At 55.1% G+C, this 57,671-nt stretch carries 52 protein-coding genes, 7 tRNA genes and 1 pseudogene (2 of these 60 cut by a window edge); 16 read left to right on the top strand and 44 right to left on the bottom strand.

The features are described 5' to 3' along the window. The 7 genes from mrdA to leuS all read right to left on the bottom strand — a co-directional run. A protein-coding gene (mrdA, locus tag AM329_RS10750; RefSeq protein WP_015571138.1) for a peptidoglycan DD-transpeptidase MrdA crosses the window boundary here: on the bottom strand, nucleotides 1-506 show its 5' portion. The gene continues 1,396 nt to the left of window position 1, outside the view; only the first 506 of its 1,902 coding nucleotides appear in the window; the start codon lies at nucleotides 504-506; its stop codon lies beyond the left edge, outside the window. A 28-nt stretch (nucleotides 507-534) separates the two neighbouring features. Beyond that, nucleotides 535-1,002, bottom strand: a complete 468-nt coding sequence (gene rlmH, locus AM329_RS10745) for a 23S rRNA (pseudouridine(1915)-N(3))-methyltransferase RlmH (RefSeq protein ID WP_003858701.1) — start codon at nucleotides 1,000-1,002, stop codon at nucleotides 535-537. Between the two features lie 3 nt (nucleotides 1,003-1,005). Then, nucleotides 1,006-1,323: a ribosome silencing factor gene (rsfS, locus tag AM329_RS10740; RefSeq protein ID WP_003858696.1), complete on the bottom strand. Its 318-nt coding sequence runs from the start codon at nucleotides 1,321-1,323 to the stop codon at nucleotides 1,006-1,008. A 268-nt stretch (nucleotides 1,324-1,591) separates the two neighbouring features. After that, nucleotides 1,592-2,257 (bottom strand): nicotinate-nucleotide adenylyltransferase, encoded by a 666-nt coding sequence (gene nadD, locus AM329_RS10735; protein ID WP_032608857.1) that lies wholly within the window; start codon nucleotides 2,255-2,257, stop codon nucleotides 1,592-1,594. Next, nucleotides 2,250-3,281 (bottom strand): DNA polymerase III subunit delta, encoded by a 1,032-nt coding sequence (gene holA, locus AM329_RS10730; protein ID WP_032608858.1) that lies wholly within the window; start codon nucleotides 3,279-3,281, stop codon nucleotides 2,250-2,252. Before holA ends, nadD begins: the two co-directional genes overlap by 8 nt. Further along, nucleotides 3,281-3,850, bottom strand: coding sequence for an LPS assembly lipoprotein LptE (gene lptE / locus AM329_RS10725; RefSeq protein ID WP_022650604.1), 570 nt, complete (start codon nucleotides 3,848-3,850; stop codon nucleotides 3,281-3,283). Before lptE ends, holA begins: the two co-directional genes overlap by 1 nt. 14 nt (nucleotides 3,851-3,864) lie before the next feature. Continuing rightward, a complete protein-coding gene (gene leuS / locus AM329_RS10720) occupies nucleotides 3,865-6,447 on the bottom strand; it encodes a leucine--tRNA ligase (RefSeq protein WP_022650605.1) in 2,583 nt (860 codons plus the stop codon). Nucleotides 6,448-6,661: 214 nt separating this feature from the next. On the opposite strand from leuS, the gene AM329_RS10715 reads away from it, so the two are divergent. Beyond that, nucleotides 6,662-7,144, top strand: a complete 483-nt coding sequence (locus tag AM329_RS10715) for a zinc ribbon-containing protein (protein ID WP_003858689.1) — start codon at nucleotides 6,662-6,664, stop codon at nucleotides 7,142-7,144. 56 nt (nucleotides 7,145-7,200) lie between these two features. Here the strand turns inward: AM329_RS10715 and rihA are convergent, their stop codons facing one another. From rihA to miaB, 10 genes are all read right to left on the bottom strand, one after another. Further along, complete coding sequence (rihA, locus tag AM329_RS10710) at nucleotides 7,201-8,142, bottom strand: pyrimidine-specific ribonucleoside hydrolase RihA (protein ID WP_032608859.1); 942 nt, start codon at nucleotides 8,140-8,142, stop codon at nucleotides 7,201-7,203. A 119-nt stretch (nucleotides 8,143-8,261) separates the two neighbouring features. Then, nucleotides 8,262-8,987, bottom strand: a complete 726-nt coding sequence (locus AM329_RS10705; RefSeq protein WP_006809622.1) for an amino acid ABC transporter ATP-binding protein — start codon at nucleotides 8,985-8,987, stop codon at nucleotides 8,262-8,264. After that, complete coding sequence (gene gltK, locus AM329_RS10700) at nucleotides 8,987-9,661, bottom strand: glutamate/aspartate ABC transporter permease GltK (RefSeq protein WP_003858686.1); 675 nt, start codon at nucleotides 9,659-9,661, stop codon at nucleotides 8,987-8,989. The genes AM329_RS10705 and gltK overlap by 1 nt, the downstream gene beginning before the upstream one ends. After that, nucleotides 9,662-10,402, bottom strand: a complete 741-nt coding sequence (gene gltJ / locus AM329_RS10695; RefSeq protein ID WP_015571133.1) for a glutamate/aspartate ABC transporter permease GltJ — start codon at nucleotides 10,400-10,402, stop codon at nucleotides 9,662-9,664. A 155-nt stretch (nucleotides 10,403-10,557) separates the two neighbouring features. Then, the gene (locus AM329_RS10690) at nucleotides 10,558-11,463 is read right to left on the bottom strand and encodes an amino acid ABC transporter substrate-binding protein (RefSeq protein ID WP_003858681.1); all 906 of its coding nucleotides are present in this window, start codon (nucleotides 11,461-11,463) and stop codon (nucleotides 10,558-10,560) included. 383 nt (nucleotides 11,464-11,846) lie between these two features. Then, nucleotides 11,847-13,385 (bottom strand): apolipoprotein N-acyltransferase, encoded by a 1,539-nt coding sequence (gene lnt, locus AM329_RS10685; RefSeq protein ID WP_032608861.1) that lies wholly within the window; start codon nucleotides 13,383-13,385, stop codon nucleotides 11,847-11,849. Between the two features lie 5 nt (nucleotides 13,386-13,390). Continuing rightward, nucleotides 13,391-14,269: a CNNM family magnesium/cobalt transport protein CorC gene (corC, locus tag AM329_RS10680; protein WP_003858679.1), complete on the bottom strand. Its 879-nt coding sequence runs from the start codon at nucleotides 14,267-14,269 to the stop codon at nucleotides 13,391-13,393. A gap of 84 nt (nucleotides 14,270-14,353) precedes the next feature. Next, a complete protein-coding gene (gene ybeY, locus AM329_RS10675) occupies nucleotides 14,354-14,821 on the bottom strand; it encodes an rRNA maturation RNase YbeY (RefSeq protein ID WP_003858677.1) in 468 nt (155 codons plus the stop codon). Continuing rightward, nucleotides 14,818-15,864: a PhoH family protein gene (locus tag AM329_RS10670; RefSeq protein ID WP_003858674.1), complete on the bottom strand. Its 1,047-nt coding sequence runs from the start codon at nucleotides 15,862-15,864 to the stop codon at nucleotides 14,818-14,820. The genes ybeY and AM329_RS10670 overlap by 4 nt, the downstream gene beginning before the upstream one ends. A 163-nt stretch (nucleotides 15,865-16,027) precedes the next feature. Beyond that, entirely contained in the window at nucleotides 16,028-17,452 is a 1,425-nt protein-coding gene (gene miaB / locus AM329_RS10665; protein ID WP_003858672.1) for a tRNA (N6-isopentenyl adenosine(37)-C2)-methylthiotransferase MiaB, read from the bottom strand. 135 nt (nucleotides 17,453-17,587) lie between these two features. Between miaB and ubiF the strand changes: the two genes are divergently transcribed. Next, the gene (gene ubiF, locus AM329_RS10660; protein ID WP_003858670.1) at nucleotides 17,588-18,763 is read left to right on the top strand and encodes a 3-demethoxyubiquinol 3-hydroxylase; all 1,176 of its coding nucleotides are present in this window, start codon (nucleotides 17,588-17,590) and stop codon (nucleotides 18,761-18,763) included. 108 nt (nucleotides 18,764-18,871) lie between these two features. Here the strand turns inward: ubiF and AM329_RS10655 are convergent. The 12 genes from AM329_RS10655 to nagB form a co-directional block, all read right to left on the bottom strand. Then, nucleotides 18,872-18,946: transfer RNA gene (locus AM329_RS10655), tRNA-Gln, on the bottom strand. Between the two features lie 34 nt (nucleotides 18,947-18,980). Next, nucleotides 18,981-19,055, bottom strand: a tRNA-Gln gene (locus tag AM329_RS10650). A gap of 41 nt (nucleotides 19,056-19,096) precedes the next feature. Continuing rightward, nucleotides 19,097-19,173, bottom strand: a tRNA-Met gene (locus AM329_RS10645). A gap of 17 nt (nucleotides 19,174-19,190) precedes the next feature. Continuing rightward, nucleotides 19,191-19,265 (bottom strand) — tRNA-Gln (locus tag AM329_RS10640). A gap of 32 nt (nucleotides 19,266-19,297) precedes the next feature. Then, nucleotides 19,298-19,372 (bottom strand) — tRNA-Gln (locus tag AM329_RS10635). Between the two features lie 23 nt (nucleotides 19,373-19,395). After that, nucleotides 19,396-19,480 (bottom strand) — tRNA-Leu (locus tag AM329_RS10630). A gap of 8 nt (nucleotides 19,481-19,488) precedes the next feature. After that, nucleotides 19,489-19,565, bottom strand: a tRNA-Met gene (locus AM329_RS10625). Between the two features lie 225 nt (nucleotides 19,566-19,790). Further along, a complete protein-coding gene (gene asnB / locus AM329_RS10615; protein ID WP_003858669.1) occupies nucleotides 19,791-21,455 on the bottom strand; it encodes an asparagine synthase B in 1,665 nt (554 codons plus the stop codon). Between the two features lie 250 nt (nucleotides 21,456-21,705). Then, nucleotides 21,706-22,458, bottom strand: a complete 753-nt coding sequence (gene nagD / locus AM329_RS10610; protein ID WP_003858667.1) for a ribonucleotide monophosphatase NagD — start codon at nucleotides 22,456-22,458, stop codon at nucleotides 21,706-21,708. Between the two features lie 45 nt (nucleotides 22,459-22,503). Next, a complete protein-coding gene (locus AM329_RS10605) occupies nucleotides 22,504-23,724 on the bottom strand; it encodes an N-acetylglucosamine repressor (protein WP_017694286.1) in 1,221 nt (406 codons plus the stop codon). An 8-nt stretch (nucleotides 23,725-23,732) separates the two neighbouring features. Continuing rightward, nucleotides 23,733-24,881, bottom strand: coding sequence for an N-acetylglucosamine-6-phosphate deacetylase (nagA, locus tag AM329_RS10600; RefSeq protein WP_003858664.1), 1,149 nt, complete (start codon nucleotides 24,879-24,881; stop codon nucleotides 23,733-23,735). A 55-nt stretch (nucleotides 24,882-24,936) separates the two neighbouring features. Continuing rightward, nucleotides 24,937-25,737 carry a glucosamine-6-phosphate deaminase gene (nagB, locus tag AM329_RS10595; protein ID WP_003858663.1) on the bottom strand — a complete coding sequence of 267 codons (801 nt, stop codon included), beginning with the start codon at nucleotides 25,735-25,737 and terminating at the stop codon, nucleotides 24,937-24,939. A gap of 325 nt (nucleotides 25,738-26,062) precedes the next feature. Between nagB and nagE the strand changes: the two genes are divergently transcribed. Both nagE and glnS read left to right on the top strand, forming a co-directional pair. Continuing rightward, nucleotides 26,063-28,012, top strand: coding sequence for a PTS N-acetyl glucosamine transporter subunit IIABC (nagE, locus tag AM329_RS10590; protein ID WP_003858662.1), 1,950 nt, complete (start codon nucleotides 26,063-26,065; stop codon nucleotides 28,010-28,012). 169 nt (nucleotides 28,013-28,181) lie between these two features. Next, nucleotides 28,182-29,849, top strand: a complete 1,668-nt coding sequence (gene glnS / locus AM329_RS10585; protein WP_032608865.1) for a glutamine--tRNA ligase — start codon at nucleotides 28,182-28,184, stop codon at nucleotides 29,847-29,849. Nucleotides 29,850-30,101: 252 nt separating this feature from the next. Here glnS and AM329_RS26340 read toward each other — a convergent pair. After that, nucleotides 30,102-30,170, bottom strand: a pseudogene (locus AM329_RS26340) (hypothetical protein); the annotation flags it as partial. Nucleotides 30,171-30,296: 126 nt separating this feature from the next. Here AM329_RS26340 and chiP point away from each other — a divergent pair. Beyond that, nucleotides 30,297-31,694 carry a chitoporin gene (gene chiP, locus AM329_RS10580; RefSeq protein ID WP_003858660.1) on the top strand — a complete coding sequence of 466 codons (1,398 nt, stop codon included), beginning with the start codon at nucleotides 30,297-30,299 and terminating at the stop codon, nucleotides 31,692-31,694. A gap of 47 nt (nucleotides 31,695-31,741) precedes the next feature. Beyond that, a complete protein-coding gene (chiQ, locus tag AM329_RS10575; protein ID WP_003858658.1) occupies nucleotides 31,742-32,068 on the top strand; it encodes a ChiQ/YbfN family lipoprotein in 327 nt (108 codons plus the stop codon). A gap of 91 nt (nucleotides 32,069-32,159) precedes the next feature. Here the strand turns inward: chiQ and fur are convergent, their stop codons facing one another. From fur to ybfF, 4 genes are all read right to left on the bottom strand, one after another. Further along, nucleotides 32,160-32,606, bottom strand: coding sequence for a ferric iron uptake transcriptional regulator (fur, locus tag AM329_RS10570; RefSeq protein ID WP_003858655.1), 447 nt, complete (start codon nucleotides 32,604-32,606; stop codon nucleotides 32,160-32,162). A gap of 291 nt (nucleotides 32,607-32,897) precedes the next feature. Beyond that, nucleotides 32,898-33,428 carry a flavodoxin FldA gene (gene fldA, locus AM329_RS10565; protein ID WP_003858653.1) on the bottom strand — a complete coding sequence of 177 codons (531 nt, stop codon included), beginning with the start codon at nucleotides 33,426-33,428 and terminating at the stop codon, nucleotides 32,898-32,900. 155 nt (nucleotides 33,429-33,583) lie between these two features. Beyond that, nucleotides 33,584-33,871 carry a LexA regulated protein gene (gene ybfE, locus AM329_RS10560; protein WP_003858652.1) on the bottom strand — a complete coding sequence of 96 codons (288 nt, stop codon included), beginning with the start codon at nucleotides 33,869-33,871 and terminating at the stop codon, nucleotides 33,584-33,586. 128 nt (nucleotides 33,872-33,999) lie between these two features. Beyond that, nucleotides 34,000-34,773, bottom strand: a complete 774-nt coding sequence (ybfF, locus tag AM329_RS10555) for an esterase (protein WP_003858651.1) — start codon at nucleotides 34,771-34,773, stop codon at nucleotides 34,000-34,002. A gap of 183 nt (nucleotides 34,774-34,956) precedes the next feature. Here ybfF and seqA point away from each other — a divergent pair, with 183 nt between their 5' ends. Next, complete coding sequence (seqA, locus tag AM329_RS25500) at nucleotides 34,957-35,502, top strand: replication initiation negative regulator SeqA (RefSeq protein WP_003858650.1); 546 nt, start codon at nucleotides 34,957-34,959, stop codon at nucleotides 35,500-35,502. A 24-nt stretch (nucleotides 35,503-35,526) separates the two neighbouring features. Beyond that, on the top strand, nucleotides 35,527-37,167 hold the full coding sequence (pgm, locus tag AM329_RS10550) for a phosphoglucomutase (alpha-D-glucose-1,6-bisphosphate-dependent) (protein ID WP_003858649.1): 1,641 nt from the start codon (nucleotides 35,527-35,529) through the stop codon (nucleotides 37,165-37,167). A 103-nt stretch (nucleotides 37,168-37,270) separates the two neighbouring features. Here the strand turns inward: pgm and potE are convergent, their stop codons facing one another. The 9 genes from potE to kdpF all read right to left on the bottom strand — a co-directional run bounded on the left by potE (nucleotide 37,271) and on the right by kdpF (nucleotide 49,203). Next, nucleotides 37,271-38,584 carry a putrescine-ornithine antiporter gene (gene potE, locus AM329_RS10545; protein WP_032608866.1) on the bottom strand — a complete coding sequence of 438 codons (1,314 nt, stop codon included), beginning with the start codon at nucleotides 38,582-38,584 and terminating at the stop codon, nucleotides 37,271-37,273. Continuing rightward, nucleotides 38,581-40,779 carry an ornithine decarboxylase SpeF gene (speF, locus tag AM329_RS10540; RefSeq protein WP_032608867.1) on the bottom strand — a complete coding sequence of 733 codons (2,199 nt, stop codon included), beginning with the start codon at nucleotides 40,777-40,779 and terminating at the stop codon, nucleotides 38,581-38,583. Before speF ends, potE begins: the two co-directional genes overlap by 4 nt. A 256-nt stretch (nucleotides 40,780-41,035) precedes the next feature. Continuing rightward, entirely contained in the window at nucleotides 41,036-41,140 is a 105-nt protein-coding gene (gene speFL, locus AM329_RS10535) for a leader peptide SpeFL (RefSeq protein WP_003858645.1), read from the bottom strand. A 277-nt stretch (nucleotides 41,141-41,417) separates the two neighbouring features. Beyond that, nucleotides 41,418-42,095 (bottom strand): two-component system response regulator KdpE, encoded by a 678-nt coding sequence (gene kdpE / locus AM329_RS10530; protein WP_003858643.1) that lies wholly within the window; start codon nucleotides 42,093-42,095, stop codon nucleotides 41,418-41,420. Further along, nucleotides 42,092-44,779 (bottom strand): two-component system sensor histidine kinase KdpD, encoded by a 2,688-nt coding sequence (gene kdpD, locus AM329_RS10525; protein WP_032657594.1) that lies wholly within the window; start codon nucleotides 44,777-44,779, stop codon nucleotides 42,092-42,094. The genes kdpE and kdpD overlap by 4 nt, the downstream gene beginning before the upstream one ends. Next, nucleotides 44,780-45,355 (bottom strand): potassium-transporting ATPase subunit KdpC, encoded by a 576-nt coding sequence (kdpC, locus tag AM329_RS10520; RefSeq protein WP_032608872.1) that lies wholly within the window; start codon nucleotides 45,353-45,355, stop codon nucleotides 44,780-44,782. Nucleotides 45,356-45,367: 12 nt separating this feature from the next. Continuing rightward, nucleotides 45,368-47,416 carry a potassium-transporting ATPase subunit KdpB gene (kdpB, locus tag AM329_RS10515; RefSeq protein ID WP_032608873.1) on the bottom strand — a complete coding sequence of 683 codons (2,049 nt, stop codon included), beginning with the start codon at nucleotides 47,414-47,416 and terminating at the stop codon, nucleotides 45,368-45,370. 18 nt (nucleotides 47,417-47,434) lie between these two features. Further along, on the bottom strand, nucleotides 47,435-49,114 hold the full coding sequence (gene kdpA / locus AM329_RS10510; RefSeq protein WP_032608874.1) for a potassium-transporting ATPase subunit KdpA: 1,680 nt from the start codon (nucleotides 49,112-49,114) through the stop codon (nucleotides 47,435-47,437). Continuing rightward, nucleotides 49,114-49,203, bottom strand: coding sequence for a K(+)-transporting ATPase subunit F (gene kdpF, locus AM329_RS25215; protein ID WP_003858638.1), 90 nt, complete (start codon nucleotides 49,201-49,203; stop codon nucleotides 49,114-49,116). Before kdpF ends, kdpA begins: the two co-directional genes overlap by 1 nt. A gap of 310 nt (nucleotides 49,204-49,513) precedes the next feature. Between kdpF and AM329_RS10500 the strand changes: the two genes are divergently transcribed. The 7 genes from AM329_RS10500 (at nucleotide 49,514) to nei (ending at nucleotide 55,619) form a co-directional block, all read left to right on the top strand. After that, on the top strand, nucleotides 49,514-49,720 hold the full coding sequence (locus AM329_RS10500; RefSeq protein WP_003858637.1) for a YbfA family protein: 207 nt from the start codon (nucleotides 49,514-49,516) through the stop codon (nucleotides 49,718-49,720). 598 nt (nucleotides 49,721-50,318) lie between these two features. Continuing rightward, a complete protein-coding gene (gene phrB, locus AM329_RS10495; RefSeq protein WP_022650613.1) occupies nucleotides 50,319-51,731 on the top strand; it encodes a deoxyribodipyrimidine photo-lyase in 1,413 nt (470 codons plus the stop codon). Between the two features lie 10 nt (nucleotides 51,732-51,741). Continuing rightward, nucleotides 51,742-52,485 carry a type 2 GTP cyclohydrolase I gene (locus tag AM329_RS10490; protein ID WP_032610191.1) on the top strand — a complete coding sequence of 248 codons (744 nt, stop codon included), beginning with the start codon at nucleotides 51,742-51,744 and terminating at the stop codon, nucleotides 52,483-52,485. Between the two features lie 14 nt (nucleotides 52,486-52,499). Continuing rightward, the gene (gene pxpB, locus AM329_RS10485; protein WP_003858633.1) at nucleotides 52,500-53,156 is read left to right on the top strand and encodes a 5-oxoprolinase subunit PxpB; all 657 of its coding nucleotides are present in this window, start codon (nucleotides 52,500-52,502) and stop codon (nucleotides 53,154-53,156) included. After that, nucleotides 53,150-54,082, top strand: coding sequence for a 5-oxoprolinase subunit PxpC (gene pxpC, locus AM329_RS10480; RefSeq protein WP_023315643.1), 933 nt, complete (start codon nucleotides 53,150-53,152; stop codon nucleotides 54,080-54,082). The genes pxpB and pxpC overlap by 7 nt, the downstream gene beginning before the upstream one ends. Then, a complete protein-coding gene (gene pxpA / locus AM329_RS10475) occupies nucleotides 54,069-54,809 on the top strand; it encodes a 5-oxoprolinase subunit PxpA (protein ID WP_023324328.1) in 741 nt (246 codons plus the stop codon). The genes pxpC and pxpA overlap by 14 nt, the downstream gene beginning before the upstream one ends. 18 nt (nucleotides 54,810-54,827) lie before the next feature. After that, nucleotides 54,828-55,619: an endonuclease VIII gene (gene nei, locus AM329_RS10470; RefSeq protein ID WP_032608878.1), complete on the top strand. Its 792-nt coding sequence runs from the start codon at nucleotides 54,828-54,830 to the stop codon at nucleotides 55,617-55,619. An 85-nt stretch (nucleotides 55,620-55,704) separates the two neighbouring features. On the opposite strand, the gene AM329_RS10465 is transcribed toward nei, so the two are convergent. Continuing rightward, nucleotides 55,705-56,988 carry a citrate synthase gene (locus tag AM329_RS10465; protein ID WP_003858624.1) on the bottom strand — a complete coding sequence of 428 codons (1,284 nt, stop codon included), beginning with the start codon at nucleotides 56,986-56,988 and terminating at the stop codon, nucleotides 55,705-55,707. Between the two features lie 639 nt (nucleotides 56,989-57,627). On the opposite strand from AM329_RS10465, the gene sdhC reads away from it, so the two are divergent. Beyond that, nucleotides 57,628-57,671 carry the 5' end (the start) of a succinate dehydrogenase cytochrome b556 subunit gene (sdhC, locus tag AM329_RS10460; RefSeq protein ID WP_026080740.1) on the top strand. 361 nt of this gene lie beyond the right edge of the window, so only the first 44 of its 405 coding nucleotides appear in the window; it begins with the start codon at nucleotides 57,628-57,630; its stop codon lies off the right edge, out of view.

Below are 57,671 nucleotides of genomic sequence, written 5' to 3'. Positions count from 1 at the left end.
CCGTAAGGATAGTAGCGGCGTTTATAGCCTTTGACTTCCACCCCGGGGAAACGGTACTGGTTAACGGCAAAACGGGCGACCTGCACTTCTGTCAGGTTGGTTTTTACCGGAATGGAGGTGAAGCGGTGAGAACGTGCGCGCTCTTTTTTGAACGCAGCGATATCGTCATCAGTCAGGTCGACAACGCTTCTCAGCGCGTTCAGGGTATCCTGCACGTTATCCACTTTCTCGGGCATCATCTCTATCTGGTAGATGGTGCGATTAAGCGCCAGCGGCGTGCCGTTACGATCGTAGATAATGCCGCGGCTGGGCGCGATGGGCACCAGCTTGATACGGTTTTCGTTTGAGCGGGTCTGGTAATCGGTATAGCGGACAATTTGCAGATTATAGAGGTTGGCGATCAGCACGCCGGTAAGCAGCAAAATCCCCGTAAAGGCGACCAGCGCCCGGCGCACAAACAGCGCGGACTCAGCCGTATAGTCGCGAAAAGAATTCTGTAGTTTCATCCGCTGCTTAAATTACCCTGGTCAGTCATTACTCGCGGTGATAAGGGTGGTTGGTAGTGATGCTCCATGCGCGATACAAACTTTCTGCCACGAGAACCCGTACAAGCGGGTGGGGCAGCGTCAGCGCCGAGAGTGACCAACTTTGTTCTGCTGCCGCTTTGCAGGCGGGAGATAACCCCTCTGGTCCGCCAATCAACAGACTGACGTCCCGACCATCCTGCTTCCAGCGCTCCAGTTCGTGCGCCAGCTGCGGCGTATCCCAGGGTTTGCCCGGGATATCGAGGGTCACGATGCGGTTTTTGCCTGCGGCAGCCAGCATCAGCTCTCCCTCTTTATCGAGAATACGTTTGATATCTGCGTTCTTGCCGCGCTTTCCTGCTGGGATCTCCACCAGTTCGAACGGCATATCTTTTGGGAAACGACGCAGATACTCAGTAAAACCGGTTTGTACCCAGTCCGGCATTTTGGTGCCGACGGCGACCAGTTGCAACTTCACGCATTAACCCCAGAGTTTTTCCAGCTCATACAGGCGACGACTCTCTTCCTGCATGACGTGGACAATCACATCGCCGAGATCGACAACCACCCAGTCAGCGGTCGCTTCACCTTCAACGCCCAGCGGAAGCAGCCCTGCCGCGCGCGATTCCTGAACAACATGGTCAGCAATCGAAACAACGTGACGAGTTGAGGTGCCGGTGCAGATGATCATGCAGTCGGTGATGCTGGATTTACCCTTAACGTCGATAGCGATGATGTCCTGACCTTTCAGGTCATCAATTTTGTCGATAACAAAATCCTGGAGTGCTTTACCCTGCAAGTTTTCCCCCTGGGTGAATGAGATTGTACAACTATGAATTCGTGGCCAGTCAGTATACCTGAACTGACGCCAGTCGCGGGACAAATGTCACCGCCCGGCTTTTGAAGGCGGGTATCATCCCACCCTCCGCCTGAGATTGCATCGCCATTTTTGTAAAACAATTTCTGTAAAGCAGCGATCGGCGGGAAAGTCTGGCAGCGGAGGATATCAGTATGGCTTAGCCTGTCAAGGCAGGATAATCATTAACGGACAATTTCGCCGGCGATGCTCAGACATCTGTACTTTTCTGATACAGACCGTGCGCAAGGATATAGGCCAGCACGGGCGAGGGGAGGAGATCGTCACAGTCTAAACCCTGCTGGAGACGCTCGCGGATGAGGGTCGCGGAAATATCAAACCACGGCGTTTCAGCGAGGTAAATTTTCCCGGCGGGGAGACTGTGCAGGTCTTCTATATTGTCCGTCAGATGTGCGTCAAGCCACTGCTGATGCTGCGCGTCGCGCATGGTCAGCGGATAGCCCGGACGGCGGCAGACCAGCAGATGACTGTTTTCCAGAATGGTTTCGTACTGGTACCAGCTGGGAAAGTTGAGCAAGGAATCCTGGCCGATGATAAACGCCAGCGGTTTCATGGGCCCCTGCTCAGCGCGCCACTCCCGCAGCGTTTGCGATGTCCAGGAAGGGGTATCCCTGCGCAGTTCACGCTCATCCAGCGTGAAGAGAGGCTTATCGGCGATAGCCAGCGCGAGCATCGCTTTACGCTGCTCGCTGGTTGCTTCTGGCTGAGGACGGTGCGGCGGAACATTGTTGGGCATGATGATTACCCGCTGCAACCCAATCAAATTCGCGAGGATTTCTACCGGCTTAAGATGCCCATAGTGTACCGGGTCGAAGGTCCCGCCATACATTGCCTGTAAAGAATGCATATCACCCATCGATAAATACGTCTGCCAGCGCCTTATGGCAGAGCAGCAAAGAGAGACTCTCCAGCTCCGCCCAGACAGACTGACCGTAATCCTGTTTTAACGTCAGTTCGGCGCGCATCAGAAGTTGCACTGCCTGACGCAACTGCTTCTGGCTCAGGCGGTTTATCGCCTCCGTGGTCATCGCCCGACGGTTTTGCCAGACGCGATGTTTGTCGAATAAGGCGCGCAGGGGCGTGTGTGCTGACTGGCGTTTAAGGTTGTTCAGCAGCAGTAATTCGCGCTGGAGCGTACGGAGAAGGATGACCGGCTCACTCCCTTCCAGGCGCAGCTGTTGCAGGATGTGCAGAGCACGTTTACTTTTCGCCGACAGCAGCGCATCAACCCAGTGGAAGGGGGTAAAGTGCGCGGCATCATTCACCGCCTGTTCCACGCGCGGCAGCGTCAGCTTGCCATCGGGCCACAGCAGGGCGAGCCTGTCCAGCGCCTGCGCCAGTGCCAGAAGGTTGCCTTCGTAGCAGTAGCACAGGAGCTGACTGGCGGCCTCATCCAGCTGCAAATTGTGCTGCTTTGCTCGCGCGGCAACCCATTTTGGCAGATGCGCCTGCTCTGGAGTCTGGCAGGAGACAAGCACCGCACTGGGGGTTAGCCGGGTAAACCAGGCAGCGTTTTCCTGCGCTTTTGTGAGTTTGTTGCCGCGTACGATAAGCAGCAGATCGCCGTGTAACAAACTCACCAGCATAGCCAGCTGTTCATTGATGGCAGCGTTAGGACCATTCTCAGGCAGCAGGATCTGGATTGTCTGACGAGAGGCAAACAGGCTCATGGCCTGACAAAGCGAGAAGATAGCGTTCCAGTCGGTACTGTTATCGATCTGGAACGTATGATGCTCATCGAAACCCTGCGCGGCTGCCGCATGGCGAACCGCATCAAGGCTTTCCTGTAGTAACAGGGGGTCGTTGCCGAGTAGCAGATAGGCCGCGCGCAGCCCTTCGTTGAGCTGCGCGCGGAGTTGTTCAGGATACAACCTGATCATCAGTTACCCAGAGACGTTGGCATATCCGGCGTGCTGGCATCCGGTGTTTCGATAACGTCAGCGCCTTTTTTCGTCGACGCGGCAATGGCAGGCAGCCTGCGGATCAGCTGTTCCGCGGCCTTATCATACATTTCCTTGATGATAATCTGCTGTTCGGCGTCTTTTGCCAGCGCCGTCTGCGGGTTATCGAAGAACGAGCGGTAGACTTTGGTATTGATAGGGTAAATATCTTTACCTGGCATCAAGACGGCCGCATCAACGGTTAGCACCATCTGATATTCCGCCGTCCGCCCATCCTGGAAGATCGAGGCCGTATCTTGTGACAGCGTTGATTTCAGGACACGGAGCGAAGGAACATCCTGACGTAGGGTTCCCTTCTCGATCAGCTTAACATCGTTCAAACGCAGCTGGTTACGAATGGCCCGGCTCAGCGGTCCGTTCGGATCGGATGAGTCGAAGATCATCGTTTTCATCTGCGCAGGCACTGCCGTGGTGTTGCGCAGGTGCCAGCCGCAGCCAGCGGTGACAAGCACCGCCAGAGATAAGAGTATTGTTGCCAGTTGTCGCACGTTTCCTCCCGCGCTTAGCCAACGACCAGATTCAGCAGTTTACCAGGTACGTAGATCACTTTACGTACGGTAACGCCCTCAAGGTATTTAGCGACCAGATGCTCCTGGCCTGCGCGCTCGCGAACCTGTTCTTCGGTTGCGTCGACCGCGACGGTAATTTTACCGCGCACTTTACCGTTAACCTGCACCACCACCAGCGTGGTGTTTTCCACCATAGCGGATTCATCCGCCACTGGCCACGGCGCATTGTCGATATCGCCTTCGCCTTTCAGCTCCTGCCACAGGGTAAAGCTAACGTGCGGCGTGAACGGGTTCAGCATGCGAACGACCGCCAGCAGCGCTTCACGCATTAACGCGCGATCCTGCTCGCCATCCTGCGGGGCTTTCGCCAGCTTGTTCATCAGTTCCATAATAGCCGCAATTGCGGTATTGAAGGTCTGACGACGACCAATATCATCGGTGACTTTCGCAATAGTTTTATGAACATCACGACGCAGCGCCTGTTGATCTTCAGTCAGTGCAGCTACGTTCAGCGCTGGCGCATCGCCCTGAGAGGTGTGCTCGTAAACCAGTTTCCAGACGCGCTTCAGGAAGCGGTTGGCCCCTTCAACGCCGGATTCCTGCCACTCAAGGGTCATATCTGCCGGGGAGGCGAACATCATGAACAGACGCACGGTATCCGCACCATAACGCTCAACCATCACCTGCGGGTCGATGCCGTTATTTTTAGACTTGGACATCTTGCTCATGCCGGTATAAACCAGTTCATGACCTTCAGCGTCTTTCGCCTTCACGATACGGCCTTTCTCGTCGCGCTCGACAATCGCATCAACCGGAGAAACCCAGTTACGCTCGCCGTTCGCGCCAACGTAGTAGAACGCATCTGCCAGCACCATACCCTGACACAGCAGCTGTTTTGCCGGCTCGTCGGAGTTGACCAGGCCTGCGTCACGCATCAGTTTGTGGAAGAAGCGGAAGTAGAGCAGGTGCATGATGGCGTGTTCAATGCCACCGATGTAAATGTCTACCGGCAGCCAGTAGTTTGCTGCATCAGAATCCAGCATGCCTTCTTTGTACTGCGGGCAGGTGTAGCGCGCATAGTACCAGGAGGATTCCATAAAGGTGTCAAAGGTGTCGGTTTCACGCAGCGCTGGCTGACCGTTGACGGTGGTTTTCGCCCACTCAGGATCGGCTTTGATCGGGCTGGTGATGCCGTCCATGACCACGTCTTCCGGCAGGATCACCGGCAGCTGATCTTCTGGCGTTGGCATCACGGTACCATCTTCCAGCGTCACCATTGGGATTGGCGCACCCCAGTAACGCTGACGGGAAACGCCCCAGTCGCGCAGACGGTAGTTCACTTTACGCTCGCCCACGCCCAGGGAGGCCAGCTTGTCGGCGATGGCGTTGAAGCCCTCTTCAAAGCTCAGGCCGCTGAACTCACCGGAGTTAAACAGGGTGCCTTTTTCAGTCAGCGCTTGCTCAGAGAGATCGGGTTCAGAGCCGTCAGCAGCAAGAATAACAGGCTTGATGGTCAGGCCGTATTTGGTGGCAAATTCGTAGTCGCGCTGGTCGTGACCCGGCACGGCCATCACGGCGCCTGTGCCGTATTCCATCAGTACGAAGTTGGCGGCCCAGACAGGGATCGCTTCGCCCGTCAGCGGGTGGATCGCTTTGAAGCCGGTATCAACGCCTTTTTTCTCCATCGTCGCCATGTCGGCTTCGGCCACTTTCGTGTTGCGGCATTCGTCGATAAAGGTCGCCAGTTCTGGATTGTTTTCTGCCGCTTTCTGCGCCAGCGGGTGACCTGCGGCCACGGCCAGGTAGGTCGCGCCCATGAAGGTGTCCGGGCGGGTGGTGTAGACGGTCAGGGTCTGATCGTAGTTCTCAACGTTGAAGGTAATTTCCACACCTTCGGAACGGCCGATCCAGTTGCGCTGCATGGTCTTAACGGTATCTGGCCAGTGGTCCAGATTGTCCAGATCGTTCAGCAGTTCGTCAGCGTAGGCGGTGATTTTGATAAACCACTGCGGGATCTCTTTACGCTCTACTTTGGTGTCGCAGCGCCAGCAGCAGCCATCGATAACCTGTTCGTTCGCGAGAACGGTCTGGTCATTTGGGCACCAGTTAACGGCAGAGGTCTTCTTGTACACCAGGCCTTTTTTATACAGCTCGGTGAAGAACTTCTGCTCCCAGCGGTAGTATTCCGGGGTACAGGTTGCCAGCTCGCGGCTCCAGTCATAGCCGAAGCCCAGCATTTTCAGCTGGTTTTTCATGTACGCGATGTTGTCGTACGTCCACGGAGCCGGTGCCGTGTTGTTTTTCACCGCCGCGCCTTCAGCAGGCAGGCCGAACGCATCCCAGCCGATAGGCTGAAGAACGTTTTTGCCCAGCATGCGCTGGTAGCGTGCAATCACGTCACCGATGGTGTAGTTACGCACGTGGCCCATGTGTAGTCGACCAGAAGGATAGGGAAGCATCGACAGGCAGTAATACTTCTCTTTGCTCTCGTCTTCGGTTACTTCAAAGGTGCGCTTCTCGTCCCAGTGTTGCTGGACTTTTGATTCTATCTCTTCCGGGCGGTATTGCTCTTGCATGGCAGCCAGTGGTCCTGTGTTCAATACAGCTACAAATGTAGCCAATGGATGTGGTAATTCAGATCCGCATAGCATAGCCCAAACGCCCGCGTCAAAACAGCCTTTCACGCAAATGCACTTTGCAGGAATTTACCGGGTCTGTGCTTCACCTGACAAAGCGGCGGCGAAATAAGGTCTATTATTAGAGACAGTTACTTACCCGGGAGGCAAAATGATGAACAAGGTTGCTCAATTTTACCGTGAACTGGTAGCGACTCTGACGGAACGGCTGCGTAACGGCGAGCGTGATATCGACGCGCTGGTCGAACAGGCACGCGCACGCGTGACGCAAACGGGTGAGTTAACGCGAACCGAAGTGGAAGAGGTGACGCGCGCCGTGCGCCGTGACCTGGAGGAGTTCGCGCGAAGCTATGAAGAGAGCCAGGACGAGATCGCCGACAGTGTTTTTATGCGGGTAATTAAAGAGAGCCTGTGGCAGGAGCTGGCGGATATTACCGATAAAACTCAGCTGGAGTGGCGCGAGGTGTTCCAGGATTTAAACCACCACGGTGTCTATCACAGCGGCGAAGTAGTGGGGCTGGGGAACCTGGTGTGTGAGAAGTGCCACCACCATATTGCCGTTTATACGCCGGAGGTGTTGTCGCTGTGTCCGAAGTGCGGGCACGACCAGTTCCAGCGTCGGCCGTTTGAGCCGTAGGTAAAAGCAAAACTGTTTGCACCCTCTCCCTGTGGGAGAGGGTCGGGGTGAGGGCATCAGGCCGCAGAATAATAAGCCAGCCGCTCCGCCAGCAAATCCACAAACGCTTCCCGATCGATATCCACCATCACCGTGGTATTCGGCTTGTTTCCCGTTAGCGAGTAATAGTCCACCACCGTCATTCCCTGGGTATATTTCCCCTGTGTTTCCACACCAACCCAACGCTCGACCGTGGTAAACATTTCCGGCTTCAGCAGCCAGGCGATGGTGCATGGGTCATGCAGCGGGGCGCCGTGGAAGCCCCACTTCTCGGCTTTGTGATACTCCATAAAGAAGTCGAGCAGCTCTGCCACGGTCGTTGCAACCGGGTTGTCCACAGAACGGAATCGTTCGATGTCCTGCGCCATAATTTGTGCGCGGTGGGTAACGTCCAGCCCCGCCATCACAATCGGCAGGCCCGACTGGAAGACGATTTCCGCGGCTTCCGGGTCAACGAAGATGTTGAACTCTGCTGCTGGCGTCCAGTTCCCCAGCCCCATTGCCCCGCCCATGATGACGATACGGGCGATGTTGCTGTGCAGTTCAGGATGGCTGTTCAGCAGCAGCGCAACGTTGGTCTGCGGGCCGGTCGCCACCAGCGTCACGGGCTCTGCGCTCTCACGCAGCACCTTCGCCATGAGCTCGACGGCAGTGCAGTTTTGCGGTGCGAAATCCGGCTCCGGCAGCGCCGGACCATCCAGCCCACTTTCACCGTGAACGTTATCCGCAATGATCAGCTCGCGCATCAGCGGCTTAACGGCGCCACCTGCGACAGGAATATCGGTGCGTTTCAGCAGCGTCAACATGCGCAACACGTTTCGCAAGGTTTTATCCGGCGTCTGGTTTCCGGCGGAGGAGGTGACAGCTTTTACGTCCAGTTCAGGGGAAGCAAGAGCAAGGACGAGTGCGATCGCGTCATCATGACCCGGATCGCAGTCGAGAATAATTGGCTGTGCCATAGCGTTCTCCATTTTCAGCATTATTTGTGACAAGGTTAACGCTGTGATGTGAAGCCGAATAGAAAAAGAGATCTAAAGCGTGAAGCAGTGCGCAATCCGCAGATTGCGCACTAAAAAGATTAATGCAGGATTTTGGCGAGGAAGTCTTTTGCACGTTCAGATTTAGGATTTGCGAAGAACTCTTCTTTTGGTGAGTCTTCAACAATTTTCCCTTCATCCATGAAGATCACGCGGTTGGCCACTTTACGGGCGAAGCCCATTTCGTGCGTCACCACCATCATGGTCATCCCTTCGTGCGCCAGCTCCACCATGACGTCCAGTACTTCGTTGATCATCTCAGGATCGAGCGCGGACGTCGGCTCATCAAACAGCATAGCCACCGGATCCATGCACAGCGCACGCGCGATTGCCACACGCTGCTGTTGGCCGCCCGAAAGCTGCGCCGGGAACTTATCCGCATGTGCAGACAGCCCGACGCGTTCCAGCAACTTCAGGCCCTTTTCGCGCGCCGCTTTTTTGTCGCGCTTCAGCACTTTCACCTGCGCCAGCGTCAGGTTCTCAATGATGGAGAGGTGAGGGAACAGCTCAAAATGCTGGAACACCATCCCTACGTGGGAGCGAAGCTGGGCAAGGTTGGTTTTGCGGTCATTCACTTTGGTGCCGTTAACGACAATCTCGCCCTGCTGGACAGGTTCCAGCCCATTAACGGTTTTGATAAGCGTGGACTTACCGGAACCGGACGGACCGCATACCACCACCACATCGCCTTTTTTCACTTCTGTTGAGCAGTCGGTCAGCACCTGAAAGTGCCCATACCATTTAGAAACATTTTTCAGGGAAATCATTATACCGTCCTTTTCTTCAGCCAGCTGACCAACAGCGATGCGCTTAAACTAATCACAAAATAGACCCCGCCCGCGAAGAGGATCATCTCAACCTGCGTTCCGTCACGTTCGCCAATGGTGGAGGCGGTACGGAAGAAGTCTGCCAGACTCAGCACGTAGACCAGGGAGGTATCCTGGAACAGGACGATGCCCTGCGTCAGCAGCAGCGGAACCATGGCGCGAAACGCCTGCGGCAGAATAATGAGCTTCATAGACTGCCAGTGCGTCATACCGAGCGCCAGCGCAGCGCTGGACTGCCCGCGCGAGATACTCTGAATACCGGCGCGGATGATCTCTGAGTAGTAGGCGGCTTCAAACATGGAAAACGCCACCATGGCAGAGATCAGGCGGATATCGGTCTTTGGCGACAGTCCCAGTACGTTCTGTAAAAAGCCGGGAACAATCAGATAAAACCACAGCAGCACCATGACCAGTGGAATGGAGCGGAACACGTTAACGTAAGCCGTGGCAAACCAGGCGAGCGGCTTAAAGCTCGACAGGCGCATCACTGCCAGCAGGGTGCCCCAGACAATACCGACGATAATGGCGATAACGGTGATCTTTAAGGTGATTGCCAGTCCATCCAGCAGATAGGGCATGGAGGGAACAATGGAACTCCAGTCAAAATCGTACATTTATTTGCCCCCCAGATTGCCCGGCAGGCGTACTTTGCGTTCAACCAGGTTCATCACCAGCATGATGAATGCGTTAATCAGAACATAGGCGAGCGTGATCGCCGTGAAGGATTCCCATGCGTGAGCGGAATAATCCAGCAGTTTGCCCGCCTGCGCCGCCATATCTACCAGACCAATGGTTGAGGCGATAGCCGAGTTTTTTACCAGGTTCATCATCTCGGAGGTCATCGGCGGAACGATGACGCGGTAAGCGTTCGGCAGCAGTACGTAACGGTAGGCCTGAGGCAGAGTCAGGCCCATCGCCAGTGCCGCATTCTTTTGCCCGCGCGGCAGTGACTGTATGGCGGCACGTACCTGCTCGCAGACGCGCGCAGCGGTGAACAGCCCCAGACACAGCATAGAGGAGACAAAAAATTGTACGTTAGGATCCAGCTCGGCCTTAAACCACATGCCGAGATCTTCCGGCAGCAGTTCCGGGATCACCAGATACCAGGTAAAGAACTGCACGATCAGCGGAACGTTACGGAACAGTTCCACATAGAGCGTGCCAATTGAAGAGAGAAAACGGTTAGGGACGGTACGCAGAATACCGAACAGCGAACCGACAAGAAACGCGATAATCCACGCCGTTATCGATAACGCAACGGTAACCTGAAAGCCGCTCCACAGCCAGCCGAGATAGGTGGTGTTGCCGAACGGGGCTTGTTGCAGAAAGATGCCCCAGTTCCAGTCAATTGACATAGTAAACTCCAGAAAAAAAAGGGTAGCAGCGCTACCCTCGAAGATTGGTGAGAAGCTCAATTTTTGCGCTGAGTGGGGAACGACCACTCAACGTATAGTCTGTCCATGCTTCCCGACAATCGAGAGGGCAGGAGATCCCGCCCCTGTCGTTCTAATTAGTTAAGAGCTTTGTCGTTTGGTGATTTGAACAGCGCTTTCATGTCGTCAGACAGTTCAAAGTTCATGTTCAGGTTTTTTGGTGGAATTGGGTTCTTGAACCATTTGTCGAACCATTTTGCCGCTTCGCCGGAGGTTTGCGCCTGAGCGATGGTGTCATCGATCAGTTTCTTGAAGTCCTCGTCACCTTTACGCAGCATACAGCCGTAGGCTTCTTTCGACTGGGCGGTACCGACGATTTCCCAGTTGTCTGGTTTCTTCGCCTTGGCGCGCTCGCCTGCCAGCAGAGCGTCATCCATCATAAACGCGACGGCACGGCCGCTTTCCAGGGTACGGAAGGAGTCGCCATGGTCTTTCGCGCTGATGATGCGCATGTCCATTTTCTTCTCGTCGTTCAGCTTGTGCAGCAGCACTTCGGACGTGGTACCGGAGGTCACGACAACCGCTTTGCCTTTCAGGTCAGCAAAATCTTTGATGTCGCCGCCTTTCTTCGTCAGCAGGCGGGTGCCCACAACGAAGATGGTGTCCGAGAAAGCGGCCTGTTTCTGACGCTCAAGGTTGTTGGTGGTTGAGCCACATTCAAAATCAAATGTGCCGTTTTGCAGCAGAGGAATACGGTTCTGTGAAGTGATGGGGATCAGCTTCACTTGCAGGTCAGGTTTGTTCAGCTTTTTCTTCACGGCTTCAACGATGGCGTTGGAGTAATCCTGTGAATAGCCCACGACTTTTTGCGTGTTGTCGTAGTAAGAGAACGGGACAGAAGATTCACGGTGGCCGACCACGATCACGCCGTTTTTGGCAATCTTGTCGAGAGTGCTTCCTGCTGCCGGAGCGTCTTCAGCGTGGACAACCCCCGCAGACATTCCCATAACCAGCATTGCTGTGGCCAGTTTACGTAATTGCATACCCAACTCCTTTCTTATCAGCGCCAGTGACGCATAGATACCCATTGTGATGTTGTTATATCTCGCGCAATGCGAGTGCAGTGTTATGCAAGCTTGTTAACATTTAGTCTGGCTTAATGTAAAGATTTTGCTGCGTTATTGTTTATTTTTGCGAAGCGCGCCGCACCATTCAGAGGCAATAATCCCTCGTTGCACCGTTTCGGTGCTACCGATGATCTACGCTGGTGCGACAAGGTTGCATGTTAAGCCAGACAGCGTTGATGTAAGTAAACAAAGCAACAGGCGTGCCAGAATTGAAGTTTGGGAGGAAATTGTCGGGCGGCGCCGGCGCCGGAGAGCAGGCCGGGTAAGGCGTAGCCGCCACCCGGCAACAGAAGGTAAGGTTATTTACGACGCTGACGCAGGCTCATCAGCACTGCGCCAAAGCCGAACAGCACGGTCAAAATCCACAGCGGCCAGTTCCCGGTGCGCGCGTAAGGGGTGAGCCCGGTAGTTGGCGTGACGTTAGTAGTCAGCACCTCACGGGTAAATTGCGGGATCATGGCCTGGATTTCACCCTGCGGACCAATCACGGCGGTAATGCCGTTATTGGTGCTGCGCAGCAACGGACGCGCCAGCTCCAGAGAACGCATTCGCGCCATCTGGAAGTGCTGCCACGGACCAATCGATTTACCGAACCACGCATCGTTTGAGATGGTCAGCAGATAGTCGGTGTCCGGGCGGAAATTATCGCGCACCTGCTCGCCGAGGATAATCTCGTAGCAAATGGCGGCCGTCAGGGCAAAACCGTGCGCATGCAGCTGCGGCTGGACGTAAGGGCCCCGGCTGAATGAGGACATCGGCAAATCAAAGAACGGTGCCAGTGGGCGCAGAATAGACTCCAGCGGAACAAATTCGCCAAACGGTACAAGGTGGTTTTTGTTGTAACGATTGGTCGAGGTATAGCTGTATTCGCTGTCCTTACCGAGCGTAATGATCGTGTTGTACGTGTCATAGCGGTTCTGCTGATTGAGACGCGCATCCACAATTCCGGTGATCAGCGTACTGCCGCGTGCGCGCAGCAGATCGTCCATCATCTTCAGGAAGGGCTGCTGATTGATCTCCAGGTCTGGGATCGCAGACTCAGGCCAGATGATGAGCTGCGATTTGCCCATCACCTTTTCAGTGGCGTTGGCGTAGATTTTCAGCGTGTTCAGCAGCTGATTCTCATCCCATTTCAGGGACTGCGGGATATCGCCCTGGACCAGAGAAACCTGCGTGGCGCGCGCGGGCTCCAGCGTAAACCACTGGATATAACGCAGCGGGAAGGGCAGGGCAAACAGGATTAACGCGGCAACCAGCGGCTTCCAGTTACGTGTCACCAGGGCCAGCACCAGCAGGCCGCTGACGATCATCAACAGGAAGTTGATGGCTTCCACGCCCATGACCGGGGCCAGGCCTTTCAGCGGGCCGTCTACCTGGCTATAGCCGAACTGCAACCACGGGAAGCCGGTCAGTACCCAGCCGCGCAGAAATTCGGTGATTTGCCAGACAACGGGTGCCGCTATCGCCACGCGCAGCCAGGTCGTTTTTGGCCACAGGCGAGACAGGATGCCCGCGAACAGGCCAGTGTAGAGCGAAAGATAGGCGGCGAGCAGCACAACCAGGAAGACGTTAACCGGCCCCGGCATTCCGCCAAATTGCGCGATACTGACGTAGACCCAGTTGATACCAGAGCCAAACAGTCCCAGCCCCCAGAAGTAGCCGATGGCCGCGGCCTGTACCGGACGACGGTTCAGGGTAAGCCCCTGTAGCCCCATCAGGGAGAGAATAGCGGCTGGCCAGATATCGTAAGGAGAAAAAGCCAGCGTACCGCTGGCTCCGAGTAACAGCGCCAGCAGCAAACGGACGCGCTGGCGTTCAAAGAGTGGGGCAAATGCCATTTACATTAATCTTCCAGTTTTGGCACCGGTGAGTCGTCCGGCATTCTGACGTGAACCTGAATAATACGTCGGCTGTCAGCCATTGCGACCTTGAACTGGTAACCATCGATGTCAACGGTTTCACCGCGGGCCGGAAGATGGCCGAAGGCCTGCATCACCAGACCACCAATGGTGTCCACTTCTTCATCGCTGAAGCTGGTGCCAAAGGTATCGTTGAAGTCTTCAATGGAGGCCAGCGCGCGCACGGTCCAGGTGTGGCGGCTCAGCTGACGGAAGTCAATATCCTCTTCTTCGTCATACTCGTCTTCGATTTCGCCCACGATCAGCTCAAGGATGTCTTCGATTGTGACCAGACCGGAAACGCCACCAAATTCATCAATAACAATCGCCATGTGATAGCGCTGGGAGCGAAACTCCTTCAGCATCCGATCCACACGCTTACTTTCCGGCACAACCACGGCCGGGCGTAACACCTTTTCCATACTGAAGGCTTCGGCATCGCTGCGCATAAATGGCAGCAGATCTTTCGCCATCAAAATCCCTTCAATGTGATCTTTATCTTCGCTGATGACCGGGAAACGTGAGTGAGCCGATTCGATAATCACATCGAGGCACTCGTCCAGCGTCTGGTTGCGTTTCAGGGTAATCATCTGCGAGCGGGGGATCATGATGTCGCGGACGCGCTGGTCGGCGATGTCCATCACCCCTTCGAGCATTTCGCGCGTATCTTCGTCGATAAGGTCGTTCTGCCCGGAATCACGAATCAGCTCCAGCAGTTCATCACGGTTTTTCGGTTCGCCGTGGAAAAGCTGGTTCAGAATGAGGGAGAAAAATCCCTTTTTAGTGGTTGTCGTGTCGCTACTGTGTGAATTGTCGTCGCTCATGGCGTTTGTTAAGGGTTCTCTTGTTAGTTCAACGTTAACCGCCGCGCTATGTCCCTGCGCGGCGGCATGGTAGTCAGTGACTGACTATTCTTTCTCGGCAATGTACGGATCCTCATAGCCCAGAGCAAGCATTATCTCTGTCTCGAGGGATTCCATCTCTTCCGCTTCGTCATCTTCAATATGGTCGTAACCCAGAAGATGCAGGCTACCGTGCACCACCATGTGTGCCCAGTGCGCTTCCAGCGGCTTTTGCTGCTCTTTGGCTTCCTGCTCAACCACCTGACGGCAGATGATCAGATCGCCCAGCAGCGGCATCTCAATGCCCGGAGGGGCTTCGAACGGGAAAGAGAGCACGTTGGTCGGCTTATCTTTCCCGCGGTAGGTCAGGTTGAGCTCATGGCTTTCTGCTTCATCCACCAGGCGAATCGTGACCTCTGATTCTTCCTGAAACTGGGGGATAACGGCATCCAGCCATTTCTGAAACTGTGCCTCTTCTGGCATGCCGGAATTATCTTCACAGGCCAGCTGTAAATCGAGGATCACCTGACTCATTTCTGTTCATGCTCCTGCGCTTCGCGCTTACGTTCTGCGGCCAGTTCGGCCCTGCGCTTCTGATCTGCCTCTTCCCAGGCCTCATAAGCGTTAACGATACGCGCGACCACCGGATGGCGTACCACGTCTTCACTGTGGAAGAAGTTGAAGCTGATTTCCTCTACCTCAGCCAGGACTTCGATGGCGTGACGCAGACCCGATTTGGTGTTACGCGGCAGGTCAATCTGGGTGACGTCACCGGTGATAACCGCTTTCGAGTTAAAGCCAATACGCGTCAGGAACATCTTCATCTGTTCGATAGTGGTGTTCTGGCTCTCATCCAGAATGATGAACGCGTCGTTAAGCGTACGGCCACGCATGTAGGCCAGCGGGGCCACTTCAATCACGTTACGCTCGATGAGCTTTTCAACTTTCTCGAAGCCGAGCATTTCGAACAGCGCGTCATACAGCGGGCGCAGATACGGGTCGACCTTCTGGCTCAGATCGCCCGGCAGGAAGCCCAGTTTTTCACCGGCTTCAACAGCAGGGCGGGTCAGCAGGATACGGCGGATCTCCTGACGCTCAAGCGCATCGACCGCAGCAGCAACGGCCAGATAGGTTTTACCCGTACCCGCCGGGCCCACGCCGAAGGTGATGTCATGGTCGAGAATATTGGCGATGTACTGCGCCTGGTTCGGGGTACGAGGCTTAATCACGCCGCGTTTAGTTTTGATGTTGATGGCTTTGCCATAGTCCGGCACGCTCTCCGCGCTCTGCTCAAGCACGCGCGCCTCTTTGATGGCCAGGTGGATCTGTTCAGGTTCAATATCCTGGATCTCACCGCGCATCGGGGCGGTATCAACATACAGGCTGCGGAGAATATCTGCCGCGGCGTTGACGCAGATTGGGCGTCCGGTGAGTTTGAAATGGTTATCGCGACGATTGATTTCGATACCCAGACGTCGCTCCAGTTGTTTGATGTTGTCATCAAACGGCCCGCACAGGCTCAGCAGGCGAGCGTTGTCTGCGGGCTCAAGGCTAATTTCACGCGTATCTATGTTCAAACGGTTCCTCTTTAATTGGTTAACTGACCTGTGGCCACACGGCGTAATAAAACGGTCATTACCGAAATTATTCACGCCACAGAATAAAGGCGCAAGCGTTGCGGTAGATATTGGGGGTGATGAGAGGAAATACAAGGCCTGCCGGACAGGCAGGCCAGGAGGATCACGGCTGGTAAATACCTACGCCAGAGTCGTTGACCTTGCGGGTGCGAGAGATAACGGATTCCGGAGTCTGTGCAATTCGCAGACCCATTTCATCCTCAGTGCGTACCACCTTCCCGCGCAGCGAGTTCGTGAGCACTTCGACAATCTCGACGTCCACAAACTTACCGATCATGTCCGGGGTGCCTTCAAAATTCACCACGCGGTTATTTTCGGTTCGACCAGACAGTTCCATGATGCTCTTACGTGAGGTGCCTTCCACCAGAATACGCTGGACAGTGCCGAGCATGCGACGACTCCAGGCGTTGGCCTGCTGGTTGATACGCTCCTGTAGAATATACAGACGCTGCTTTTTCTCTTCTTCCGGTACATCATCAACCATATCGGCCGCAGGGGTGCCCGGGCGCGCAGAGAAGATAAAGCTGTAGCTGACGTCGAAATTCACCTCGCCGATGAGCTTCATGGTGCGCTCGAAGTCATCAGCGGTTTCGCCAGGGAAGCCGACGATAAAGTCGGAGCTAATCTGGATATCCGGGCGCGCTTCACGCAGCTTGCGGATGGTGGACTTATACTCCAGCACCGTATGTGGACGACCCATCAGGTTCAGCACGCGGTCAGAGCCGCACTGGATAGGCAGGTGCAGGAAGCTCACCAGCTCTGGCGTATCGCGATAGACGTCAATAATGTCGTCGGTAAATTCCATCGGATGGCTGGTGGTAAAACGAATGCGGTCGATGCCGTCAATCGCCGCCACCAGACGCAGCAGTTCAGCAAAGCTGCCGGTGGTACCGTCGTAGTTTTCCCCGCGCCAGGCGTTCACGTTCTGCCCCAGCAGGTTCACTTCGCGAACGCCCTGCGCGGCAAGCTGCGCGATTTCAAACAGGATATCGTCTGCCGGGCGGCTCACTTCTTCACCGCGGGTGTAAGGCACCACGCAGTAAGTACAGTATTTGTTGCAGCCTTCCATGATGGAGACGAAGGCGGTCGGGCCATCAGCGCGCGGCTCTGGCAGACGGTCAAATTTCTCGATCTCCGGGAAGCTCACGTCAACCACCGGGCTACGGCTGCCGCGAACCTGGTTAATCATCTCTGGCAGGCGGTGCAGGGTTTGAGGGCCAAAAACGATATCCACATAGGGGGCTCTCTGGCGGATCAGCTTACCTTCCTGCGATGCGACGCAGCCACCCACGCCAATGATCAGGTCCGGATTTTTCCGTTTGAGAAGCTTCCAGCGGCCTAACACATGAAAGACTTTTTCCTGTGCTTTTTCACGAATTGAACAGGTGTTCAGCAGCAGCACATCGGCTTCTTTCGCATTTTCAGTCAGCTGGTATCCGTGGGTGGTATCCAGCAGATCGGCCATCTTCGATGAATCGTATTCGTTCATCTGACAGCCCCAGGTTTTTATATGGAGTTTTTTAGTCATCGACTTGCTCAGCTCAGGATTGCAAGCCGCGTATTGTAATGCTTTGGTGCGGTTGTGACCAGTATGAAGGTTGTCAACCTCAGGGCCGCAAAAATCCGGTAAACTTAAGGTATTCTTCAATAAGGAATAGTGACCATGACACTCCTGAACACCGAAGTTGCCGTTGTTGGCGGCGGTATGGTCGGCGGCGCACTGGCGCTGGGGCTGGCGCAGCAGGGATTTGACGTAACCGTTATTGAACAGGCGGCTCCGCCGGCATTCGATCCTGCCAGCCAACCGGACGTACGTATTTCCGCCATCAGCGCGGCCTCTGTTGATCTGCTTCGCGGGCTGGGCGTCTGGGAGGCGGTGCTGGCGATGCGCGCGCATCCTTACAGCCGTCTCGAAACCTGGGAGTGGGAAAATGCTCATGTGTCGTTTGATGCCGCCGAGCTGAAACTGCCGCGCCTGGGCTATATGGTGGAAAACAACGTGCTCCAGCAGGCACTCTGGCAGGCGCTGGAGGCGCACCCGAAGGTGACGCTGCGCGTGCCGGACTCGCTGAAAGGCCTGCATCGTCATGAGGGCGGGTATCTCCTGACGCTGGACAACGACGATGAGCTGGCCGTAAAGCTGGTGGTGGGAGCGGATGGCGCGAACTCGCAGGTCAGGCAGATGGCAGGCATTGGGATCCATGCCTGGCAGTACCAGCAGTCCTGCATGCTGATCACCGTTCAGTCAGAAAACGCGCCGGGCGAAAGCACCTGGCAGCATTTTACGCCGAACGGCCCGCATGCATTCTTACCGCTGTTTGATAACTGGGCTTCGCTGGTGTGGTACGACAAACCGGCGCGCATTCGACAGTTGCAGGGGCTGTCCATGGATCAGTTGCAGCGCGAAATCCGCCAGCACTTCCCGAGCCGTCTGGGCAACGTGACCCCGGTTGCCGCCGGCGCATTCCCGCTGATGCGACGCCATGCGTTGCAGTATGCCCGTGAAGGACTGGTGCTTGTGGGGGACGCGGCGCACACCATTCATCCGCTGGCGGGGCAGGGGGTGAATCTGGGATACCGTGACGTCGATGCGTTACTGGATGTGCTGGGTAACGCTCGCGCCCACGCGGAAGCCTGGGCCAGCCATCAGGTTCTGAAGCGCTACCAGACGCGCCGTATGGCGGATAACTTCATTATGCAGTCGGGGATGGATCTGTTCTATGCCGGGTTCAGCAATGATGTTGGTCCGGTGCGTATAGTGCGCAATATTGGATTGATGGCAGCGGAACGTGCCGGTGGTCTGAAGCGTCAGGCCCTGAAGTACGCCCTCGGACTCTGATCTTTATTCCCTCTCCCCGTGGGAGAGGGTTAGGGTGAAGGCATCAGGCCGCACTATTCTGAACAACAAAAACAAAAAAGCCCGCAGAGCGGGCTTGTTTGTTTAAAGTGGCTGGGGTGCAGGGATTCGAACCCCGGAATGCTGGTATCAGAAACCAGAGCCTTACCGCTTGGCGACACCCCAATTGCGTTAAACAAACTGCTTAACGACTTTAAAGTGGCTGGGGTACGAGGATTCGAACCTCGGAATGCCGGAATCAGAATCCGGTGCCTTACCGCTTGGCGATACCCCAACAATGTTCAGTTTACCGAATCGTATTCGATAACGTAAATATGGTGGCTACGACGGGATTCGAACCTGTGACCCCATCATTATGAGTGATGTGCTCTAACCAACTGAGCTACGTAGCCAGTACTGCAATCTTCGATGGCTGGGGTACCTGGATTCGAACCAGGGAATGCCGGTATCAAAAACCGGTGCCTTACCGCTTGGCGATACCCCAATACCGCGGAGAACCGCATGATCGAAGAAATATGGCTGGGGTACCTGGATTCGAACCAGGGAATGCCGGTATCAAAAACCGGTGCCTTACCGCTTGGCGATACCCCATCCGTGCAACGCTTACCTGGGAATGGTGCGGGAGGCGAGACTTGAACTCGCACACCTTGCGGCGCCAGAACCTAAATCTGGTGCGTCTACCAATTTCGCCACTCCCGCAAAAAAGATGGTGGCTACGACGGGATTCGAACCTGTGACCCCATCATTATGAGTGATGTGCTCTAACCAACTGAGCTACGTAGCCATCTTTTTTTCGCGTTACCTTATCGGCGTTGCGGGGCGCATTATGCGTATAGACCCTTGCAGCGTCAACACCTTTTTCAATGAAAATAGCCGGAATGTGACTGTTTGGTTAGGTTGCGAACAGCGAGGCCGAATATTCGACAATTATTGGTTATTAATCGATTTTATGCCGGGAAAAGAGAGGCAAAAAAATCAGGCCCCGGAGGGCCTGATTATAGTCTGGACATTATTTATAAGCAGACTGGTGAACGCCCACCGCGCGTCCTGACGGATCGTTCATCGCTTTGAAGGATTCATCCCATTCAATGGCTTTAGCAGAAGAGCAGGCGACCGAAGGACCACCCGGTACGCACTCGGCTGCGCTTGGAACCGGGAACAGCTCCTCAAAGATCTCACGGTACAAATACGCCTCTTTCGAGGCTGGCGTGTTGTACGGGAAACGGAAGCTCGCAGTTTCCAGTTGTTGATCAGAAACCTGTTTCGCCGCCACCTCTTTCAGGGTGTCGATCCAGCTGTAGCCTACGCCATCGGAGAACTGCTCTTTCTGACGCCACGCCACGCTCGCCGGCAGGTAGGATTCAAAACATTCACGCAGGATATGTTTCTCCATTTTGCCGTTGCCGCACATTTTGTCCTGCGGGTTGATGCGCATCGCCACATCGAGGAATTTCTTATCGAGGAACGGCACGCGGGCTTCCACACCCCAGGCGGACATCGCTTTGTTGGCGCGCGCGCAGTCAAACATGTGCAGCGCCTGTAGCTTACGCACCGTTTCTTCATGCAGCTCTTTGGCGTTTGGCGCTTTGTGGAAATAGAGGTAACCGCCAAACACTTCGTCAGAACCTTCGCCGGAGAGCACCATCTTGATGCCCATCGCTTTGATCTTCCGCGACATCAAATACATCGGCGTGGAGGCGCGAATGGTGGTCACATCATAGGTTTCAATGTGATAGATCACATCGCGGATCGCATCCAGACCTTCCTGTACGGTGAAGTGAATTTCATGGTGCACCGTGCCAAGATGGTTCGCCACTTCCTGGGCGGCTTTCAGGTCAGGTGCCCCTTCCAGACCCACGGCAAAGGAGTGCAGTTGTGGCCACCAGGCTTCAGAGCGCTCCTGATCTTCCACGCGACGTGCGGCGAATTTCTTGGTGATCGCGGAGATCACGGAGGAGTCCAGACCGCCGGAGAGCAGTACACCGTAGGGGACATCTGACATCAGGTGGCTTTTCACTGACTCTTCCAGCGCCTGACGCAGTTCGGCTTTGTCCGTCACGTTGTCTTTCACCGCTTCATAATCAAACCAGTCGCGCTGGTAGTACGGGCGGATCTCGCCGTCCTGGCTCCACAGGTAGCTACCTGCCGGGAACTCTTTGATGGTGCGGCATACCGGTACCAGGGCTTTCATCTCTGAGGCAACGTAGAAGTTACCGTGTTCATCGTGTCCCATGTACAGCGGGATAATACCAATATGGTCGCGGCCAATCAGGTAAGCGTCTTTTTCGCTGTCGTACAGGGCGAAGGCGAACATACCTTGCAGGTCGTCGAGGAACTCCGGGCCTTTCTCCTGATACAGCGCCAGGATCACTTCGCAGTCTGAGCCGGTCTGAAACGCGTAGCGATCGCCGTACTCAGCGCGCAGCGCCTGATGGTTGTAAATTTCACCGTTAACAGCCAGCGCGTGCGTTTTTTTCTCGTTATACAGCGGCTGTGCGCCAGCGTTGACATCAACAATGGAGAGACGTTCGTGAGCCAGAATCGCTTTATCGCTGGCGTAAACGCCTGACCAGTCCGGACCGCGATGGCGCATCAGGCGGGACAATTCGAGTGCTTTTTTACGCAGTTCGCCCGCGTCAGTTTTAATATCCAGTACGCCAAAAATAGAACACATAACCTTCTCCGTTAACCCTGTTGCGTTGTGATGTTGCTTGCTTATGAAAATGCCGCAAAAAGGGGAGGGGGCGCAAGCGTTTTACCGATGTAAACGTAAAAAGTGCAATGGCAATTGCCGAATCTTAAAAAAAGTGTATGCCTTAAGTAATTTAATTGATGATTTCTCAATGAAGAGCTGATTTCGTTAGATGAAGTGATGTTTTCAGACAGCAGAAATGAAAAACCACGCCTTGAGGCGTGGTTCTGAATCAAATAACGTCGATTTCGTCGACAGAGGGGTAAATCCAGCTTGGCCGGAACGGCATCGTATCAATGTCATCAAGCTGTGAAACGCCAGAAAGCACCAGGATGGTTTCAAGCCCCGCCTGGAAGCCAGCAAGGATATCGGTACGCAGGTTGTCGCCCACAATGACGGTTTCTTCTGAGTGTGCCTGCATCGTATTCAGTGCGGCGCGGATAATCCACGGGCTCGGTTTACCGACAACAAACGGCTTACGGCCCGAGATTTTTTCGATACCGGCACACAGCGCACCGCAGGCGGGATAAAAACCGCGACCGTGCGTGTCCGGGTTGGTGGCGATAAAACGCGCACCGTTGGCGACAAAGTAGGCTGCCTTATGCATCATCTCCCAGTTAAAGGAGCGCGTTTCGCCCACGATGACAAAGTCCGGGTTCACGTCGGTGATGGTGAAGCCCGCTTTATACAGCTCGTGGATCAGCGCACCTTCGCCAACGACATAGGCTTTTTTGCCTTCCTGACGCTTCAGGAAATCCGCGGTCGCCATCGCAGAGGTATAGAACACGCTGTCCGGGACGTTGACGCCCGCGGTAGCAAAGCGGTTTGCCAGATCCTGACCAGTCTGTGAAGGGTAGTTCGTGAGAAGAACCAGTGGCATTCCTTTGTCGATGATGCGGTGAAGAAACTCCGCAGCACCCGGCACGGCAACGTTGTCGTGCATCAGCACGCCGTCGATATCACAAATTACATTCTTAATGGTCATGGACAATCCGACATCAAAAAAAGAAGGCGTTACTATAAGATCCGATCAGGATTCCAGCAAATGTTGCAGCAGGATCCCGTTCAGCATGGCACGTTTTACCAGGGCGAATGCGCCAATTGCCGAGCGGTGATCGAGCGTAGATCGCACCACCGGCAAATTCTGGCGAAATGCCTTCAGCGCCTGGGTATTGATGCAGCCTTCAATGGCGGGCAGTAACACTTTTTCGGCTTCAACGATCTCGCCGGCAATCACCACCTTTTGCGGATTAAACAGGTTGATGGCAATGGCGATGGTCTTACCCAGGTGGCGTCCTACCTGTTCGATCACTTCGCAGGCCAGCGCATCGCCTTTGTTTGCCGCTTTGCAGATGGCGCCGATCTTACAATCGTCCAGCGTGACGCGGCTCTGGTAACCCTGCTCCAGCAGATGGCGAACGCGATGTTCAATGGCGGCGTTGGCGGCAACGGTTTCAAGACAGCCAAAATTACCGCAGTGGCAACGCTCGCCAAGCGGTTCCACCTGGATATGACCAATCTCGCCTACGTTACCGTTACGACCAATAAAAATGCGGCCATTCGAGATGATGCCCGCACCTGTACCACGGTGAACGCGCACCAGAATAGAGTCTTCGCAGTCCTGGCTCGCACCAAAGTAGTGCTCCGCCAGCGCCAGCGAGCGAATATCGTGACCAACAAAGCAGGTCAGCTTGAAGCGCTTTTCCAGCGCCTCAACCAGCCCCCAGTTCTCTACCTTAATATGCGGCATGTAGCGAATAACGCCGCTTTCCGGGTCAACCAGGCCGGGCAAAATCACCGAGATGGCGATGAGTTCACGGATCTTGCGCTGACAGCTTTCGATAAACTGCGCAATGGTATTCAGTAACGCATGTTCAAGCGTCTCCTGCGTGCGCTCAGGAAGGGGGTAATGCTCTTCGGCAATGGCCTTGCTGCTCAGGTCGTAGAGCGTAAGAGTGGTGTCATGACGTCCTAAGCGAACGCCAATGGCCTGAAAATTGCGGGTTTCCGTGACGATGGAAATCGCGCGGCGGCCCCCGGTGGAGGCCTGCTGATCGACTTCTTTGATCAGGCCGCGCTCAATAAGCTGACGTGTAATTTTTGTCACGCTGGCGGGAGCAAGCTGGCTTTGTTCGGCTATCTGAATGCGTGAGATTGGCCCGTGCTGGTCAATCAGGCGATAAACTGCCGCGCTGTTAAGTTGTTTAACGAGATCGACATTACCGATTTGAGCTTGTCCGCCTGGTGTCATACTTTTACTTACTCAGTGACGACCTCGTTACCATTAACGATGGTCTTAATAATTTTATAATCGTGTGTGAACGCCGTCAGGTTTGCAACCATACCTGGCGCAATACCACCGAGCTGTTTATCGACGCCAATGGCGCGCGCCGGATAAAGCGTGGCCATGCGCAGCACTTCCTCAAGCGCGATGCCGCAATGTTCAACGAGGTTACGTACCCCTTCGATCATCGTCAGAGAAGAACCGCTCAGCGTGCCGTTCTCATCCACACACAGTCCATTCCGGTAGTATATTGTTTTACCAGCAAAAATGAACTGGTCAATATTCGCTCCTGCCGGAGCGGTAGCATCCGTCACCAGGCAGAGCTTGTCGCCTTTCAGGCGTTTGGCGTTGCGGATGTTGGTGTAATCGACATGCAAGCCGTCGGCGATAATGCCGCAGTAGACGTCTGGTTCATCCAGAATTGCGCCAACCAGTCCCGGTTCGCGGCCAGTAATATAGGGCATCGCGTTATAAAGGTGTGTGGCAAATGTAATGCCTGCGCGGAAACCGGCCTTCGCCTCTTTCAGCGTCGCGTTCGAATGGCCCGCAGATACCACAATCCCGGCGGCGGCCAGTTTGCTGATAACGTCCGTGCCGGTCATTTCCGGGGCCAGCGTCACTTTGGTGATCACATCGGCATTGGCGCACATGTAATCCACCAGCTCGGCATCCGGTTTGCGCACGTAGTTTGGGTTATGGGTGCCTTTCTTGACCATATTCAGCCAGGGCCCTTCCAGGTGCAGCCCCAGCGCCTGATTCGGATGTTTTGCCAGGTATTCGCGCATGACGCGGATACCCTGTTTCATCAGGTCATCGCTGCTGGTGATCAGCGTTGGCAGATAGCTGGTGCAGCCCGATTTCTCGTTGGCTTTCTGCATGATTTCCAGCGTTTCAACCGTCACCGCCTCTGCGGTATCGTTAAACTGGACACCGCCGCAGCCGTTAAGCTGTACGTCGATGAAACCGGGGGAGATTACAGCTCCATTGAGTGAACGCTGTTCGATCTCCGGCGGCAGTTCCGCCAGCGGGCAAACACGTTCAATCAGGCCATTGGCGATTACAATCGCATGGTCATCCAGAATTTCATGGCCGGTATAAATCCGACCGTGAGTTAAAGCGTACATATCGACCCCCGGTTAAAAAAAGCGACCGCCCCGGATAAAAGAGGCGGTTATTCAATTACAGACCTTTGATGTTCTCAGCTTCCAGCTCGTTGAAGTATTTCAGCGTTTTCACTTTCAGCTCCATGGTGGACGGTTCGTCACACACGACAACCGCTTTTGGATGCAGCTGTAAGCAGCTGATCGTCCACATATGGTTCACGTTGCCTTCAACGGCAGCCTGAAGCGCTTGCGCTTTCACCGCGCCCAGCACCAGAATCATCACTTCTTCGGCATCCAGCAGCGTGCCCACGCCCACGGTCAGCGCGTATTTAGGTACCTGATTGACGTCTCCGTCAAAGAAGCGGGAGTTAGCCACGCGCGTATCATGGGTCAGCGTTTTAATACGGGTACGGGAAGCCAGTGAAGATGCCGGTTCGTTGAACGCGATATGACCATCGTTGCCTACGCCGCCCATAAACAGGTGGATTTTACCGTAGGAACGGATTTTTTCTTCATACTGACGGCATTCTGCGTCAATATCAGGCGCGTTTCCATTCAGCAGGTTAATGTTTTCAGCCGGAATATCAACGTGATCGAAGAAATTACGGTGCATAAAGCTGTGGTAACTTTCCGGATGTTCCTTTGGCAGGCCGACATATTCGTCCATGTTGAAGGTCACAACGTGTTTAAAGCTAACCTGGCCCGCTTTGTGCATTTCAACCAGAGCTTTATAAGCGGTCAGGGGCGTGCCGCCGGTTGGAAGACCGAGAACGAAAGGACGATCGGCTGTTGGTTTGAACGCGTTGATGCGGTTAACGATATGACGAGCAGCCCATTTTCCGACTTGTTCAGCTGTTGCCAGGGGAATCAGTCTCATTATTCACCTCTAAAGTTTAAGTAAAAGTGGGCGGATGATTAGTGCAACCTGAACTAAGCGTAACCTGGAACCTTTCAGGCCGGATCAATCCGTCTTGATTTTTTGAATGATAAAATAAGTTTTCGTCGTTAGCCAGTGACAGGGAGGGTTTAATACGATATTTGGTGACAATAATCACAAAAAATAGGTGTTTAATTTGCGATACGAATTAATTTTTCACACACTCACACTGCCAGTGAATCATCAACTGTATCTATCGTTCGTGACACAATAAAAACATAGTTTATGCGCGAGTCTTAACAAAGGGTCTCGTAGGGGGAATAGGATGAATATTTTAGGTTTTTTCCAGCGCCTCGGTAGGGCTTTGCAGCTCCCTATCGCCGTGCTACCGGTTGCAGCATTGCTGCTGCGATTCGGGCAACCCGATCTTCTTAACGTGCCGTTTATTGCCCAGGCAGGCGGCGCAATTTTTGACAACCTGGCGCTGATTTTCGCCATCGGTGTGGCGTCAAGCTGGTCAAAAGACAGCGCGGGTGCCGCGGCACTGGCAGGGGCTGTCGGTTACTTCATCCTCACGAAAGCGATGGTAACCATCAATCCTGAAATCAACATGGGTGTGCTGGCAGGTATCATTACTGGCCTGGTGGGTGGCGCCGTGTACAACCGTTGGGCAGGTATCAAACTTCCTGACTTCCTGAGCTTCTTCGGCGGTAAACGTTTTGTGCCGATTGCGACGGGCTTTTTCTGTCTGATCCTCGCCGCCATCTTTGGCTACGTTTGGCCACCGGTGCAGCATGCTATCCATGCGGGTGGCGAGTGGATCGTGTCTGCGGGCGCAATGGGTGCGGGCATCTTCGGTTTCATTAACCGTCTGCTGATCCCAACCGGTCTGCATCAGGTACTGAACACCATCGCCTGGTTCCAGATTGGTGAGTTCACCAACGCGGCCGGCGCGGTATTCCACGGTGATATCAACCGCTTCTACGCAGGCGACGGCACCGCGGGCATGTTCATGTCTGGCTTCTTCCCAATCATGATGTTTGGTCTGCCTGGCGCGGCGCTGGCAATGTACCTGGCTGCGCCGAAAGCGCGTCGCCCAATGGTTGGCGGGATGCTGCTGTCCGTTGCGATCACCGCCTTCCTGACCGGCGTGACCGAGCCACTGGAATTCCTGTTCATGTTCCTGGCTCCGCTGCTGTATCTGATGCATGCGATCCTGACCGGTATCAGCCTGTTCGTCGCCACCCTTCTGGGTATCCATGCTGGCTTCTCCTTCTCCGCAGGCGCCATCGACTATGTGTTGATGTACAACCTGCCGGCGGCAAGCAGCAACGTCTGGATCCTGATGGTGATGGGCCTGATCTTCTTCGTTATCTACTTCGTTCTGTTCAGCGCGGTTATTCGTATGTTTAACCTGAAGACGCCTGGCCGCGAAGATACGAAAGATGATGTTGTGACCAGTGAAGCCAACAGCAATACCGAAGAGGGTTTAACCCAACTGGCAACCAGCTACATTGCCGCTGTGGGTGGCACCGACAACCTGAAAGCGATCGATGCCTGTATTACCCGTCTGCGTCTGACCGTAGGTGACTCCGCGCGCGTGAGCGATGCAATGTGCAAACGCCTGGGTGCGTCTGGTGTGGTGAAACTGAACAAACAAACCATCCAGGTTATCGTGGGTGCGAAAGCCGAATCTATCGGCGATGAAATGAAAAAAGTGGTTGCCCGTGGGCCGGTCGCTGCCGCCTCAACGGATAACGCGCCAGTGGCTGACGCGCCGGTTGCAAAACCGCAGGCTGTGCCAAACGCGGTGACCATCGCTGCGCTGGTTTCTCCGGTGACAGGTGACGTTGTTGCGCTTGAACAGGTGCCTGACGAAGCGTTCGCCAGCAAAGCGGTCGGTGACGGCGTGGCGGTGAAACCAACGGACAAAACTGTGGTCTCTCCGGCTGCCGGTACTATCGTGAAAATCTTCAACACCAACCATGCGTTCTGCCTGGAAACGGAAAAAGGCGCGGAGATCGTTGTCCATATGGGTATCGATACCGTTGCGCTGAACGGCCAGGGCTTTACTCGCCTGGTGGAAGAGGGTGCTGAAGTGGCGGCAGGCCAGCCGATTCTGGAAATGGATCTGGACTTCCTGAATGCCAACGCGCGCTCCATGATAAGCCCGGTCGTGTGCAGCAACATCGACGACTTCAGCGGTCTGGTGATCCAGGCGCAGGGGCAGGTAGTTGCAGGCCAGACGCCACTGTATGAGATTAAAGGCAAGTAATCGCTCCTGAGTAGAGTTATGCCTTTAGCGGCGGGGGATATCCTCCGCCGCTTTTTTTTGCAGCAATTGCCCCCATTATTTTCTTCCGGGACGTTTTAAGGGTTGTCACTACGTCCGGCTTATAAGATCATATGCCGTTATACGTTGTTTACGCTTTGAGGAATCCACGATGAGTGAGGCAGAAGCCCGCCCGAGTAACTTTATTCGTCAGATCATCGATGAAGATCTGGCCAGTGGTAAGCACACCACAGTCCACACGCGTTTCCCGCCGGAGCCAAATGGCTACCTGCACATTGGTCACGCCAAATCGATCTGCCTGAACTTTGGTATTGCGCAAGATTACCAGGGGCAGTGCAACCTGCGTTTCGATGACACCAACCCAGTAAAAGAAGACATCGAATACGTTGAGTCGATAAAAAACGACGTGCAATGGCTGGGCTTCAACTGGTCTGGCGATATCTGCTACTCCTCAGACTATTTCGATCAGCTGTATGCCTACGCGGTTGAACTGATTAACAAAGGTCTGGCATACGTCGACGAATTGTCAGCTGACGAAATCCGTGAATACCGCGGTACGCTGACTCAGCCTGGTAAAAACAGCCCGTTCCGCGATCGTAGCGTGGAAGAGAACCTGGCGCTGTTTGAAAAAATGCGTGCCGGTGGCTTCGAAGAAGGTAAAGCGTGTCTGCGTGCCAAAATCGATATGGCGTCTCCGTTCATCGTGATGCGCGATCCGGTGCTGTACCGCATTAAGTTCGCTGAACACCACCAGACCGGTAACAAGTGGTGCATCTACCCGATGTACGACTTCACCCACTGCATCAGCGATGCGCTGGAAGGCATTACGCACTCTCTGTGCACGCTGGAATTCCAGGACAACCGTCGTCTGTACGACTGGGTGCTGGATAACATCACCATTCCTGTGCATCCGCGTCAGTACGAGTTCTCTCGTCTGAACCTGGAATACACCGTGATGTCCAAGCGTAAGCTGAACCTGCTGGTCACTGACAAGCACGTTGAAGGCTGGGACGACCCACGTATGCCGACCATCTCTGGCCTGCGTCGTCGTGGCTACACCTCCGCCTCCATTCGTGAGTTCTGCAAACGTATCGGCGTCACCAAGCAGGACAACACCATCGAAATGGCGTCTCTGGAATCCTGCATTCGTGAAGACCTGAACGAAAACGCGCCGCGCGCGATGGCGGTGATCGATCCAGTGAAACTGGTTATCGAAAACTATCCGCAGGGCGGAAGCGAACAGGTCTCGATGCCTAACCATCCGAACAAACCGGAAATGGGCATCCGCGACGTGCCGTTCAGCGGTGAAATCTGGATCGATCGCGCCGACTTCCGCGAAGAAGCGAACAAGCAGTACAAGCGTCTGGTGCTGGGCAAAGAAGTGCGTCTGCGTAACGCATATGTGATCAAAGCCGAGCGCGTAGAGAAAGATGCGGAAGATAACATCACGACCATCTTCTGTACGTACGACGCAGAGACGCTGAGTAAAGATCCGGCGGATGGCCGTAAAGTAAAAGGTGTAATCCACTGGGTGAGCGCGCAGCATGCGCTGCCGGTTGAGATCCGTCTCTACGATCGTCTGTTCAGTGTGCCTAATCCAGGCGCTGCGGAGGACTTCCTGGCGGTCATTAACCCTGAGTCTCTGATTATCAAGCAGGGGTATGCCGAGCCGTCTCTGAAAGCCGCTGAAGCCGGTAAAGCGTTCCAGTTTGAACGTGAGGGTTACTTCTGCCTGGACAGCCGTTACAGCACGGCAGAAAAACCGGTATTTAACCGTACCGTCGGTCTGCGTGATACCTGGACTAAGATCGGCGAATAATAACGCTGCTCTGGTCAATGAGAAACAAACGCCGCGTAATGCGGCGTTTTTTTATTTAACGATCATGTCGTTAAGCATCGGGATAATCATTTAAACCCAACATTCCAGGTCAATGTGGTGCTACTTATTTTATTTAAAAAAAGTTTGTTGTTTTCCAAAAACAGAAACACTGAAAAATATATTCACAATATCAATGTTACTTACTGAAAATTAGCGCATTCCCCCGCCAGTACTCGCTTCCCGGTAAATGTTACAAAGCACTACGAAATATGTGCTCTTCGTCATAATCCTGACTTTTGCCTGATTAAAACCATTGATAATTCGCGTCGCGAAAAATAACCTAAAGACGGTAGTTAATTCGAGGGTATTTCTGACTACCCCTGACCATTTGGTCTTTTCTGTTTTTCGCCGTTTAGGGCGTTTTAATTCGTCAAAGAGGAATAATCTATGCGTACGTTCAGTGGCAAACGTAGTGCGCTGGCGCTGGCTATTGCCAGTGTGACAGCAATGTCGGGCCTGGTGATTGCGCCAGAGGCAAAAGCAGCAGGTTTCATCGAAGATTCCACCCTCACGGGCGGTATTTATTACTGGCAGCGTGAGCGTGACCGTAAAGACGTCACTGAAGATAAATACAAAACCAACCTTTCTCACTCGACATGGAACGCCAACCTGGATTTCCAGTCGGGATATGCCGCCGATATGTTCGGGATCGATATTGCCGCGTTCACCGCAATTGAAATGGCCGAAAATGGCGACAGCGGCCATCCGAACGAAATTGCGTTCTCCTCCAGTAATAAAGCCTACGACGAAGACTGGTCCGGCGATAAAAGCGGTATCAGCCTGTATAAAGCGGCTGCAAAATTCAAATATGGCCCGGTCTGGGCGCGGGGTGGTTATATCCAGCCAACCGGCCAGACGCTGTTAGCGCCGCACTGGAGCTTTATGCCAGGCACCTATCAGGGGGCGGAAGCCGGTGCTAATTTTGACTACGGCGATGCGGGGGCGTTGAGCTTCTCCTATATGTGGACCAACGAGTACAAAGCGCCGTGGCACATTGAGATGGACAAGTTCTATCAGAACGATAAAAAAACCAAAGTTGATTATCTCCACTCGCTGGGAGCGAAGTACGACTTTAAAAACGATCTGGTGCTGGAAGCTGCATTTGGTCAGGCTGAAGGCTATATCGATCAGTACTTTGCTAAAGCCAGCTACAAATTTGATATCGCGGGTAGCCCGCTGAGCACCAGCTATCAGTTCTACGGTACGCGCGACAAGGTCAGTGATGGCAGCGTAAATGATATCTATGACGGCACCGCGTGGTTACAGGCGCTGACCTTCGGCTACAAGGTAGGTCAGGTTGATTTGCGTCTGGAGGGAACATGGGTCAAGGCAGAAGGGCAGCAGGGCTACTTCCTGCAACGTATGACCCCAACCTACGCCTCTTCCAATGGTCGTCTGGATATCTGGTGGGATAACCGCTCTGACTTCAACGCCGACGGCGAAAAGGCAGTTTTCTTCGGCGCAATGTATGACCTGAAGAACTGGAACCTGCCTGGCTGGGCTGTGGGCGCGTCCTACGCTTACGCCTGGGATGCGAAGCCAGCGGATATGGCTACGCCAGACGCCTACTACGATCCAAACTACCGTCTGAAAGAGTCTTCATACAGCCTGGATGCGATTTACACCCTTCAGGAGGGCCGTGCGAAAGGCACGATGTTCAAACTGCACTTCACCCAGTATGACAACCACTCCGATATCCCGAGCTACGCGGGCGGCTACGGCAACATCTTCCAGGATGAACGTGACGTGAAATTCATGGTCATTGCGCCATTTACCATCTTCTGATGAACACGCTGGCGGGCGAGATCCCGCCAGCATGGAGACTGCATATGATGAAAAAAATGGTAATCGTTGCGCTGCTGGCATCGGGGCTGGTGGCGTGTGCGCATGATCAGGCGCAGAAAGAAGACTCCCGTCTGAAGGAGGCGTATAGCGCCTGTATTAATACTGCCGAAGGATCGCCGGAGAAAATTGAAGCCTGTCAGAGCGTGCTGAATGTGCTGAAAAAAGAGAAAGCGCATGAGCAGTTTGCGACGCAGGAAAATGTTCGCGTGATGGATTACCAGGCCTGTATCCAGGCGCGGAAAACCGGTAACGATCAGGAAGTGGCGAAGCGTTGCGATAAGATCTGGAACGAGATACGCAATAACAATAAATAAGTTGCTTTACGCCCGGTGGCGCAGCGTCACCGGGCTTTTTTCAGGCAAAAAAAAGCCAACCTCACGGCTGGCTCAGAGTATGAACACTCACTTATTTTGCGTCGTGCGCATGTTCATTTTCGCGGCAATCACCTTCAGCACAGTGACCGTACAGGTACAGGCTGTGGTTGGTCAGGCGGATGCCATGACGGGCGGCGATTTCACGCTGGCGCGATTCAATGGAATCATCGCTAAATTCAATGACCTTGCCACAATCGAGGCAGATCAGGTGATCGTGGTGGTGCTGCTGAGTCAGCTCGAACACGGATTTACCGCCTTCGAAATTATGACGAGTAACAATGCCCGCGTCATCAAACTGGTTCAGCACACGATAGACGGTTGCCAGCCCAATCTCTTCACCCATATCGATAAGACGCTTATAAAGGTCTTCCGCACTGACATGGTGATTGTCTGGCCCCTGAAGCACTTCAAGGATTTTTAACCGAGGAAGCGTTACTTTCAGGCCAGCTTTCTTTAATGCGGTATTGTTGTCAGTCATGCGGAATCTGTCCTGTTGCTAAACGATTCACTTCAAAAGAAGAAGTGACAGAAAATGCACTTGGGATAATGCGTCTCATTATAGAACTGCCATGGCTAAATGAAAACTGCAAGTCTCAAGCAAAGTATGCTTATAAAAACGTGGTATCACCAACAAACTTGTTCGATGGCACCCACTTTTTACCAGGGGGATATTGTACAGGTCTGGGCGAAAAAGTTAAAAGTTTGTAGCAATTAATTTAATCGGTTTTACCTGGAAAACGGGCGCAACCGGAGTTGCGCCGCAGGGATATCAGGCGTTAAGGATATCGTCCAGGTTCAGCTCTTCACGAACCTGCTTAACCCATTTTTCTACACGCTCAGCGGTCAGCTCTGGCTGACGGTCTTCATCAATGGCCAAGCCAACGAAGTGATCGTCATCTGCCAGACCTTTGGAAGCTTCGAAATGGTAACCCGCCGTTGGCCAGTGACCGACGATCGCCGCACCGCGTGGCTCAATGATGTCGCGAATAGTGCCCAGCGCATCACAGAAATACTCAGCATAGTCTTCCTGATCGCCACAGCCAAACAGGGCAACCAGCTTGCCGTTGAAGTCTACTTCTTCCAGCGTCGGGAAGAAATCGTCCCAGTCACACTGTGCTTCACCGTAGTACCAGGTGGGGATGCCCAGCAGCAGGATGTCATAGCCCTCGAGATCTTCTTTGCTGCTCTTGGCGATGTCATGCACATCAGCAACGTCTTTACCGAGCTGTTTTTGAATGTTTTTTGCGATATTTTCAGTATTGCCGGTATCACTGCCAAAGAAAATGCCGATGATTGCCATGAGTAAAATAACCTCTTGAAACTTAATGGTATGGTGGCGCAAATTGACCACGGATAAGGGCAATAATAGCAGAACAGGCAACCCTGCGGAAACAGCTATCACGCAGGACTGCACTCTGTGCTACATGAAAAAGGTAATATTGGGGATTTTCTGACTCACGCCTTGCCGCGTAACGTCTCAAGCTGGGCGATCAGCATCTCTTCGATCAGTTCGCTGCGGCTGATGTTGCGCGCGTCAGCTAACTCGTTAAGCGCATCGACGGCATCGGCATTCAGCTTCAGTTCGACACGCTTAAGCCCACGATTTTTATCGCGTTTAAGCTGGTTGCGTTTATTGATACGCAGCTGTTCATCGCGCGAAAGCGGATTCGTTTTCGGTCGTCCCGGTCGACGCTCATTCGCGAACAGATCTAGTGTCGTACGGTCCGTTTGTTCTTTGGCCATGATTCTGAGACTTCGGGGGAAACACGCCGCCCTGCTAATGCCCGGGCGATAAGCGCGCCATCATACATCACCCAAATCCACACGCCAACGACTGGAAGCCCGTCGTCTTCCGGTCGCTGGCTTTTTAATCAATTCGCTGTATCAGTAAGATAGCGGCGAATGGCGCGCAGGACGGCATCCGGTTTTTCCGCGTGTACCCAGTGCCCGGCACCCGCAATGACGTGAGCGCGAGCCTGCGGGAATTGCGCCAGCAGCGCGTCACGGTACGCGTCAGTGACGTAAGGGGAGTTGCCGCCGCGAATAAAAAGGGTAGGGTGCGGCCAGGCGGGGACGGCTTCCCAGCCCACAATATGCGAATACTGATCCCACAGCACCGGGACGTTAAAGCGCCATTGCCCGTCAACAAACGATTTCAGCAGGAACTGGACCACGCCTTCTTCATCAAGATGCTCGCGCATAACGGCAGCCGCCTGTTGGCGGGTTGCGACACCCGCTTCGGTGACCGCATTGATGGCGGCAAAAATCTCATCGTGACGGCGAACGTCGTAATTGACGGGCGCAACGTCGATGACCACCAGCCCGGAAATTCGCTCAGGTGCCAGCGCAGTGAGCGCCATCACCGCTTTACCGCCCATTGAATGCCCGATAAGCGTCGCTTTCTGAATATTATTCGCATCGAGGGTGTCCCGCAGATCCTGCGCCATGGCTGCGTATGTCATCTCCTCCGAGCGCCCTGAAAGACCGTGATTGCGCATATCAACCTGGAGGATCTCGTGATCGGTCACTAAATCGCGCGCCAGCACACCCAGATTATCCAGGCTACCAAACAGGCCGTGAACCAGTACGATGGGAGAATTATTGTTCGGCGATTGTGCAGTTTGCGCTCGGGTATTCAATTTCATGGCAAAGTTCTTTTTTTAGGTTTGTCAGGTTAGGGTATCATGTTGACCATTCTGCCGCCCGGGGGCAAGGATCCAGTTTAATCTGACTTTTGCCGCCAACCTGGTTTGACGCTATCCGCTGTTGGGATTTGACCTTATAATCTCAACGACTTGTATTCAGATAAGATATCGCACTGGATTAAGATGAAAACAATCGAAGTTGATGACGAACTCTATCAGTATATTGCCAGCCAGACGCGGCATATTGGGGAGAGCGCGTCCGACATTTTACGGCGCATGCTTAAAATTTCCGCCGCCTCACAGCCCACTCCTGTCACTAAAGATGTCGTGTCTCAGCCGAGCGTTGTTGCACAAGTAAAACCTGCCGTCATGCCGGCAAAGGACAAAGTGCGCGCGATGCGCGAGCTGCTGCTGTCCGATGAATATGCCGAGCAGAAAAAGGCCGTTAACCGCTTTATGCTGGTGCTGTCTACACTTTACTCACTGGATAACAACGCATTTGCAGAAGCGACAGAGTCGCTGCACGGTCGCACGCGCGTTTATTTCGCAGGCGACGAGCAGACCTTGCTGCAAAATGGCAACCAAACCAAACCCAAACACGTTCCCGGTACGCCATACTGGGTGATCACCAATACCAATACGGGCCGCAAGTGCAGCATGATCGAACATATCATGCAGTCCATGCAGTTCCCGGCGGAATTGATCGAAAAGGTTTGCGGTACAATTTAACCCTTGCATCAGAAGGACCAGGCAATGGCAAATCACAGCCGTGCAGGACAACCTGCGCAACAACGCGATTTGATTAACGTCGCTCAACTGACCGCGCAGTACTACGTGCTGAAACCGGTGGTGGGCAACGCAGAACACGCAGTGAAGTTTGGTACATCTGGCCACCGCGGCAGCGCGGCGCGCCACAGCTTTAACGAACCGCACATTCTGGCCATTGCTCAGGCCATCGCGGAAGAGCGCGCCAAAAATGGCGTCACCGGTCCGTGCTATGTAGGGAAAGATACCCACGCCCTGTCTGAACCTGCTTTTATCTCCGTGCTGGAAGTGCTGGCGGCGAACGGCGTAGACGTGATTGTTCAGGAGAACAACGGTTTCACGCCAACGCCTGCGGTGTCTAACGCTATTCTGGTACACAACAAAAAAGGTGGCGCGCAGGCTGACGGCATTGTGATCACCCCGTCCCACAACCCACCGGAAGATGGCGGCATCAAGTACAACCCACCAAACGGTGGCCCGGCGGATACCAACGTCACGAAAGTGGTGGAAGATCGCGCCAACGCGTTACTGGCTAACGGTCTGAACGGCGTGAAGCGTATCTCACTGGATGAAGCCATGGCCTCCGGCCACGTGAAAGAGCAGGATCTGGTTCAGCCGTTCGTGGAAGGGCTGGCGGATATCGTCGATATGGCCGCTATCCAGAAAGCCGGTCTGAAGCTGGGCGTGGATCCACTGGGCGGCTCCGGTATTGAATACTGGAAACGCATTGCCGAGCACTACAAGCTGGATCTGACCATCGTGAACGATCACGTCGATCAGACCTTCCGCTTTATGCACCTGGACAAAGACGGCGCGATCCGTATGGACTGCTCCTCCGAATGCGCAATGGCTGGCCTGCTGGCGCTGCGCGACAAGTTCGATCTGGCGTTTGCTAACGACCCGGACTACGACCGTCACGGTATCGTCACCCCGGCTGGGCTGATGAACCCGAACCACTACCTGGCTGTGGCCATTAATTATCTCTTCCAGCACCGTCCGCAGTGGGGCAAAGAGGTCGCGGTGGGTAAAACGCTGGTCTCTTCCGCCATGATTGACCGTGTGGTCGATGCGCTGGGCCGCAAGCTGGTGGAAGTGCCGGTGGGCTTCAAGTGGTTTGTTGACGGTCTGCACGACGGCAGCTTCGGCTTTGGCGGTGAAGAGAGCGCGGGGGCATCCTTCCTGCGCTTCGACGGCACCCCATGGTCAACCGATAAAGACGGCATCATCATGTGCCTGCTGGCGGCGGAAATCACCGCGGTCACCGGTAAGAACCCGCAGGAACATTACAACGAGCTGGCGGAACGTTTTGGTGCGCCAAGCTATAACCGTATCCAGGCTGGCGCCACGTCTGCGCAAAAAGCAGCTCTGTCAAAACTCTCTCCGGAGATGGTCAGCGCCAGCACCCTGGCAGGTGACCCGATCACCGCGCGTCTGACGGCGGCGCCGGGTAACGGCGCATCCATCGGCGGCCTGAAGGTGATGACCGAAAACGGCTGGTTCGCCGCGCGTCCATCCGGTACGGAAGATGCGTACAAAATCTATTGCGAAAGCTTCCTCGGCGCTGAGCATCGTCAGCAGATTGAGAAAGAAGCGGTAGAGATTGTCAGCGAAGTGCTGAAAAACGCGTAAGTGGTGTTTGGTGCGGGCTGATGCCCTCACCCCGGCCCTCTCGCACGGGGAGAGGGAGAAAACACTAAAAACGGCAACCTCAGGGTTGCCGTTTTGCTTTTACCTAACTGTGCTTGTTCTTCAATTCAAATCTCGGCGACACCAGACCGTACAGCGTCCAGCCCATAAAGGTCACCATCGCACCATACAGCATCGCTTCCTGGCCGGAGGAATAGAGCGCATAGAAGCTGTAAATTGCGCCAATCAGCGCCACAATATTGGCCGCACGGGCTTTGCGCGGATCAACCTTCGCCACCTTCTGAATAATCACCAGCGCCGCCATCGACAAAATGTACGGAATGATGTTCGTCACCACCGCCAGGTTGACCAGCACGTTAAACTGGCTGTTCAGTGACGGGCTGATGGTCATCAGCGACAAACCACTCTGGAAGATGACAATCGCCAGCATCCCTTGCACAGGTGCATCCGCTTTGGTCACGCGGGAGAAGATTTTCGGGAAATAGCCTTCGTCAGCCGAGGATTTAAACACCTGAGCGATGGTGAACTGCCAGCCCAGCAGCGAGCCGCAGCAGGACATCACCATCAGTCCCATGATCACTTTCCCTACCTCCGGCGTAAACATCTGCGCAAACGCCAGCCCGAACGGCGCCGTGGAGTTGGCCAGATCCATGTTGGGCACAATTCCCGCAATCACGTTGGTCGAGACGATATAGATCACCGCCGCCCCCAGCGTCCCGCCGAGTACCGCGATCGGCACATTTTTCTCCGGGTTTTCCACCACTTCCGCATTCGCACAGGCTGACTCCAGCCCGAGGAAGGCCCACAGCGTCATGGCGATGGACGATCCCACGGCAGTGAAGAACGGTACGTGATGCGGATTCCAGGAGTTGGCGTACAGGGTCGGGCTGAACCAGAACCAGCCGATGATGCACAGGCCGACAACCGGGATGATCACGCCCCAGACGGTAATGCTGCTAAGTTGTCCGGTGATGCGCGCGCCGCCAAAGTTGGCGACGGTACAGATCCACAGCACGCCGATGGTTGCCAGCCCAATCTGCACCGGGGTCAGCGTCGCCCCAAACAGCTCCGTACCGTAACCGACAGCGGAAATGGCAATCGCCACGTTGGCGATCAGCAGCGACACGCCGTTGGTATAGTTCGCCATAAAGTTACCGGACTTACCGAACGCATATTCGGCATAGCCACCCATCCCGCCGGACTTGCGGCTGAACATTCCGCACTTGGCAAAGGCCCATGCCAGCGCCATCGAACCCACGGCGGTAACAAGCCAGGAGATAATCGAAATCGTCCCCACTTCAGCGAGCTTGGTGGGCAGCATGATGATCCCCGAACCCATCATATTCACCATGGTGAGAATAGTGAGTTGCACCACGCCCATCTTGTTGGCCTTACTCATAATTTTTCTCCTTTCAGCAGCGATGGCTGAGCGGCAGGTTGTTTGATGACGTAGCAGCGCACCTGTTTGCGACCGTCACACTCCTCGACGTAAACCCCCTGTAACTCCGGCGCAAAGCCCGGCAGCAGATTGATCCCGTCTTCCAGCGCGGCGAAGTAGCGCAGCACGGAACCGCCCCAGACTTCCCCCGGAACCACGCACAACACCCCCGGTGGGTAAGGCAGCGCGCCTTCCGCGGCGATACGGCCTTCCGCGTCGCGCAGGGACACCAGCTCGACCTCACCGCGCAGATAGGCATAGTTCGCCTCCTGCGGGTTCATCATGACGCGCGGGAAGTGAGACCTGCGGAACATCTCTTTTTGCAGCTGCTTCAAGTTATGGCGGGCATAGAGGTCGTGCATCTCCTGACAAATCTGACGCAGGGTATAATCCGCATAACGTTCCGGATGTTGCTTATAAAGAGAGGGCAGAACCTCTTTCAGCGGCACATCGCTCTGGAGCAGTTTTTCGAAGCGCACCAGCTGGGCGACGAGCTGCTGCAATTTGCCCATGTCCTCCGCCGGGGTGAGCAGGAACAGAATGGAATTGAGGTCGCATTTTTCCGGCACGATGCCGTTTTCACGCAGGAAGTTGGCGAGGATGGTGGCGGGCACGCCGAAATCATCGTACTCGCCGGTGCGGGCGTTGATGCCTGGCGTGGTCAGCAGCAGTTTGCAGGGATCGATAAAATACTGATGCTCGGCATATCCCTCAAAGGCGTGCCAGCGTTCGCCCGGAACAAAATGGAAGAAGCGCAGATCGGTAGCAATCTCTGCCGTATCCCAGCTTTCCCATGGACGGCCATCCACCGTCTCTGGCACGAACGGACGAATAAACTGACAGTTCTGAAGGATCAGTTTTCGCGCTTCGATACCGGTCACCACGCAGTCCATCCACATGTTGCGCCCACTTTGCCCCTCGTGCATGCGGGCGTTGATATCCAGGGCGGCAAACAGCGGATAGAACGGGCTGGTGGAGGCGTGCATCATAAAGGCGTTGTTGAGGCGCTTATGCGGGACATAGCGCGCCTGGCCTTTTATATGGCTGTCCTTCTTATGGATTTGCGAGGTTTGCGAGAAGCCCGCCTGCTGCTTATGCACCGACTGGGTAACCAGAATGCCCGGATCGTTTTCGTTCAGCTCCAGCAGCAGCGGCGAGCAGTCGGCCATCATCGGGATAAACTGCTCGTAACCCACCCAGGCGGAGTCAAACAGAATGTAATCGCACAGGTGACCAATCTTATCCACCACCTGACGGGCGTTATAAATGGTACCGTCGTAGGTGCCCAGCTGGATCACCGCCAGACGGAACGGACGTTCATCCCGCGCGCGACCAGGCGCGACCTCTGACACCAGTTCCCGCAGGTAACTCTCGTCGAAACAGTGTGCGTCAATACCGCCGATAAACCCGTACGGGTTGCGCGCCGTTTCCAGATACACCGGCGTCGCGCCTGCCTGTAACAGTGCTCCGTGGTGATTAGATTTATGGTTATTGCGATCGAACAGCACCAGATCGCCTGGCGTGAGGAGGGCATTGAGCACCACTTTGTTGGAAGAGGAGGTGCCGTTCAGCACGAAGTAGGTTTTATCCGCATTAAAGACTTTTGCCGCATGCTGTTGGGCGATGCATGGCGCGCCTTCATGGATCAGCAGATCGCCCATTGCCACGTCGGCATTGCACAGATCGGCGCGGAAAAGCGTTTCGCCAAAGAAATCGACAAACTGGTTTCCGGCCGGATGGCGGCGGAAGAACTGGCCTCCCTGATGTCCGGGGCAGTCAAACGCACTGTTCCCCTGCTGGACGTAATCGACCAGCGCGCGGAAGAACGGCGGGCGGAGCTGGGTTTCGTACTTCTGCGCAGCCGCTTCAAGCTGGCGCCCGTAGTACGCATTGCTGGTGTCGGAGTACTCAAAAACGCCGTGAATACGCGACAGAAATTCAGCCGGAACCCTTTCTTCTTTATGCGTGGCAATAAACACCGGAATACCGAATCCCGTGGCTTCTATTTCTTCTATGGCGCCATTGAAAATATCGCAGACGGCCAGAACCACGGCTGCCACATCAATATAATCCGATGCGGTGATATCCACAATGTCGCGCGAAGTGGTAAAGCATTCAGGGCAGGCACGGCTGACGGCAATTTTTAACGTTTTCATCTTTATCTCTTTATTTCAGGCAATATGGGGCCCTCGACTTCTTGCGGTAAAGAAATCGATTATTTCCGGAAAAAAAAAGCAAAGCGTGTCCGCTGATACGAAATCAGTTAATTGCTTTTTTGCTGAGTAGAATTCAGTCCGCCCGGTTGCGGAGAATCTGAATCACAAGGAATGAGCGCAGGTGTTCACAGGCAACAGCCTGTAAAATAGCGTGTTTCAGGATAACCTGTAAGCAGATGCGCCAGAAGTCGAAGGACTACCGGGCGTTAAAGAGATGAAAGTCAAAACAGTTTCGGTGGGCAAACATCATGATATGTGTTGTCCGCCTTATATGGGGCATTAAACGATTATTGTTTTCCATGTTCAATTTCCTTTCAGTAATTGAAAGCATGGTCATTTTATCCAGGAAAAAGGGATTAACTGTGAAACAGATCACCAATAACCGATCATTTCAGAAATAATTAGTCGTTTTGAGTGAATAACGCAGATCAAAATGCCGTTTTGTTGGTTCGGTGTTAAATTGATGTTTTAATTGTGTTTAAAGAGGGAGAATATAGCCGTGAAAATAATCTCATCGTTATTTTCATGGCTATATTCAGGTTGGTAAGTTTTTATTTAAAATTAAAGTGAATACTTATTCAGATCATAAACCGATATCCGATACCGGTTTCTGTTAATAAATGACGAGGACGCGCGGGATCGGCTTCAAGCTTCTGGCGAAGGTGTCCCATATAAATGCGTAAATAGTGACTATGCTCGACAGCATTCGGCCCCCAGACCTGGCTTAACAGCTGTCGCTGCGTTAACACTTTACCATGGTTATTGAGCAGCACGGCCAGCAGACGAAACTCAATAGGCGTAAGGTGGATCTCTTCTTCTCCTCTTACGATGCGGCGTGCAGCAAGATCGACGCGGATATCGCCAAAGGCGTACACCGGGTCGGAAGGGGAGGTGGCACTGTGTCGACGCAGCGCCACACGAAGCCGGGCCTGTAACTCGCCAATGCCAAACGGTTTGATCAGATAATCATCCGCTCCGGCATCCAGTGCGGCGATTTTATCCGTCTCTTCGGTGCGGGCAGAGAGCACCAGAATAGGCATCTGGCTCCACTGACGCACCTCACGAATAAAATCGATGCCGTCGCCATCCGGAAGTCCCAGATCCAGGATCACCAGATCTGGCTTGCGGGTCGCGGCTTCAATCAACCCTCGTTGAAGCGTTCCGGCTTCATGAACGCGCAAACCGTCGCCTTCCAGCGCGGTACGCAGAAATCGGCTGATAGCGAGCTCATCTTCAACAATCAGAACGTTAATCACAAATCCTCTGGTAATTCATCAAGTTCTGGTGGGCTTTCCAGAGGAAGTGTAACACAAAAGCGTGCCCCACCTTCCGGGCGGTTCTCTGCGGAAATGGTGCCGCCATGCACGTCGACAATCGCCTGGCAGATCGCCAGCCCCAGCCCAACGCCAGGAATGGCGGATTCCTTATTACCGCGCGCAAATTTTTCGAATATGGCGCGCTCCTGTCCGGCCGGAATACCCGGCCCGGTATCCCAGACGTCGAGCCGCAGCACACGTTTATCCACCCTGGCAGCAATCCCCAGCCGGGCCTTTGCCCCGGCGTATTTAGCGGCATTTTCCAGAAGATTAATCAGCACGCGCTCAAACAGCGGGCCATCCACATGGATTAACGTCAGGGGTTCCGGCATGTCCAGCTCAATATGGCGCCCGCCGAGACCCGGCTCCAGCATCTTCAGCGCACTGCCGACAACCTCCTCAAGGGTGAGCCACTCTTTTTTGAGGTTAAACCCGCCGGACTGAATGCGCGCCATGTCCAGCAGGTTGTTCACCAGGCGCGTGGTATTCAGCACGTGCTGGCGAATTTCGCTGGCCTGCATCGCGTGCTTTGATCCTTCCGCCGCCAGATCCAGCGTCAGAATTTCGGACTGGCCAAACAGCACGGTAAGCGGCGTGCGCAAATCGTGAGACAGCGCTGCCAGCAGCGAGTTGCGAATACTTTCGCGCTCGCTTGCCAGCCGCGCCTGCTCTTCGCTGGCGGTGAGCGCCAGCCGTTCAAGGGCGCTGGCGACCAGCAGGGTGAAGGTTTCAAGCAGGCGCTGCTGCTCGGGGATCATCAGCTGACGCAGGTTAGACGGCTCGACGATGACCAGCCCGTGATTTTTATCCGCGCTGCGCAGCGGCAGGATCTGGTAAGGCACGCCGGGCAGCGTGTCGGTGCCGGCGCCGGCAGGTAAACCCTTATCGAAACTCCAGCGGGCAATCGCTTCATCCCAGGGCGTCATCCCCGAAGGGGAGGTCAGCGGGCGAAGGCGCCCTTGTTCGTCGGGGAGCAAAATCAGGTTACTGGCATGAAAGGTCGAACGGATAAACTGCTCGCTGGTCTGCACGATATCTCGCTGCGTGCGGCCAACCGCCAGCGATTTTGACATTTCATACAGATGGCGCGTGCGCTGCTCGCGATAGCGGGCAATGCGTGCCTGGTAGCGCACGCCTGCCGTCAGATTCCCGATCACCAGCCCGACGGTAAGCATCACGGCAAAGGTCAGAATGTACTGCACGTCCGAGACAGCAAGCGTCCCGCGCGGAGCAATAAAGAAGAGATCGAAGCTGATGACGTTGATCACCGTCGCCAGCACCGACGGCCAGCGGCCATAAAAGAGCGCGACCACAACGACGCCGAGCAGATAAATCATGACCAGATTGGCGGCGTCGAAGGCGATGAGCCACTGGCTGGCAATCACCGTAATCAGGGCGCAGAGGACCACGGCCACCATGCAGCCCCGGATCTGAATGCGCCATTTATCGCCAAAGGTGCGAGCGTCCGGCGTACGGTTGGGCAGGGGGGCGGGCTTGTCATCCAGCGCGACGATGACTAAATCAAGATCCGGCGCGCGGCGGGCCAGCCTGTCGGCAAAAGATTCGCGGCTAAACCAGCGGCGGTGCTGGCGACGTCCAATGACAATCTTGCCCAGGTTGTGCTCCCGCGCGTAGCGCAGAATGGCTTTATCTTCCTGCGGATCGGAAAGGGTTGCGGTTTCGGCGCCCAGCTCCTGCGCCAGCCGCAGCGCGCTCAAAATGGCGCGGCGCTGATTTTCCGGCAGGCCATGCAGCTGCGGCGTTTCGACGTAGACCGCGTGCCAGACGCTGCCAAACTTCGCTGCAAGCCGGGCGGCGGTGCGAACCAGTTTTTCGTTGCCGCTGCCGTGACCAATGCATAACAGAATGGCGTCCCGCGTGTGCCAGACGCGCTCTTGTCCCTGTAGGTCTCGCCAGGCGCGCATCTGGTCATCAACGCGATCGGCGGTGCGGCGCAGGGCCAGCTCGCGCAGGGCAATCAGGTTTCCTTTGCGGAAAAAATGTTCGATGGCGCGTTCGGCCTGGCCGGCAATATACACTTTGCCTTCATGCAGGCGCTGGCGCAGATCGTCCGGCGGCAGGTCAACCAGTACGACTTCATCGGCAGAATCAAAAAACGGATCGGGGACGGTTTCCCGCACCTGGATACCGGTTACGCCGCTCACCACGTCGTTCAGGCTTTCCAGGTGCTGAACATTCACCGTGGTGAAGACGTCAATGCCTGCCTCAAGCAGCTCCTCAACATCCTGCCAGCGCTTCGGATGGCGGGAGCCTGGCGCATTGCTGTGCGCCAGTTCGTCCATCAGGATCAGGGCAGGGCGGCGGGCGAGGGCGGCATCAAGATCAAACTCCGTGACCAGCCGCCCGCGATGGCTGATACGCTGGGGCGGCTGCGTCGCCAGCCCCGTCAGCAGCGCAGCAGTCTCTTTGCGACCGTGGGTTTCCACCACGCCGATGAGAATATCAAGCCCCTGCGCCCGAAGCCGCTGGGCTTCCGTCAGCATGGCGAAGGTTTTCCCGACACCCGCGCAGGCGCCGAAAAAAATTTTCAGCTTGCCACGGTGGGCTTCAGCCGTCTGTTCAAGCAGCCTGTCCGGATCCGGGCGCATGGGCTCGTCGGTCATTTAGTTCTTCCTTAGCGCATCCAGCGCCAGATTCAGCTCAACAATGTTCACTACCGGCATGCCGATGAAGCTGACCAGCGGCTTTTGCGTATGTTCTGCAACCAGCTGGCTCACCTGCTCGACGGTCAGCTGACGGGCGGCGGCCACGCGAGGGATCTGCCAGACCACCGCGTCCGGCGTCAGGCTGTAATCCAGCCCGCTCGCGGAGGCGGTGACCAGCTCAACCGGCACCTCACGGCTGGCCTGCGGATTCGCAGCGCGCAGGGCGGCAACGCGTTCAGCAATGGCTTTGTCCAGGTCAGGGTTACTGCCCGCCAGATTGCTGCCGCCGGAGGCCATTGGATTATACGTGCTTTCCGCAGTGGCGGAAGGGCGTCCCTGGAAGTAGCGTGGGTCCGTAAAGTTCTGCCCAATCAGACGCGAGCCGCGGTTTTCACCGTTCTGGATAATCAGCGAGCCGTTGGCCTGATCCTGAAACCACCACTGGCCCAGCGCGGTAGTCATCAGCGGGTAAAGCCCGCCGGTAATCAGAGACAGCAGAATAAACAACAGTATAGCGGGACGTAACATCGTCATTGGATCCACCTTTTAAACCAGCCCGAACAGCGTTAGCAACATGTCGATAACCTTGATCCCAATAAAGGGCACCACCAGCCCACCCAGACCGTAAATCCACAGGTTACGGCGCAGCATGGCGGCGGCCGTCAGCGGCTTATAGCTCACCCCTTTCAGCGCCAGCGGAATAAGAAAGACAATAATCAGCGCGTTGAAGATCACCGCGCTCAGAATGGCCGAGGCCGGAGAGTGCAGGTGCATCACGTTCAGGGCATTTAGCTGCGGGTAGGTTGCCGCAAACGCCGCCGGAATGATGGCGAAATACTTTGCCACGTCGTTGGCGATACTGAACGTGGTCAGCGAGCCGCGCGTCATCAGCATCTGCTTCCCGATGTGCACCACCTCGATCAGCTTGGTCGGGTTCGAGTCGAGATCCACCATGTTGCCCGCCTCTTTTGCCGCCTGGGTACCGGAGTTCATTGCCACCGCCACGTCGGCCTGCGCCAGCGCCGGGGCGTCGTTGGTGCCGTCGCCGGTCATCGCCACCAGACGACCTTCCGCCTGATACTGGCGAATGAGCGCCAGCTTTGCTTCCGGCGTCGCTTCGGAAAGGAAATCATCCACGCCCGCTTCGGCGGCAATGGCCGCCGCAGTCAGACGGTTATCCCCGGTGATCATCACCGTTTTAATGCCCATCTTACGCATCTGGGCGAAACGCTCTTTTATACCGCCTTTAACGATATCCTTCAGAGCGATCACCCCCAGAACGCTTGCACCTTCCGCCACCACCAGCGGGGTTGCCCCCTGACGCGCCACGCTTTCCACCAGATGGTCGACTTCCGGGGGGAAGTGTCCATTATTGGCTTCAATATGACGGCGAATGGCATCAACGGACCCTTTACGGATCATCCGGTCCTGAATGTTAATGCCGCTCATGCGGGTTTGCGCCGTGAAGGGAACGAACGTAGCGTGCAGGCTTTGTACGTCGCGCTGGCGCAGGTTAAAGCGCTGCTTGGCGAGGATCACGATACTGCGGCCTTCCGGGGTTTCATCGGCCAGCGAGGAAAGCTGCGCCGCGTCAGCCAGCGTTTTTTCATCCACGCCGGGAGCAGGTAAAAAGTCAGAGGCCTGACGATTGCCCAGGGTGATGGTCCCGGTTTTATCCAGCAGCAGCACGTCTACGTCCCCCGCCGCTTCAACGGCGCGTCCGCTGGTGGCGATGACGTTAGCGCCCAGCATACGGCTCATCCCCGCCACGCCAATCGCGGAAAGCAGGCCACCAATAGTGGTGGGGATCAGACAGACCAGCAGGGCGATCAGTACGGTGATGCTGACCGCTGTACCGCCGTAGGCGGAGAAGGGCCACAGGGTCGCCGTTGCCAGCAGGAAGACAATGGTGAGCGCCACCAGCAGAATGGTCAGGGCGATCTCGTTCGGCGTTTTACGACGCTGTGCGCCTTCCACCATGGCGATCATCCGGTCGAGAAAGGTTTCGCCCGGGTTAACGCTGCACTGGATCACCAGCCAGTCGGAAAGAATGCGCGTTCCGCCGGTAACTGAGGCGAAATCTCCGCCCGACTCACGGATCACCGGTGCGGATTCCCCGGTAATGGCGCTTTCGTCTACCGACGCGCCGCCCTCAATCACTTCCCCGTCGCAGGGGATGATGTCGCCGGCTTCCACCAGCACCACGTCACCTTTACGCAGTTCATCCGCCGGTACGTGGTCCATGTGCGCGCCGTATTTAGGTTCGCGTAATTTGCGCGCAAAGGCGGTTTTTTTGACCCCTTTCAGACTGTTGGCCTGCGCTTTACTGCGGCCTTCCGCCAGCGCTTCGGCGAAGTTGGCGAACAGCACGGTAAACCACAGCCACAGGCTGATGGCGCCGGTAAAGGTTGCATTCCCCAAAAGGTGTCCCGTTCCCATGGCAATCGCCAGTACGGTGGTGAGTAAACTTCCAGTCCAGACAATAAACATCACCGGGTTGTGCCACTGGACGCGCGGGCTCAGTTTTTTTACCGCATCCATGAGGGCCTGACGAACTAAGGTCGGTTCGAGCAGGGCCAGTTGTTTACGACCCATGAAAAATTCTCCGCAAAATCAGCGTAAAGAGAGATACTCCGCAACCGGGCCTAACGCGAGGGCGGGGATAAAGGTCAGGGCACCTACCAGCAGAACGGTGCCAATCAGCAGGCCGACGAACAGCGCGCCGTGAGTCGGTAACGTACCGGTGGTGGTCGGCTGGATCTTCTTATTCACCAGTGTTCCGGCGATCGCCATGACGGGAATAATCACGCCGAAACGACCGACGAACATGCAGAACGCCAGCAGACAGTTCCAGAACGGTGAGTTGGCGCTTAACCCTGCAAAGGCGCTGCCGTTGTTGTTTGCGGCAGACGAAACGGCGTAAAGCACTTCGCTAAAGCCGTGAATGCCCGGGTTAAAGATGCCGCTGCGCCCGGCGTCGGTCATCAGCGCCAGCGCGGTACCGAGCAGCACAAGGGCGGGGGTGACCAGGATCGCCAGCGCGGTTAATTTCATTTCGCGGACGTCGATTTTTTTGACGAGATATTCCGGCGTGCGGCCGATCATCAGCCCGGCGATAAACACGGCGAGCAGGACGAACAACAGCATGCCGTACAGCCCCGAACCGACCCCACCGAAAACTACCTCGCCAATCTGCATCAACCACATCGGGATCATGCCGCCGAGCGCGGTGAAAGAGTCATGCATGGCGTTCACCGCCCCGCAGGAGGCCGCCGTGGTGACCACCGCATAGAGGCTGCTGGCAAGAATGCCGAAGCGGCTCTCTTTGCCTTCCAGGTTGATATTGCTGTTAGCCCCCAGCTGCATGAAGTGGCTGTTGCCGTTCCATTCGGCCCACATCACCAGTGCTACGCAGACCACGAAGATTAACGACATGGCCCACAGCAGCGTACGGCCCTGGCGGCGATCGTTAACTACATCGCCAAAGGCGAAGCAGAGCGCGGTGGGGATCAGGAAGATTGCCAGCATCTGTACAAAATTGGTTAACGCCGTTGGGTTTTCAAACGGATGCGATGAATTGGCGTTGAAGAAGCCGCCCCCATTGGTGCCCAGCATCTTGATTGCTTCCTGCGACGCCACCGGCCCCATTGGCAGGAGTTCCCTGGCCCCTTCAAGCGAGGTGAAAGGGGTATAAGGCAGCAGGTTTTGCAGAGTGCCTTGCTGAATAAAGAACAGGGCAATAATCAGCGCAACAGGCACCAGGATCCAAAGGGTGATGCGTGTGACATCAACCCAGGCGTTGCCGAGAGTGCTGACATTCTGACGGGCAAACGCGCGCGTCAGGGCGAAGATCACCGCGATACCGCTGGCCGCAGAAAGAAAGTTCTGCACGGTTAACCCGGCCATCTGGCTGAAGTAGCTGAGCGTGGTTTCACCGGCGTAAGACTGCCAGTTGGTGTTGGTGACAAAGCTGACCGCCGTGTTCAGTGCCAGATGCCAGGATAACCCCGGTAAATGCTGCGGGTTCAACGGCAGACTGCCCTGGAGTATTAGCAGCGTAAAGAGGGCAATAAGCCCCACGATATTCAGAAGCAGTATCGCCATCAGGTATTGGCGCCAGTTCATTTCCCGGTCGCTGATACCTGAAATGCGCCAGAGCACATTTTCAATATTTCGCGTGCCCGGCAATGGCACGTTGTTTATCAGCCGCGCCAGCGCTGTTCCCAGCGGCCTGGCGAACACAAACAGTACCAGTAAAAAGCTGGCAATAAGCAAAAACGCCTGAGCAGCCATCAGAATGCCTCCGCATTAATCAGGGCATAAATCAGATAACCCAATAACAGGAACACCAGCACGATGCCGGCAATCAGACCTGCACTCACACTCCACCTCCGGGTGACTTTTGTTGTTGTACAAACGGTAGGATTTGTGGCGCAAAGATTTCGCAAAAATCAGAAGGGCAGGTGTAAAAAAAGTATAAAAAAGCGAAAAGCCACAATTTAACTATTGGTAAGTAAATCGTTAACTTTTTTGTAACTTAATTACAGGCATGAATGTAAATATTCACGAAATGGATGAAAATAAGTGGTCGGATGAGTAGTAAAATTACAAACAAAGCGGTATTATTTTAACCAGGTCACAGATTTCACATTTTCCGGAGACGGTTTCCGGCCAACTACAGGGGAGAAAAATATGGATCTTTATAAAGAGTTTCCGGCTCATATCATTTTCATGCGTCGCACTTTCGCCGTTGTGGCTGGCGTGCTGGCCCTGCCGGTGATGTTGTTCTGGAAAGATCGCGCACGTTTCTACAGTTACCTGCATCGCGTCTGGGCGAAAACCAGCGAGAAGCCGGTGTGGATGGATCAGGCCGAGAAAGCAACCTGCGATTTCTACTGATACGGTGTGACATCGTAGCCATAAAAAAACCGCCTACAGCAAAGTGGCGGTTTTTTTGTCCCTCGGGATTCGCGGTCCGTTGGGTAATCTTGCAGCCCCTACCCGGGATTTTTATCATACCCTTCTTTAAAAAGTTCGCAATCCACTTCACCTTTATAAATTCCTAATTTTACTGAAATAACTTACTTTTGGCGTTGGTGTTAATTATGATGCCACGTCCCTTTCCGCCATCTCGCAAATGGGCATCGGTCCTGGGAAAGGTGTATCCATAGCCGTAAAGCAGCCCACCTACCCGGGCTTGTGTCCACCGATTTATCACCGGTGGTGATAGGTGGAGCGGTTAGCAGCAGGGACCGCATAGTGAAACGCTATTTATGCATCGCGTTCATTGTCGCCAGCGCACTCGTTGTAAAGTGTGATAAACCGGATGTGTTTATTGCCTTTACCCCGATAGTGCAGGACAAGTAGCGTTAAGGCCGCCTCGGGCGGCCTTTTTTATTTCATCCCGTCTACACTTCATGGCAAAGTAGTTCAATGCATGCCTTTTTCCTTTTACGGCATGCCCTTACGGACATAATGGACAATTGCCAGGAGTTTTATGCCCACCCATCTGGTTTGGTTTCGCGCGGATTTACGCATTCACGACAACTTCGCTCTCGCGGCGGCCTGCCGCGCTAAAGACGCGAATGTGCTGGCCCTGTTTATCGCCACGCCTGAACAGTGGCGGCAGCATGACATGGCGCCCCGGCAAGCGGCACTGCTCAGCGCGTATCTGAATGACCTGCAACATTCACTGGCCGAAAAAGGCATTCCGCTGATCTATAAAGAGGCTCATGATTTTGCCGCTCAGCGTCAGACGGTGCAGGCAATCTGCCAGCAGTACGCAGTAACGCATCTTTATTACAACTATCAGTATGAATTCAACGAGCAGCAGCGGGATCGTCAGCTGGAGAAATCCCTCGCGGGCGTGGTCTGTGAAGGCTTTGATGACAGCGTGATGCTCGCGCCTGGCAGCGTAATGACCGGCAGTCACGAGATGTATAAAGTTTTCACGCCGTTTAAAAATGCCTTTATCAAACGCCTGAAAGAGGGACTACCTGAGTGCGTTACCGCCCCGTCCGTGAGAGGGGAAACGATAACGGATCTGCCGGCGATCAGGCTGAATTATCCCCAGCAGTCGTTCGATGAAACAGTGTTCCCCGCCAGCGAGAAAGCGGCTATCGCCCGGTTGCGTCAGTTCTGCGCGCAGGGGGCGGTTGAGTACGAGGCGCGTCGGGATTTTCCAGCGATTGAAGGCACCAGCCGCTTGTCGGCCTGTCTAGCGCTGGGCGCGCTCTCTCCGCGCCAGTGTTTACATCGCCTGCTGGCGGAACAGCCTCAGGCGTTAGACGGGGGGGCGGGCGCAGTGTGGCTGAACGAACTGATCTGGCGTGAGTTCTATCGCCATCTGATGACGTATCATCCTGATTTGTGTAAACATCGGCCCTTTATTCGTTGGACCGAACAGGTACAGTGGCAGTCGAATGAGAAGCTGCTTAAGGCATGGCAGCATGGGCTTACCGGCTTCCCGATTGTTGATGCAGCTATGCGGCAGCTCAATGAAACCGGGTGGATGCATAACCGTCTGCGTATGATTACCGCCAGCTTCCTGGTGAAGGATCTGCTTATCGACTGGCGAACCGGAGAGCGTTATTTTATCTCTCAGCTGATCGATGGCGATCTGGCGGCGAATAACGGCGGCTGGCAGTGGGCGGCCTCCACCGGAACGGATGCGGCTCCCTATTTTCGGATCTTCAATCCGACCACGCAGGGACAACGATTTGACGCCGACGGCGAGTTTATCCGCCGCTGGCTGCCTGAGCTTAAGGATGTCCCGGCCAAAGCCATTCATGAACCCTGGGTATGGGCGGATAAACAGCGTGTTACCCTGAACTATCCCCGTCCCATTGTCGACCATAAACAGGCGCGCGTCGCCACGCTGGCGGCGTACGAAGCCGCCCGAAAAGTTTGAGAGAATGATGATGAAAAACAGTGAACTGGAGCGCCTGATTAACGAAAAACTCAACACGGCTTCGTTTAGCGACTACGGCCCGAATGGCTTGCAGGTGGAGGGGCGCGAGACGGTGCAAAAAATCATCACCGGCGTGACGGCAAGCCAGGCGCTGCTGGATGAGGCGGTGCGTCAGGAAGCCGATGCGGTGATTGTCCACCACGGTTATTTCTGGAAAAACGAATCACCGATTATTCGCGGCATGAAGCGCAACCGACTCAAAACGCTGCTGGCGAATGACATCAACCTGTACGGCTATCACCTGCCGCTCGATGCGCATCCTGAGCTGGGGAACAACGTTCAGCTTGCGCAACTGCTGGGGATTACCGTGAAGGGTGAAATTGAACCCCTGGTGCCGTGGGGCGAACTGTCGATGCCGGTTCCGGGTCTGGAGCTGGCCTCGTGGATCGAAGCGCGCCTGGGGCGTCGTCCGCTGTGGTGCGGCGACACCGGGCCGGATACCGTGAAGCGCGTGGCATGGTGCACCGGCGGCGGCCAGGGCTTTATTGACAGCGCGGCGCGTTTTGGTGTCGACGCCTTCATTACCGGCGAAGTCTCCGAGCAGACCATTCACTCAGCCCGTGAACAAGGCCTGCATTTTTACGCGGCGGGCCATCACGCCACCGAGCGTGGCGGCATCCGCGCCCTCAGCGAGTGGCTGACGGAAAATACCGATCTGGATGTGACGTTTATTGATATCCCTAATCCGGCCTGATGAGAGGTAGTTAAGTGCAGCGAGCGCGTTGTTATCTTCTGGGTGAAACCGCAGTGGTTCTGGAGCTTGAGCCTCCGGTGACGCTTGCCACGCAAAAGCGTATCTGGCGTCTGGCTCAGCGACTGCCCGAGCTACCCGGCGTGGTTGAAGCTATTCCGGGTATGAATAATATCACCGTGGTGCTGCGTGATCCGCACACGGGGGCGCTGGATGCCATTGAGCGTCTGCAACGCTGGTGGGAGGAGAGCGAGGCGCTGGAGCCGGAATCGCGGACGATTGAGATCCCGGTTGTCTATGGCGGCAAGGGAGGCCCCGACCTTGGCGTGGTGGCCGAGCACTGTGGATTAACGGAGAAGCAGGTTGTGGAGCTGCATAGCTCAGTCGACTATGTTGTCTGGTTTTTGGGATTTCAGCCGGGTTTCCCCTATCTGGGCGGGTTATCGCCCCAGCTGCATACGCCGCGCCGGGCTGAGCCGCGCCTGAGCGTACCGGCGGGCAGCGTGGCGATTGGTGGCGAGCAAACGGGAATTTATCCGCTCGCTTCACCGGGAGGCTGGCAGCTGATTGGGCACACGTCCACGCCGTTATTTGAACCAGGCCAGGACGCGCCCATACTCCTGCGGCCGGGGGATACGCTGCGCTTTATCCCGCAGAAGGAGGGAGTATGTTAACGCTTATTCGCGCAGGGCTTTACACCTCGGTACAGGATGCCGGGCGTTTTGGGCTGCGTCAGTCGGGCGTGAGCTACTGCGGTGCGCTCGATCGCCCTTCGCTGGAAATTGCCAACCTGCTGGTAGGTAACGCAGGCAGCACGGCGGCGTTAGAAATTACGCTGGGTCAGTGCGTGATTGAGTTTGGTCAGGAAACCTGGTTTGCCTTAACCGGCGCGGGCTGTGACGCAACGCTGGACGGCAAAGCGGTGTGGACCGGCTGGCGCCTGCGGGCGAAGGCCGGGCAGCGTCTGACGCTCAAGCGTCCTCTGCACGGCGTGCGCAGCTATCTTGCGGTAGCGGGGGGGATCGACGTGCCGGAGGTGCTGGGCTCATCCAGCACCGACCAGAAAGCGGGAATGGGCGGCCATGAAGGACGGCTGCTGCGCGACGGCGATCGTCTGCGAATAAAGACCTCAACGCGCCATTTCACCACCACGCAGGGCGTGAAACAGCTGCTGTGGGGGAACGTGATCCGCGCCTTACCAGGACCGGAATACCAGGAGTTTGATGAAGCCGCGAAAGAGTCTTTCTGGCGCTCGCCGTGGAAGATCAGCCCGCAGAGTAACCGCATGGGTTACCGGCTTCAGGGCCAGCCGCTGACCCGCACAACTGACCGGGAGCTGCTTTCCCATGGTCTGTTGCCGGGGGTGATTCAGGTGCCAGGCAACGGACAGCCCATTGTACTGATGAACGATGCGCAAACCACGGGAGGATATCCGCGTATTGCCTGCATTATCGAAGCGGATCGCTACCATCTGGCGCAAATTCCTCTCGGTCAGCCAATTCATTTTGTGCAGTGTTCGCTGGAGGAGGCACTGAAAGCCCGGCAGGATCAGCAGCGTTATCTCGAACAGCTTGCGTGGAGGCTCGATGGTAAAGATTGATTTAAACGCCGATCTGGGAGAGGGCAGCAGCGCCGATGCGGCGCTGATGACGCTGGTTTCCTCGGTGAATATCGCCTGCGGGTTTCATGCCGGCGATGCGCAGACTATGCTGGCGAGCGTGCGCAATGCCATGAAAAACGGCGTGGCGATAGGCGCTCACCCCAGCTTTCCGGACCGGGAAAACTTTGGCCGCACGGCGATGGATCTGCCGCCTGAGACGGTTTACGCGCAAATGCTCTACCAGATCGGCGCGCTGGAGGCGATAGTGCGCGCTGAGAATGGCGTGTTGCGCCACGTCAAGCCGCACGGCATGCTCTATAACCAGGCGGCGAAAGATCCGGTGCTGGCGGATGCCATTGCCCGCGCGGTGCGGGACTGCAATCCGCGTCTGGTGCTGGTGGGCCTGGCGGGCAGCGAGCTTATTCGTGCCGGCGAACGGCTGGGGCTGAGTACGCGGCAGGAAGTGTTTGCCGATCGGGGATACCTGCCGGACGGCAGCCTGGTTCCGCGCACGCAGGCCGGTGCGCTGATCACCGACGAAGGTAAAGCGCTGGCGCAGACGCTGGAGATGGTGCGCTTCGGGCGAGTAACTTCAACGGAGGGTACAACGGCAAACGTTCAGGCTGATACGGTGTGCTTACACGGTGACGGCGAGCATGCGCTCCAGTTTGCGCGACGTCTGCGAGCGGCGTTCTCGGAAGAGGGCATTGTTGTCAGCGCAGAATAATCATGAAAGGACAATAACATGCCAGAAGGTCCGGAGATCCGCCGCGCGGCGGATAGCCTGGAGGCGGCGATAAAGGGCAAACCTCTGACACACGTCTGGTTTGCCTTTCCTCAACTCAAACCGTTTGAAGCGCAGCTGGTGGGACAGACGGTGACCCATATTGAAACGCGCGGCAAAGCGTTACTCACCCACTTTTCCCATAACCTGACGTTATACAGCCATAATCAGCTTTACGGCGTCTGGCGGGTGGTGGAGGCGGACGAGCAGCCGCAAACGACCCGCGTGCTGCGCGTGCGGCTACAAACGGCGGATAAGGCGATCCTGCTCTACAGCGCTTCTGATATCGAAATGTTAACGCCGGAGCAGTTGCTCACGCACCCGTTCTTACAGCGGGTTGGGCCGGACGTGCTGGATATGCGCCTGACGGCGAGCGATGTGAAGGCCCGGCTGCTATCGCCCACATTCCGCAACCGGCAGTTTTCCGGCCTGTTCCTTGACCAGGCCTTACTCGCCGGGCTTGGCAACTACCTGCGGGTGGAGATCCTCTGGGAAGTCGGGCTGGCACCGCAGCACAAAGCTTCTCAGCTGAGCGATGAACAGCTGGAGGCGCTGTCCCACGCGCTGCTGGACATCCCGCGGCTGTCGTACAACACGCGTGGCATCGTAGATGAAAACAAGCACCACGGGGCGCTGTTCCGGTTCAAGGTGTTTCATCGGGCGGGGAAGAAGTGCGAGCGGTGCGGCGGGATTATCGACAGGATTATGCTCTCTTCGAGACCCTTTTACTGGTGTCCACATTGTCAAAAATAAACAAGCCGGGTGGCGGCTACGCCTTACCCGGCCTACGTTTCGCATTTGTAGGCCCGGTAAGCGGTAGCGCCACCGGGCTTAACTTTTAGCGCTTCAGGTCAGACTTAAAATCACGCTGCTCGTAGCCGGTATACAGCTGACGAGGACGGGCGATTTTCATGCCTTCGCTGTGCATTTCGTTCCAGTGCGCAATCCAGCCCACGGTACGCGCCATGGCGAAGATCACGGTGAACATGGAAGACGGAATGCCCATCGCTTTCAGAATAATGCCAGAGTAGAAATCGACGTTCGGGTAGAGTTTCTTCTCGATGAAGTACGGGTCGTTCAGCGCGATGTGTTCCAGCTCCATCGCCACTTCCAGCAGATCATCTTTGGTGCCCAGCTCTTTCAGCACTTCGTGGCAGGTCTCACGCATGACGGTCGCGCGAGGGTCGTAGTTTTTGTAAACACGATGACCGAAGCCCATCAGACGGAAGGAGTCATTCTTGTCTTTCGCGCGGCGCACGAACTCAGGAATATGCTCAACGGAGCTGATCTCTTCCAGCATCTTCAGTGCTGCTTCGTTCGCGCCGCCGTGCGCCGGTCCCCACAGGGAGGCGATACCCGCAGCGATACAGGCGAACGGGTTCGCGCCGGAAGAGCCTGCGGTACGGACGGTAGAGGTCGAGGCGTTCTGTTCGTGGTCAGCGTGCAGGATCAGAATACGGTCCATTGCGCGTTCCAGCACCGGGTTCACTTCATACTCTTCGCACGGCGTGGAGAACATCATGCGCAGGAAGTTACCCGCGTAGGAGAGGTCGTTGCGTGGATACACAAACGGCTGACCGATAGAGTATTTGTAACACATCGCCGCCATGGTAGGCATTTTGGAGAGCAGACGGAACGCCGCGATATCACGGTGACGTGGGTTATTCACGTCCAGAGAATCGTGGTAGAACGCCGCCAGCGCACCGGTAATACCGCACATAACCGCCATCGGATGAGAGTCACGACGGAACGCATGGAACAGACGGGTAATCTGCTCATGGATCATGGTGTGACGGGTCACGGTGGTTTTAAATTCATCGTATTGAGCCTGCGTCGGTTTTTCGCCGTTCAGCAGGATGTAGCACACTTCCAGATAGTTGGATTCGGTGGCTAACTGATCGATGGGGAAGCCGCGATGGAGCAGGATACCTTCGTCACCGTCAATGTAGGTGATTTTGGATTCGCAAGATGCGGTGGAGGTGAATCCAGGGTCAAAGGTGAATACCCCTTTGGAACCCAGCGTACGGATATCAATAACATCCTGACCGAGCGTGCCTTTTAGCACATCCAGTTCAATAGCATCATCACCATTTAGGGTGAGTTTTGCCTTTGTATCAGCCATTTACGGTCTCCTTAGCGCCTTATGCTTAAGACTGCGCTTTACCGGATTTGCTTTCAGCTGTTAATCATCGTTACCAGATTGTTATTTGGCTTACCGCTCAGCTCACGAGGAGAAACCAGGGTACAGAGCTATGGCGCCTTGCAGGTAAACGAATGAAATATCAGTGAAACAACAGCAAATCAGCGTTTTTGCAGTCCGAATTATTCAAACCTGTATATCACTAATAACTGTCCTGATAACTTCGGTCAATACCATCACACTGTTACATAACTATTTGTCAGGTGAAAGAGAGACCTCATAACTTTTGCGCATTATATGCCTTTTCTGATGACGTTTGTAACAATATTGTTTAACATTTGTCAAATCAGATGATTAAAATTTAAAAAGATGTTGTTATCGTGACCCCGATCACTGTTCCAGAGAAAACCCAACAAACTGTATGTAGGTTAATTGTAATGATTTTGTGAACGGCCTATACTGCCGCCAGGTCTCCGGAACACCCTGCAATCCCGAGCCACCCAGCGTTGTAACGTGTCGTTTTAGCATTTGGAAGCAATGTTTTGCATGACGCGCAGTTATAGAAAAGGAACGCTGTCTGACCCGCATCGCAGTCCGGAGGAAGGAAACAATAAGAACAGCATGTGGGCGTTATTCATGATAAGAAATGTGAAAAAACAAAGACC

It is taken from the genome of Enterobacter cloacae complex sp. AR_0002, assembly GCF_001922365.1.
GTDB classification, from domain to species: Bacteria; Pseudomonadota; Gammaproteobacteria; order Enterobacterales; family Enterobacteriaceae; genus Enterobacter; species Enterobacter hormaechei_C.
Note: the sequence above shows the minus strand (reverse complement) of the source record. Positions and strands in the feature narration are given on the sequence as shown.

Coding starts and splice junctions, on each gene's coding strand:
- miaB (WP_003858672.1), bottom strand. CDS start 17,452: ATGACTAAAAAACTCCATATAAAAACCTGGGGCTGTCAGATGAACGAA.
- kdpA (WP_032608874.1), bottom strand. CDS start 49,114: ATGGCTGCTCAGGCGTTTTTGCTTATTGCCAGCTTTTTACTGGTACTG.
- AM329_RS10715 (WP_003858689.1), top strand. CDS start 6,662: ATGAACAAGGTTGCTCAATTTTACCGTGAACTGGTAGCGACTCTGACG.
- nei (WP_032608878.1), top strand. CDS start 54,828: ATGCCAGAAGGTCCGGAGATCCGCCGCGCGGCGGATAGCCTGGAGGCG.
- pxpC (WP_023315643.1), top strand. CDS start 53,150: ATGTTAACGCTTATTCGCGCAGGGCTTTACACCTCGGTACAGGATGCC.
- kdpC (WP_032608872.1), bottom strand. CDS start 45,355: ATGACGATGTTACGTCCCGCTATACTGTTGTTTATTCTGCTGTCTCTG.
- ybfE (WP_003858652.1), bottom strand. CDS start 33,871: ATGGCCAAAGAACAAACGGACCGTACGACACTAGATCTGTTCGCGAAT.
- nadD (WP_032608857.1), bottom strand. CDS start 2,257: ATGGGTGATATGCATTCTTTACAGGCAATGTATGGCGGGACCTTCGAC.
- chiP (WP_003858660.1), top strand. CDS start 30,297: ATGCGTACGTTCAGTGGCAAACGTAGTGCGCTGGCGCTGGCTATTGCC.
- speFL (WP_003858645.1), bottom strand. CDS start 41,140: ATGGAAAACAATAATCGTTTAATGCCCCATATAAGGCGGACAACACAT.
- nagB (WP_003858663.1), bottom strand. CDS start 25,737: ATGAGACTGATTCCCCTGGCAACAGCTGAACAAGTCGGAAAATGGGCT.
- ybeY (WP_003858677.1), bottom strand. CDS start 14,821: ATGAGTCAGGTGATCCTCGATTTACAGCTGGCCTGTGAAGATAATTCC.
- asnB (WP_003858669.1), bottom strand. CDS start 21,455: ATGTGTTCTATTTTTGGCGTACTGGATATTAAAACTGACGCGGGCGAA.
- pgm (WP_003858649.1), top strand. CDS start 35,527: ATGGCAAATCACAGCCGTGCAGGACAACCTGCGCAACAACGCGATTTG.
- gltK (WP_003858686.1), bottom strand. CDS start 9,661: ATGTACGATTTTGACTGGAGTTCCATTGTTCCCTCCATGCCCTATCTG.
- nagA (WP_003858664.1), bottom strand. CDS start 24,881: ATGTACGCTTTAACTCACGGTCGGATTTATACCGGCCATGAAATTCTG.
- AM329_RS10465 (WP_003858624.1), bottom strand. CDS start 56,988: ATGGCTGATACAAAGGCAAAACTCACCCTAAATGGTGATGATGCTATT.
- fur (WP_003858655.1), bottom strand. CDS start 32,606: ATGACTGACAACAATACCGCATTAAAGAAAGCTGGCCTGAAAGTAACG.
- AM329_RS10500 (WP_003858637.1), top strand. CDS start 49,514: ATGGATCTTTATAAAGAGTTTCCGGCTCATATCATTTTCATGCGTCGC.
- lnt (WP_032608861.1), bottom strand. CDS start 13,385: ATGGCATTTGCCCCACTCTTTGAACGCCAGCGCGTCCGTTTGCTGCTG.
- fldA (WP_003858653.1), bottom strand. CDS start 33,428: ATGGCAATCATCGGCATTTTCTTTGGCAGTGATACCGGCAATACTGAA.
- AM329_RS10605 (WP_017694286.1), bottom strand. CDS start 23,724: ATGACACCAGGCGGACAAGCTCAAATCGGTAATGTCGATCTCGTTAAA.
- pxpA (WP_023324328.1), top strand. CDS start 54,069: ATGGTAAAGATTGATTTAAACGCCGATCTGGGAGAGGGCAGCAGCGCC.
- potE (WP_032608866.1), bottom strand. CDS start 38,584: ATGAGTAAGGCCAACAAGATGGGCGTGGTGCAACTCACTATTCTCACC.
- ybfF (WP_003858651.1), bottom strand. CDS start 34,773: ATGAAATTGAATACCCGAGCGCAAACTGCACAATCGCCGAACAATAAT.
- phrB (WP_022650613.1), top strand. CDS start 50,319: ATGCCCACCCATCTGGTTTGGTTTCGCGCGGATTTACGCATTCACGAC.
- AM329_RS10690 (WP_003858681.1), bottom strand. CDS start 11,463: ATGCAATTACGTAAACTGGCCACAGCAATGCTGGTTATGGGAATGTCT.
- kdpD (WP_032657594.1), bottom strand. CDS start 44,779: ATGACCGACGAGCCCATGCGCCCGGATCCGGACAGGCTGCTTGAACAG.
- ubiF (WP_003858670.1), top strand. CDS start 17,588: ATGACACTCCTGAACACCGAAGTTGCCGTTGTTGGCGGCGGTATGGTC.
- nagE (WP_003858662.1), top strand. CDS start 26,063: ATGAATATTTTAGGTTTTTTCCAGCGCCTCGGTAGGGCTTTGCAGCTC.
- AM329_RS10705 (WP_006809622.1), bottom strand. CDS start 8,987: ATGATTTCCCTGAAAAATGTTTCTAAATGGTATGGGCACTTTCAGGTG.
- holA (WP_032608858.1), bottom strand. CDS start 3,281: ATGATCAGGTTGTATCCTGAACAACTCCGCGCGCAGCTCAACGAAGGG.
- seqA (WP_003858650.1), top strand. CDS start 34,957: ATGAAAACAATCGAAGTTGATGACGAACTCTATCAGTATATTGCCAGC.
- glnS (WP_032608865.1), top strand. CDS start 28,182: ATGAGTGAGGCAGAAGCCCGCCCGAGTAACTTTATTCGTCAGATCATC.
- corC (WP_003858679.1), bottom strand. CDS start 14,269: ATGAGCGACGACAATTCACACAGTAGCGACACGACAACCACTAAAAAG.
- nagD (WP_003858667.1), bottom strand. CDS start 22,458: ATGACCATTAAGAATGTAATTTGTGATATCGACGGCGTGCTGATGCAC.
- gltJ (WP_015571133.1), bottom strand. CDS start 10,402: ATGTCAATTGACTGGAACTGGGGCATCTTTCTGCAACAAGCCCCGTTC.
- AM329_RS10490 (WP_032610191.1), top strand. CDS start 51,742: ATGAAAAACAGTGAACTGGAGCGCCTGATTAACGAAAAACTCAACACG.
- speF (WP_032608867.1), bottom strand. CDS start 40,779: ATGAAAACGTTAAAAATTGCCGTCAGCCGTGCCTGCCCTGAATGCTTT.
- chiQ (WP_003858658.1), top strand. CDS start 31,742: ATGAAAAAAATGGTAATCGTTGCGCTGCTGGCATCGGGGCTGGTGGCG.
- kdpB (WP_032608873.1), bottom strand. CDS start 47,416: ATGGGTCGTAAACAACTGGCCCTGCTCGAACCGACCTTAGTTCGTCAG.
- rihA (WP_032608859.1), bottom strand. CDS start 8,142: ATGGCACAGCCAATTATTCTCGACTGCGATCCGGGTCATGATGACGCG.
- leuS (WP_022650605.1), bottom strand. CDS start 6,447: ATGCAAGAGCAATACCGCCCGGAAGAGATAGAATCAAAAGTCCAGCAA.